The sequence below is a fragment of the Acaryochloris sp. CCMEE 5410 genome, from assembly GCF_000238775.2.
Taxonomy (GTDB): domain Bacteria; phylum Cyanobacteriota; class Cyanobacteriia; order Thermosynechococcales; family Thermosynechococcaceae; genus Acaryochloris.
Map to the genome: position 1 here is coordinate 1864213 of NZ_AFEJ02000002.1, position 57366 is coordinate 1921578.

The 57366-nt window shown below is 46.9% G+C and carries 59 protein-coding genes and 1 pseudogene (1 of these 60 only partly in view); 26 read left to right on the plus strand and 34 right to left on the minus strand.

Features of this window, described 5'->3' with window-relative positions; genetic code table 11:
- Together ON05_RS29365 and ON05_RS29370 are read right to left on the minus strand one after the other, a co-directional pair.
- Positions 1-41, minus strand: partial view of an aldo/keto reductase gene (locus ON05_RS29365; RefSeq protein WP_010467450.1) — the start only. It extends 1129 nt beyond the left edge of the window; the window shows 41 of its 1170 coding nt (coding positions 1-41); it begins with the start codon at positions 39-41; the stop codon falls past the left edge of the window.
- A 15-nt stretch (positions 42-56) separates the two neighbouring features.
- Positions 57-569, minus strand: coding sequence for a bifunctional nuclease family protein (locus ON05_RS29370; protein WP_010467448.1), 513 nt, complete (start codon positions 567-569; stop codon positions 57-59).
- 237 nt (positions 570-806) lie between these two features.
- Between ON05_RS29370 and ON05_RS29375 the strand changes: the two genes are divergently transcribed.
- From ON05_RS29375 to ON05_RS29385, 3 genes are all read left to right on the plus strand, one after another.
- Positions 807-1475, plus strand: a complete 669-nt coding sequence (locus ON05_RS29375; protein ID WP_010467446.1) for a riboflavin synthase — start codon at positions 807-809, stop codon at positions 1473-1475.
- A gap of 217 nt (positions 1476-1692) precedes the next feature.
- Positions 1693-3195, plus strand: a complete 1503-nt coding sequence (locus tag ON05_RS29380) for a VanZ family protein (protein WP_010467444.1) — start codon at positions 1693-1695, stop codon at positions 3193-3195.
- Positions 3196-3245: 50 nt separating this feature from the next.
- Entirely contained in the window at positions 3246-3587 is a 342-nt protein-coding gene (locus ON05_RS29385; protein ID WP_039778338.1) for an MGMT family protein, read from the plus strand.
- Here the strand turns inward: ON05_RS29385 and ON05_RS29390 are convergent.
- The 7 genes from ON05_RS29390 to ON05_RS29420 all read right to left on the minus strand — a co-directional run bounded on the left by ON05_RS29390 (position 3576) and on the right by ON05_RS29420 (position 9448).
- Positions 3576-4766, minus strand: a complete 1191-nt coding sequence (locus ON05_RS29390; RefSeq protein WP_010467440.1) for an ABC transporter permease — start codon at positions 4764-4766, stop codon at positions 3576-3578. The genes ON05_RS29385 and ON05_RS29390 overlap by 12 nt on opposite strands.
- Before the next feature lie 62 nt (positions 4767-4828).
- Positions 4829-5029, minus strand: coding sequence for a hypothetical protein (locus ON05_RS29395; RefSeq protein WP_010467438.1), 201 nt, complete (start codon positions 5027-5029; stop codon positions 4829-4831).
- Between the two features lie 3 nt (positions 5030-5032).
- Positions 5033-5902 carry a DUF692 family multinuclear iron-containing protein gene (locus ON05_RS29400; protein ID WP_010467436.1) on the minus strand — a complete coding sequence of 290 codons (870 nt, stop codon included), beginning with the start codon at positions 5900-5902 and terminating at the stop codon, positions 5033-5035.
- Positions 5902-6186, minus strand: coding sequence for a hypothetical protein (locus tag ON05_RS29405; RefSeq protein ID WP_010467433.1), 285 nt, complete (start codon positions 6184-6186; stop codon positions 5902-5904). Before ON05_RS29405 ends, ON05_RS29400 begins: the two co-directional genes overlap by 1 nt.
- Before the next feature lie 127 nt (positions 6187-6313).
- Complete coding sequence (locus ON05_RS29410; RefSeq protein ID WP_010467431.1) at positions 6314-7174, minus strand: M56 family metallopeptidase; 861 nt, start codon at positions 7172-7174, stop codon at positions 6314-6316.
- On the minus strand, positions 7174-7593 hold the full coding sequence (locus tag ON05_RS29415) for a BlaI/MecI/CopY family transcriptional regulator (protein ID WP_010467430.1): 420 nt from the start codon (positions 7591-7593) through the stop codon (positions 7174-7176). Before ON05_RS29415 ends, ON05_RS29410 begins: the two co-directional genes overlap by 1 nt.
- Positions 7594-8209: 616 nt before the next feature.
- Positions 8210-9448: a toll/interleukin-1 receptor domain-containing protein gene (locus tag ON05_RS29420; protein WP_029314903.1), complete on the minus strand. Its 1239-nt coding sequence runs from the start codon at positions 9446-9448 to the stop codon at positions 8210-8212.
- A gap of 315 nt (positions 9449-9763) precedes the next feature.
- Between ON05_RS29420 and ON05_RS29425 the strand changes: the two genes are divergently transcribed.
- Genes ON05_RS29425 through ON05_RS29435 form a run of 3 tightly spaced genes read left to right on the plus strand, consistent with a single transcriptional unit; the run spans position 9764 to position 12099 of the window.
- Positions 9764-10321 carry a hypothetical protein gene (locus ON05_RS29425; protein WP_236618782.1) on the plus strand — a complete coding sequence of 186 codons (558 nt, stop codon included), beginning with the start codon at positions 9764-9766 and terminating at the stop codon, positions 10319-10321.
- A gap of 1 nt (position 10322) precedes the next feature.
- Entirely contained in the window at positions 10323-11543 is a 1221-nt protein-coding gene (locus tag ON05_RS29430; RefSeq protein WP_010467422.1) for a sulfite exporter TauE/SafE family protein, read from the plus strand.
- Positions 11518-12099: a hypothetical protein gene (locus tag ON05_RS29435; RefSeq protein ID WP_010467420.1), complete on the plus strand. Its 582-nt coding sequence runs from the start codon at positions 11518-11520 to the stop codon at positions 12097-12099. The genes ON05_RS29430 and ON05_RS29435 overlap by 26 nt, the downstream gene beginning before the upstream one ends.
- A 52-nt stretch (positions 12100-12151) precedes the next feature.
- On the opposite strand, the gene ON05_RS29440 is transcribed toward ON05_RS29435, so the two are convergent.
- The gene (locus tag ON05_RS29440; protein WP_010467418.1) at positions 12152-12550 is read right to left on the minus strand and encodes a hypothetical protein; all 399 of its coding nucleotides are present in this window, start codon (positions 12548-12550) and stop codon (positions 12152-12154) included.
- 21 nt (positions 12551-12571) lie between these two features.
- Positions 12572-12700, minus strand: coding sequence for a hypothetical protein (locus tag ON05_RS29445; RefSeq protein ID WP_255345061.1), 129 nt, complete (start codon positions 12698-12700; stop codon positions 12572-12574).
- A gap of 272 nt (positions 12701-12972) precedes the next feature.
- Between ON05_RS29445 and ON05_RS29450 the strand changes: the two genes are divergently transcribed.
- Positions 12973-14262 (plus strand): PQQ-binding-like beta-propeller repeat protein, encoded by a 1290-nt coding sequence (locus ON05_RS29450; RefSeq protein WP_010467416.1) that lies wholly within the window; start codon positions 12973-12975, stop codon positions 14260-14262.
- 344 nt (positions 14263-14606) lie between these two features.
- A complete protein-coding gene (locus ON05_RS29455) occupies positions 14607-15239 on the plus strand; it encodes a hypothetical protein (protein WP_236618781.1) in 633 nt (210 codons plus the stop codon).
- A gap of 210 nt (positions 15240-15449) precedes the next feature.
- On the opposite strand, the gene ON05_RS29460 is transcribed toward ON05_RS29455, so the two are convergent.
- Positions 15450-15791 carry an antibiotic biosynthesis monooxygenase gene (locus ON05_RS29460; RefSeq protein ID WP_010467412.1) on the minus strand — a complete coding sequence of 114 codons (342 nt, stop codon included), beginning with the start codon at positions 15789-15791 and terminating at the stop codon, positions 15450-15452.
- A gap of 375 nt (positions 15792-16166) precedes the next feature.
- On the opposite strand from ON05_RS29460, the gene ON05_RS29465 reads away from it, so the two are divergent.
- The 6 genes and pseudogenes from ON05_RS29465 to ON05_RS38770 all read left to right on the plus strand — a co-directional run bounded on the left by ON05_RS29465 (position 16167) and on the right by ON05_RS38770 (position 23960).
- Complete coding sequence (locus ON05_RS29465) at positions 16167-16685, plus strand: pentapeptide repeat-containing protein (protein WP_236618780.1); 519 nt, start codon at positions 16167-16169, stop codon at positions 16683-16685.
- A gap of 83 nt (positions 16686-16768) precedes the next feature.
- Positions 16769-18289, plus strand: a complete 1521-nt coding sequence (gene crtD, locus ON05_RS29470; protein ID WP_010467404.1) for a C-3',4' desaturase CrtD — start codon at positions 16769-16771, stop codon at positions 18287-18289.
- Positions 18290-18687: 398 nt separating this feature from the next.
- Complete coding sequence (locus tag ON05_RS29475) at positions 18688-20691, plus strand: patatin-like phospholipase family protein (RefSeq protein ID WP_010467402.1); 2004 nt, start codon at positions 18688-18690, stop codon at positions 20689-20691.
- Positions 20692-20725: 34 nt separating this feature from the next.
- Complete coding sequence (locus tag ON05_RS29480) at positions 20726-21721, plus strand: IS1 family transposase (protein ID WP_262561004.1); 996 nt, start codon at positions 20726-20728, stop codon at positions 21719-21721.
- 7 nt (positions 21722-21728) lie between these two features.
- The gene (locus ON05_RS29485; protein ID WP_262562468.1) at positions 21729-22466 is read left to right on the plus strand and encodes a lipase family protein; all 738 of its coding nucleotides are present in this window, start codon (positions 21729-21731) and stop codon (positions 22464-22466) included.
- A gap of 106 nt (positions 22467-22572) precedes the next feature.
- Positions 22573-23960, plus strand: a pseudogene (locus ON05_RS38770) (ISKra4 family transposase).
- Between the two features lie 22 nt (positions 23961-23982).
- Here the strand turns inward: ON05_RS38770 and ON05_RS29505 are convergent.
- From ON05_RS29505 to ON05_RS29525, 5 genes are all read right to left on the minus strand, one after another.
- A protein-coding gene (locus tag ON05_RS29505; protein ID WP_201767963.1) for an IS1 family transposase occupies positions 23983-24688 on the minus strand; the annotation gives its coding sequence in 2 pieces (ribosomal slippage) (positions 23983-24412 and positions 24411-24688; 708 coding nt in all).
- A 109-nt stretch (positions 24689-24797) separates the two neighbouring features.
- On the minus strand, positions 24798-25700 hold the full coding sequence (locus tag ON05_RS29510) for an HD domain-containing protein (protein WP_039780428.1): 903 nt from the start codon (positions 25698-25700) through the stop codon (positions 24798-24800).
- A 139-nt stretch (positions 25701-25839) separates the two neighbouring features.
- Entirely contained in the window at positions 25840-26133 is a 294-nt protein-coding gene (locus ON05_RS29515) for a hypothetical protein (protein WP_010474466.1), read from the minus strand.
- A gap of 21 nt (positions 26134-26154) precedes the next feature.
- Positions 26155-26616 carry a hypothetical protein gene (locus ON05_RS29520; RefSeq protein WP_139025810.1) on the minus strand — a complete coding sequence of 154 codons (462 nt, stop codon included), beginning with the start codon at positions 26614-26616 and terminating at the stop codon, positions 26155-26157.
- Positions 26613-27425, minus strand: coding sequence for a hypothetical protein (locus tag ON05_RS29525; protein WP_039780431.1), 813 nt, complete (start codon positions 27423-27425; stop codon positions 26613-26615). The genes ON05_RS29520 and ON05_RS29525 overlap by 4 nt, the downstream gene beginning before the upstream one ends.
- Positions 27426-27468: 43 nt before the next feature.
- Here ON05_RS29525 and ON05_RS29530 point away from each other — a divergent pair, with 43 nt between their 5' ends.
- Complete coding sequence (locus ON05_RS29530; protein WP_010474473.1) at positions 27469-28389, plus strand: class I SAM-dependent methyltransferase; 921 nt, start codon at positions 27469-27471, stop codon at positions 28387-28389.
- On the opposite strand, the gene ON05_RS29535 is transcribed toward ON05_RS29530, so the two are convergent.
- The 3 genes from ON05_RS29535 to ON05_RS29545 form a co-directional block, all read right to left on the minus strand.
- Positions 28386-29420, minus strand: coding sequence for a sirohydrochlorin chelatase (locus tag ON05_RS29535; protein WP_010474475.1), 1035 nt, complete (start codon positions 29418-29420; stop codon positions 28386-28388). The genes ON05_RS29530 and ON05_RS29535 overlap by 4 nt on opposite strands.
- Before the next feature lie 314 nt (positions 29421-29734).
- On the minus strand, positions 29735-30910 hold the full coding sequence (locus tag ON05_RS38175) for a nucleotide disphospho-sugar-binding domain-containing protein (protein ID WP_010474477.1): 1176 nt from the start codon (positions 30908-30910) through the stop codon (positions 29735-29737).
- On the minus strand, positions 30867-31094 hold the full coding sequence (locus tag ON05_RS29545; protein WP_010474478.1) for a glycosyltransferase: 228 nt from the start codon (positions 31092-31094) through the stop codon (positions 30867-30869). The genes ON05_RS38175 and ON05_RS29545 overlap by 44 nt, the downstream gene beginning before the upstream one ends.
- Before the next feature lie 246 nt (positions 31095-31340).
- Here ON05_RS29545 and ON05_RS29550 point away from each other — a divergent pair, with 246 nt between their 5' ends.
- Positions 31341-32030 carry a Bax inhibitor-1 family protein gene (locus ON05_RS29550; protein ID WP_010474479.1) on the plus strand — a complete coding sequence of 230 codons (690 nt, stop codon included), beginning with the start codon at positions 31341-31343 and terminating at the stop codon, positions 32028-32030.
- Between the two features lie 75 nt (positions 32031-32105).
- Here ON05_RS29550 and ON05_RS29555 read toward each other — a convergent pair whose 3' ends face one another.
- Positions 32106-33401 carry a glutamate-5-semialdehyde dehydrogenase gene (locus ON05_RS29555; protein WP_029315245.1) on the minus strand — a complete coding sequence of 432 codons (1296 nt, stop codon included), beginning with the start codon at positions 33399-33401 and terminating at the stop codon, positions 32106-32108.
- Positions 33402-33427: 26 nt separating this feature from the next.
- Complete coding sequence (locus ON05_RS29560; RefSeq protein ID WP_010474481.1) at positions 33428-34333, minus strand: PRC-barrel domain-containing protein; 906 nt, start codon at positions 34331-34333, stop codon at positions 33428-33430.
- Positions 34334-34676: 343 nt separating this feature from the next.
- Here ON05_RS29560 and ON05_RS29565 point away from each other — a divergent pair, with 343 nt between their 5' ends.
- Complete coding sequence (locus ON05_RS29565) at positions 34677-35267, plus strand: Uma2 family endonuclease (RefSeq protein WP_010474482.1); 591 nt, start codon at positions 34677-34679, stop codon at positions 35265-35267.
- A 76-nt stretch (positions 35268-35343) separates the two neighbouring features.
- Complete coding sequence (gene murQ / locus ON05_RS29570; protein ID WP_010474483.1) at positions 35344-36273, plus strand: N-acetylmuramic acid 6-phosphate etherase; 930 nt, start codon at positions 35344-35346, stop codon at positions 36271-36273.
- Between the two features lie 16 nt (positions 36274-36289).
- Here murQ and ON05_RS29575 read toward each other — a convergent pair whose 3' ends face one another.
- Positions 36290-37231 (minus strand): aldo/keto reductase, encoded by a 942-nt coding sequence (locus tag ON05_RS29575; protein ID WP_010474484.1) that lies wholly within the window; start codon positions 37229-37231, stop codon positions 36290-36292.
- Between the two features lie 450 nt (positions 37232-37681).
- Between ON05_RS29575 and ON05_RS29580 the strand changes: the two genes are divergently transcribed.
- Positions 37682-39310, plus strand: a complete 1629-nt coding sequence (locus ON05_RS29580) for a mechanosensitive ion channel (RefSeq protein ID WP_010474485.1) — start codon at positions 37682-37684, stop codon at positions 39308-39310.
- Positions 39311-39404: 94 nt separating this feature from the next.
- Here ON05_RS29580 and asnS read toward each other — a convergent pair whose 3' ends face one another.
- On the minus strand, positions 39405-40796 hold the full coding sequence (gene asnS / locus ON05_RS29585; RefSeq protein WP_010474487.1) for an asparagine--tRNA ligase: 1392 nt from the start codon (positions 40794-40796) through the stop codon (positions 39405-39407).
- Positions 40797-41066: 270 nt separating this feature from the next.
- On the opposite strand from asnS, the gene ON05_RS29590 reads away from it, so the two are divergent.
- The 3 genes from ON05_RS29590 to ON05_RS29600 all read left to right on the plus strand — a co-directional run bounded on the left by ON05_RS29590 (position 41067) and on the right by ON05_RS29600 (position 44630).
- A complete protein-coding gene (locus ON05_RS29590; protein WP_010474488.1) occupies positions 41067-42521 on the plus strand; it encodes a polysaccharide biosynthesis/export family protein in 1455 nt (484 codons plus the stop codon).
- 158 nt (positions 42522-42679) lie between these two features.
- The gene (gene glgA / locus ON05_RS29595) at positions 42680-44071 is read left to right on the plus strand and encodes a glycogen synthase GlgA (protein ID WP_010474490.1); all 1392 of its coding nucleotides are present in this window, start codon (positions 42680-42682) and stop codon (positions 44069-44071) included.
- A gap of 310 nt (positions 44072-44381) precedes the next feature.
- On the plus strand, positions 44382-44630 hold the full coding sequence (locus ON05_RS29600; protein ID WP_010474492.1) for an RNA-binding protein: 249 nt from the start codon (positions 44382-44384) through the stop codon (positions 44628-44630).
- A gap of 503 nt (positions 44631-45133) precedes the next feature.
- On the opposite strand, the gene psbM is transcribed toward ON05_RS29600, so the two are convergent.
- The gene (gene psbM / locus ON05_RS29605) at positions 45134-45238 is read right to left on the minus strand and encodes a photosystem II reaction center protein PsbM (protein WP_010474494.1); all 105 of its coding nucleotides are present in this window, start codon (positions 45236-45238) and stop codon (positions 45134-45136) included.
- 159 nt (positions 45239-45397) lie between these two features.
- Positions 45398-45697, minus strand: coding sequence for a 2Fe-2S iron-sulfur cluster-binding protein (locus ON05_RS29610; RefSeq protein ID WP_010474496.1), 300 nt, complete (start codon positions 45695-45697; stop codon positions 45398-45400).
- Between the two features lie 537 nt (positions 45698-46234).
- Here ON05_RS29610 and psbB point away from each other — a divergent pair.
- Both psbB and ON05_RS29620 read left to right on the plus strand, forming a co-directional pair.
- Positions 46235-47755 (plus strand): photosystem II chlorophyll-binding protein CP47, encoded by a 1521-nt coding sequence (psbB, locus tag ON05_RS29615; RefSeq protein WP_010474498.1) that lies wholly within the window; start codon positions 46235-46237, stop codon positions 47753-47755.
- Positions 47756-47917: 162 nt separating this feature from the next.
- Positions 47918-48010: a photosystem II reaction center protein T gene (locus ON05_RS29620; RefSeq protein WP_071819940.1), complete on the plus strand. Its 93-nt coding sequence runs from the start codon at positions 47918-47920 to the stop codon at positions 48008-48010.
- A gap of 102 nt (positions 48011-48112) precedes the next feature.
- Here the strand turns inward: ON05_RS29620 and rimM are convergent, their stop codons facing one another.
- The 5 genes from rimM to ON05_RS29645 form a co-directional block, all read right to left on the minus strand.
- Positions 48113-48691 carry a ribosome maturation factor RimM gene (gene rimM, locus ON05_RS29625; protein WP_010474500.1) on the minus strand — a complete coding sequence of 193 codons (579 nt, stop codon included), beginning with the start codon at positions 48689-48691 and terminating at the stop codon, positions 48113-48115.
- 34 nt (positions 48692-48725) lie between these two features.
- Positions 48726-50003, minus strand: coding sequence for a valine--pyruvate transaminase (locus tag ON05_RS29630; protein ID WP_010474502.1), 1278 nt, complete (start codon positions 50001-50003; stop codon positions 48726-48728).
- 133 nt (positions 50004-50136) lie between these two features.
- On the minus strand, positions 50137-50901 hold the full coding sequence (locus ON05_RS29635) for a serine/threonine protein kinase (RefSeq protein ID WP_010474504.1): 765 nt from the start codon (positions 50899-50901) through the stop codon (positions 50137-50139).
- An 18-nt stretch (positions 50902-50919) separates the two neighbouring features.
- Positions 50920-51384, minus strand: coding sequence for a GNAT family N-acetyltransferase (locus tag ON05_RS29640; RefSeq protein WP_010474507.1), 465 nt, complete (start codon positions 51382-51384; stop codon positions 50920-50922).
- Positions 51385-51429: 45 nt separating this feature from the next.
- Positions 51430-51945: a hypothetical protein gene (locus tag ON05_RS29645; protein WP_010474509.1), complete on the minus strand. Its 516-nt coding sequence runs from the start codon at positions 51943-51945 to the stop codon at positions 51430-51432.
- Positions 51946-52258: 313 nt separating this feature from the next.
- Here ON05_RS29645 and ON05_RS29650 point away from each other — a divergent pair, with 313 nt between their 5' ends.
- The gene (locus tag ON05_RS29650) at positions 52259-52690 is read left to right on the plus strand and encodes a hypothetical protein (RefSeq protein WP_139025813.1); all 432 of its coding nucleotides are present in this window, start codon (positions 52259-52261) and stop codon (positions 52688-52690) included.
- Positions 52691-52897: 207 nt separating this feature from the next.
- Here ON05_RS29650 and ON05_RS29655 read toward each other — a convergent pair whose 3' ends face one another.
- Together ON05_RS29655 and ON05_RS29660 are read right to left on the minus strand one after the other, a co-directional pair.
- A complete protein-coding gene (locus ON05_RS29655) occupies positions 52898-54292 on the minus strand; it encodes an AtzE family amidohydrolase (protein ID WP_010474512.1) in 1395 nt (464 codons plus the stop codon).
- Positions 54289-54501: a DUF4089 domain-containing protein gene (locus tag ON05_RS29660; protein ID WP_039780446.1), complete on the minus strand. Its 213-nt coding sequence runs from the start codon at positions 54499-54501 to the stop codon at positions 54289-54291. The genes ON05_RS29655 and ON05_RS29660 overlap by 4 nt, the downstream gene beginning before the upstream one ends.
- Before the next feature lie 160 nt (positions 54502-54661).
- Between ON05_RS29660 and ON05_RS29665 the strand changes: the two genes are divergently transcribed.
- Entirely contained in the window at positions 54662-56173 is a 1512-nt protein-coding gene (locus tag ON05_RS29665) for a UbiD family decarboxylase (RefSeq protein WP_010474514.1), read from the plus strand.
- Between the two features lie 260 nt (positions 56174-56433).
- Here the strand turns inward: ON05_RS29665 and ON05_RS29670 are convergent, their stop codons facing one another.
- Positions 56434-56964, minus strand: a complete 531-nt coding sequence (locus ON05_RS29670; RefSeq protein ID WP_010474515.1) for a hypothetical protein — start codon at positions 56962-56964, stop codon at positions 56434-56436.
- Positions 56965-57366: the final 402 nt, after the last annotated feature.

Below are 57366 nucleotides of genomic sequence, written 5' to 3' on the forward strand. Positions count from 1 at the left end.
GACAGATGCAGATTCGTCTGGCCGAAACGGCGATATTTCATGGTGAGTCGCTAAAGTTAGCTGGATTCAGCCGAAGGCTCGCTCCCCCCTCGACTCTGAATAAAGTCTTCGGGACGGATATTGTCGATAAATTCGTGAAATTCTTCCTGCTCCGCCTGATCTGCTTCTTTATCTACGGGAATAGACGCATCTGCCACCACTTCTTCCAATACCCATATGGGGCTATCCATTCGTAGTGCCAGTGCGATCGCATCACTCGGACGGGCATCGACTTCCTTTTTAGAATCCCCTTGCTGGAGGGTCAGGACCGCATAAAAGGTATTATCTTGCAGAGAATGAATCACGACCCGCTCTAAATCGATGTCCCACTGATCCATACAGCTCACCATCAGATCATGGGTCATGGGACGGGGCGTTTTTTGGCTCTCTAATGCCGTGAGAATAGCCCTAGCCTCTGTTTGACCGATCCAAATAGGTAAAGCGCGACGTTCCGATGCATCTTTCAAAAGAACGATAGGGAGTCGGGTTGCGGCATCTAAAGCAATACCAGCAACATTCATTTCAATCATGCTTGTAGACCCAATGGAACAATGGCCACGGAGGATACCTTCTCATGTAAACCCATACCATTGAGGATTCTCTACAATTTCTTTAGGGCAATTTATACTCTAAGGATCTGGCTAAGAATCTCAGAAGTATGATGGTTTGAGAATCAAGATAGGATTCCCCGCTCCGATCCTAGCCAAGGCAATCGCAATTTGCCAATGTAGGAAATACTGATGTTAATGATGGCTTGATAAGATTAAGTGTTTACAGGACTCATCCAAGGGTTAGGCTATCTTCAGCCCCAAGGCCCACAGCAAATTTTGGTAAAGTGTGGGGCCGTGCCCTTTTGGGAGGATCTGGCCATCGGCGATAGTGTGGCAGTGGATGGCGTCTGTTTAACCGTCGAGACGCTCATTGCTCAGGGGTTCGTCGTATCTGTGTCTCCAGAAACCGTGCAGCGCACCACCCTCTCTCAGCGGTTACAGACCCACCAGGCCGTCAATTTAGAACCAGCGCTCAGTGTCGGAGATCGGTTGGGGGGCCATTTTGTCACGGGTCATATTGATGATGTGGGGGTATTCCAAGGACTACAGCAAACCGATACCTCCTGGGAGCTAAGCTTCGCAGTACCGGATGCGATCGCACGCTTTATCATCCACAAAGGCAGTGTAGCCATCAACGGCGTCAGCTTGACTATTGCCGACTGCAACGACAGCGGCACTCACTTCAAAGTCGCCGTCATTCCCCATAGCTTTGCCAACACCAACTTGAATACCTTAAGTCCAGGGGATCAGGTCAATATCGAAAACGATGTGTTAGGCAAATATGTGGCTAAACTCCTACACCTGCCCGGTCCCCCCTCCTCCACTGCAGCGATGCCTGAGATAACGACCGATTTTCTTGCCACCCACGGCTTCGGTAGCCTGTAATGGGTTTTGTCGAGTCACCCATGCCATCAGACATCGCTCAATTTATACATTGTGCCCTTACCTTGCATGGGCACAACGGCACCATCTCCAGCAGCAGGTAATCACGGCTAAGTCTGCTGCCAAGCTGGATATCGTGCGCCCCTGAACTGCCATAGTATCAACCTCGCACCCTTCTCAATTCGCCCACGCCTGCCCCCCTTGTTATCAGCTATCAAGCATGAAGCATCGACAAACAAAGTTAGTGATGACGGTCGCTTTATGGCTCGGTGCACTAACCTTGATCACGATTAGTACCCTGTCTCCCTTTACGTTTAATCTACAGGACCTTAATCTCAAAGACGCCATCAGCTTAGGAATCCAAAATGCCACCAATCCTATCGATATAGTGGCGAATATCATTCTCTTTCTCCCCTTAGGGTTCAGTAGCTATGCCCTGACGCTCAGACTCCCAAGACGTAAAACCGTGCTCTGTCTGGTGAGTATCGGTGTGCTCAGCACTTCCATCTCCCTTCTGGTTGAAACGGCACAACTCTTTCTTCCAGGCCGATTTCCCACCTTATCCGATATCGTTTTCAATGGACTAGGCGGTTTTTTAGGGGGCTTTTTTGCGCGACAGCTATCCATGCCAAAAGACCAAAGATTTCCAACCAAGCTCAACAAAACGGTTTTTCTGATTGCATTCCTTGGGTATTTTCTGTCCATCTATGTTGGGCTCTCTCTATTTACCCGTCAAATCCAGCTCAGTAACTGGCAAACGTCTTATCCCTTGACTATTGGGAATACGGCAACCGGGAAGCATCCATGGCTCGGTAAAGCATCCAATCTTCTTTTCTTTGATTCAGCCTTAACAGCCGACAGTATTGAACCATTGCTTAACTCTAAGCTCGATGCCAATAGTTATGAGTCGTTAGCATTTTCTTGTCTATTAGAACCAGACATCATAGAAAGCACTCATTTACCGTCAGACCTAAACTTATGCGAAAACCCTTCGCCTCAAAAAAAGCTACATCCTCAGGCAGACAATGATGTCTGGTATTTAGTTGAAAGCAGTAATCTTGACTTTATCAACCGTATAAAATCCAACAAGGCTTTTACCATTACCCTCAAAATCAAATCTAAATTTAATCGGGGGTTTGGCGTCGTTTTGGCTCTTGGTGAAGATATCGATCATGCCAACTTTATCTTCGGAATCCAAGCCAAGCGACTCACGATCCGCATTCGCTTTCCACTCTCTGGGTTAGCGGGCATGGCGCCTGAAATAGTGATTCATGATGACAATCTAAATTTTATAGATCAAACAATCGTGATGGTCTATGACGGCATTTCTTTTCACATTTACCAGAACGAAATCACTCAAACCAGACAAGTCTCTTTACTCTCGGGCCTGTACTTTATGCAGCCTCTGTCCACAATCTATCGAGAATGGCGACTAGAGTTATTGAACTTCGACTTATATAAATGGTTATTTATTGCCTTTACATTTACCCCCGCAACCATCTTATTCGAGCGACTGCAAGCAACAGGGCAAATCAATACATCTAGAGAACTGTCTCAATACGTCATTGGCATCTCGATATTCGCGGCGCTCATTGCTAGGGTCTATACCAGCAGCCTCAATTTTTGGTTATTTGAATGGATTGAAGTGTTAGCCATCATCCTATTCTGTTGGTTTGGCACCAAGCTTTACTTCATCACCCTAAAAAAATGTCAGCTTGAGTGATCTCGCTTTCACCTTCCCAGGGAAAAGCGAGTAAGCCCATGTATAGCCCTATGAAAACCTCAAATCATCAAACCGTTTTTTATCAACAGATCTATCAGTTAGTCCGCAAAATTCCTCCTGGCCAAGTCGCCACCTATGGCCAAATTGCAGAGCTACTCGGCAGACCTCGCCATGCCCGTCAGATTGGCTATGCCCTGTATCAAGTAGCACCAGGTTCAGATATTCCCTGGCAGCGGGTTGTAAATGCCCAGGGCATGATTTCCCATTCCCCTCAACGTCAGGGGAGCGATGACCTACAGCGCATTTTGCTTGAGCAAGAAGGCATCACTTTTAATAGCCAAGACAAACTGGACCTGCGCCGCTATCGTTGGCAGCCAGACCTACTGGAGTGAACCTCTGGGGTCCAAAATATCTCGCAAGGTGTCCCCTAAGAGGTTAAAGGACAGCACCGTCAAGATAATCAAAATCGCGGGTGGCCACACCAGCCAAGGCTGCAAAATCAAGATAGAGGCGTTGGTTGAAAGAGATAGCAAATTCCCCCAGGAGGGATCGGGCTGTTCAATTCCCAGGCCAATCAGGCTTAGCACCGATTCCGCCACAATAAAACTGGGAATGGCTAGAGTGGCCGAAATAATCACATAGGTGGCCGTTTGGGGTAGGACATGGCGGGTAATGATATACAGCGGCTTGGCCCCCATCACCTTGGCCGCCTGAATAAATTCCTGCTCCTTAATGGAAAGCACCTGACCTCGAATGACCCGCGCTAGTCCTGCCCAACCCACAAACGAAGTAATTAAAACAATCAGCAAAAAGCGCTCGCTACTGGATAAGCCGGGTGGCAAAATAGCCGCCAGGGCCACCAATAGATACAGGCCAGGGATGGTCATTAAGACTTCCACTAGGCGCATCAAAATGCTATCCACCCAGCCACCGAAATAGCCAGAAATACCGCCGACTAACATTCCTAAAGGGAGAGAAATGGCGACCCCCACTAAGCCAATACTGAGGCTAATCCGCCCTCCAAACAGAATCCGGCTGAGTTGATCACGAGCCTGGTCATCCGTACCCAGGATGTTGAGATAGCCTTGGCCAGTGGTGCCAAACAAGTGGCGATCAAAAGGGATGCCTGGGAACACCGTGACTTGATCAATTTTGGGATCAGACCAAGAGAATTGGGTGGGCAATGGCAGCTTTAATTGCAAAAATCGATAGTTCCAGCCTTTAACGAAGAGGCGAATGGGAGACGGTTGGGTCCGATCCACTTGTAAATCTCGGATGCCCGTTTGCCAGGCTTTGGATTCTTTATTGCGCCAGTCAATAGGTTCAAGGGTGGTGGGATAGACATGGGGGCCAATCCATTGTCCCTCTGCATTGTTCCAGTAAATCTGGGTGGGCGGTAATAAAGCCCCATTCACTTGGGGTTGGCAGGCCCCAGTATTAATGGTTTCTGTATCGCAAGGGGCATAGGGGGCAACAAAGTCCGCTCCGATCACTAACAGGTAGAAGGTAATCAGAATGGCGGCCCCAAATCGAGCCAATTTTTTCTGACGAAGCTGTTGCCACCAACTCATAAGTTCTTGCCCTTGGTGATGAAGACTTCCACATTGTAGGCCCTGAATTGATGCAACCTCGTTTAGAGGCGGCGTTGCCCCCATTTTTTAACTAAGGTGGCGGCAACATCCACCATGTTTGGGTCCAAGGTGTTGAGATAGCTGGCTAAGTCCTGATCTAAAGGCTGTGAACTGAGTTCCGCCAAGATCTTTTCTGGGATGTCATGGGTAGATAGAGTCTCTAGCAAAAAGGATTGAAAATCAGCGAGATCTTGTTCTTGCACCGTTCAAGTCCTTGCTTCTATCGTAAAGCGATCGGTGATCTGCCGAATGTGAGTAAAGTCTTGTCTAAATTGAATTTGCTCTTGTTCTGAATTCAAGGTATTGCCCATCCGTTCCAAAATAATGGCTTCGACGGAGGAGCAGCGTTGAAGGGCCAGTTTTAAGAGTTCAAAGACAAGCTCTGGCACCGCCTGATCATGAGTATCCCGCCGAATCGTGGCCGTGCCATGGTGACTCCAAGATCCACCGGATAGATGCAGTTCTCGCACTCTTGCAAGGGGATAAAGGTTGAGGATTTCTGTGGCAGAGAGCTGAAAATTGTGCATCTGGCAGTAGAGATTATGTAAATCCAGCAGCAGAAAGCCATCCACGGATTCCAGGAGCTGATCCAAAAACTCCCCTTGTTGACGGACATCTTGCAGGCCAAAGGCAAAGGCGAGGTTTTCTAAGCCCACGGGCACTTGGGCAATCTCTGCGAATTGTTGGATGCGATCGCATCCCAGTTTCAAAGTCTCTGGCAACATCGGCATGGGCAACGGCGCACTGCGAGCAAAGTTCCGAGTCGCCATCCAGCCAAAATGTTCGGAGATATGCCGATAGGAATAGTCCCGACATTCTGCCTGTAGACAGGCCAACCAGTGACGTCGATCCAGCTGGGCAGACAGCAGAGAGTAACTGACACCATGCCCCAACAGACCGTTACGCTGACTAAACTGCCGCAAAACGGAGCACAACGGATCGGGGAGGGACACGCCACCCCACCCCATATCAAAACTCCATTCCACCACCTCCACCTCGCTCGCATCAAAAAGGGGCTGAGCCGCCTGCCAAAAATCTGGCTGAGGCATCAGAGAGAGGCCGATTTGAGGCGTCATTAACCCATGCCGCAAGGCGGGCAAGGCTCATGGGGCAACTGGCGCGGATCAAAGGGGGCATGGGTCTGCATTCCCGGTGTTAGGGGCTCTGGGACCGGTTCCACCTCGGTAACTAACGTGGGCTGATTAGTAGGGGGCTCAGGCTTCGTCTCTGACACCTCTGGCTCAGGCTCTGCGGCAGACTGAAACCACCACTGCGTGGCCGCAGGGCGGGCCTGGGCAACCAGAGAGACCAAAGAGAGTAGGAAGGCCGTTAAACCAGCGGTGACAGAGAACTTTTTCATGGAGCTAGCCAATTTTTTTGAGATGACTCCATGCTAAGCAATGAATCAAGCCCTCAGACCCTGGTTTCAATTTTTGCAACTAGCGGGTCTGCCCACGTTGTCGGGCATCTCACCCCATCTCTCAGGGTTAGTAATGAAAGGGAATCGTCAACAAAGGGGCAGCAGTAACCAATAAGCCGCTCCAGGTCCAGGAATAGGACAGGGGAGCCGTTTCCCTGGGGTCAAGTAGGGCATCGATTCGCTCTGATAAGCGATGGCCCGTTGCCGTCTGCATGGCGGCACAAATATTCTCTGCAAATTCGGCGGGATAGGGGTTGACCATCAACAGCAAGGATTCCGCTAGCACCAACGGATCAACCTGCTGGGCAGCCCACTGATCGGCGCGCAATTCCCGCAGCAGCAAGAGTTCTTGCCACAGTTCTGTGGAATGGGGCAGCCAAGCCGTCAGCCGACGTAGCCAGCCCCACCAGAAAAACCAAAAGGTATCACGATACTGTTGATGCGCTTGTTCATGGACCAACACTGCAGCAAGTTGATCAGTAGACAGGACCTGTACCAACCCGTTAGTGATTACTAATTCAGACTGCCAAAATCCCACTTGAGCAGCATAGGGCAAGGCATGATCGATTTGGTAGGCTGAATGGCCTTGGATATGCGTTTGGGGACAGGCATAAATACGCTGTAGGCTTGACCAGCCCTCAACTAAAAGCTTGAGATTCAAGCAGGCCGCTACTCCCACAAACCCAACAGCAATACCGTAACTCCACCCATTTTCTCGAACCCACACCATATGGCCTTGAGGTCCCATATATAAAACTGCGATCGCAGTCATGAGCAACAGCAAGGGGGACCATAAGAAGACCAACAGATTACCCTGCCACCGCTGCGCCCAAGTCCATTGGTCGCGCTTGGATTCTAGCCAACGATAGCCATAGGTTCGACACAGCCAAGCCAGGGACAAGGCACTGAGTATCATCAGCAAATGCATTACTGATCCTCCCTAGCTTTGCGAGCAGCCCGTATCTTATCTGCGATCGCTTCTAGTTGCTCGACGCTAGCCTGATCAAGATGATCGGCAAAAGCGGCAACGGTATCAGGATTTCCTACGGCTAAAAACTGCTGAAGCTGATCGTAGGCCCACAGGGAGTTGGCTTGCGCTCGGGAAACCAGAGGACGCCAAACAAAGCTGCGATTTTGTTTATCACAAGCTAACCAGCCTTTTTTAGTCAGGCGATTGAGAACGGTGGTGACGGAGGTGTAGGCCAATTCGCGATCGGGATTGGTCAAAATCTGTTCATGCACCTGTTTGACGGTGGCGGTCCCCAGATCCCAAATCAAGTTGAGAATTTCGAATTCTAAGGGACCGAGAGAAAGCTGCTTGGGACGAAAGTCCGGGAGCGATGTCATCGCTGTTCTATCCTGCTGATTGGTTAGCTACCGTTCAAGGTAACGTACCATTTAACGGCAAAACGCTTTAAACACAAGACTTTTTAGGTTCAATAGCTAGTCGTCCCTAACAAAACTCACCAGGCCATATAGCGTAGGCCTTTCAGGCGCTAACATACAGCTTTGAAATTGCAATTATATTCGCTGACCCTTGTAAAAACTGGCGAAATAGCGCTTTTTTAGATTGCTTAAAACTCCCAATCCTTGTAGAGGATCAAGTCTATGTGCTCCAAATTTGACCTCTAGGGGCTTTGATATGCAAGGGTTGTAGCAAAGTACCTCCAAAATGGAAGGGTTTTTTCAGGGATGACTAGCTACTGAGTTTTTCAAGCTAGAAATTTTCTGGTTGAAGATCATAAACGGATTCATTGCAGCACTGTTGTGCTAAGGCACAAAAGATATGTCACGCTTAAACTCAGAAAGACTTCTAGGAGTCTTCATTCAAAAATAGCTTCCTATTAGTAAGGCATCTCACGAATTTATCACTCCTTAAAAGAGCAGTACCATCAAACCAATTACCAACGTTATCTCTTACTAACAGCTAGTTCCCCAACCAAATGATAGGATAGATATTTTCTTAGCTGTCCCCTCGTTTGCGGAGTTTTTCTAGTGCACTTGAGATATAGTCACCAATCTCATCTGAGGCCATGTCTTGAGCCTCGATTCGATAAAGGTCTCCTATAATCGCTGGAACAGAAGTCAGATCAAGCCTAACAACAAGGAGCGGTATCTTAGCATCAATAAGTTGTTTGACTGCTGAACTCAGTTCTCGTTCTACCCATGGTGCCCCAACACAAGCTTCTGACCAAAATAAAGTGAAATGAGTCATTCCCGCTAGCCCTTTATCAATCTCCATAACAAGAGAATCTGAAGGGACAAGTTTATCCTCATCAAACCAGATCCCAACGCCGTTACTTTTAAGTTTTTCTGCAACGCCTCGAACAAGTTTTTTATCCACTGATCGGTGGCTGAGAAAAACCGAATATGGCGACCGAAAGTGTGATAGAGATCTTTTAATCTCTTGTTGCGCTTCAGATTCTAGAAACTGGCAGATATTGGAAAGCCAAATAGTATTTTGAGGACAGCGACTACACCAGACATCACTTGAAACATTTCCAGCTATGAAAACAACGAATCCACTTCCCACTTGAGCAATAGAGGCAAATGGGCAACAACTGTTAGGATCCGTCCATTCATCGTTTTGCAGGCAACCCGTAGAACCTTGGTTCCCTGAAGCCAACAAGCCTTGCCAGGAGCTCAGTTTAACAGGAAGGCCTACCAGAATCTCATCAACCCTGTCATAGATGGGCTGCAGCCAATCGTTGAAGATCATTTTCGAAGGTTTACAGACTATCTGGCGATGCCCTTCCCAACAAGATGACTCGTCTGAACCATATTCCACAAATCGGCCATTATTTGGTCCATAACTTGCATAGCCTTTCGTCAAAACTCCAGCTTTCAAGTAGTGAGATTTATAGTTGTTCAATTCATTCGCATCTGCATCTGAAACAATAAAAATTCCTCCTTCATTCACAAACTTTTCAACTAAGGACTGTGGGACTTTCCATGTCCCATCGTCAGATGCAAATAAGCCACCCTCAACATAAATCACAGTAGGATCGAAGTCTCGAAAGAGAGAGTGATCAACTACATCATTTGCCATTTTTGGATTCGATAATTGCTTCTCACTAGAACTAATCATGTGAGCTAAGAGACATTCTTCTGACAAGTTTTTTAGCTTGTCATATAGATTTCTACCCTTGAGAGCTCCACGTCCATTAATACTGAGATAGCTTTGTAGATATAGGGTTTTCATCGCAGTAAAATAAAGTTACAAAAATACAACTTCAGACCTTAATCTGCTTACTATCAAAAGATTTTAACGGTACAAGATGTTGCTAGCTACCTAGCATCTCTAAATAAAATCTTAAGTGTAATAAGCTGTCATATCTCTCAACTCTCAACATTGGGATTGAAGCAAAAAATCTCAATAACTACATCCAAACACAACCCAATCTGGAACGATTAAGTCTCCTGAATATTAATCTTATTACAGCACAGTAATTAAGTTCGACAGACTGTCGTTTGACTTTTCCAGAACGCTTCACCCAGGATAGTTGTGGCAAATGGTTTGTCAGTCAAATTTGAAGTTGTTTTTGACTTGCGATCGCATCTCACTCCACCGGGGCATATGGTTATGACTTCTGTTCGAAAATGGGCTTTACTAGCGGTTTATATCGGAGTTGGAGCATTGGTGACTCCTCGCATTGTGCAATCCCACCATACGCAACCCCAAACCGTTTCATCCGCCGATCAGAAAACAAAACATCATCACCATAAGCACCATAAACAACTCGAAATTTCCGCCAATCAAGCCCCACCTACGGTTGAGTTAGTCGCTCATCCCGATCAGGTCCAGGGCTGGAATTTAGAACTGAAGGTCACCAACTTTAACTTTGCCCCTACCCAAGTCAACGCCCCGAGTAAAACCTCCGAAGGCCATGCTCACCTGTATATCAATGACAAAAAAGTAACTCGTCTGTACGGCAATTGGTACTACCTGTCTGAGTTACCCACAGGCACGAACACCCTCAAAGTCACCCTCAACAGCAACGGCCATGAAGCCCTTGTGCATCGAGGCCAACCCATCAGCGACACTGCAGTCATTCAGGTTGCGCCCCGACCCTAAAATGCTAGACCTGTTACTCGTCACAGCCCTGGGATTTGTCGGCAGCTTTGGCCATTGCGTCGGTATGTGTGGACCCTTAGCGGCCAGCTTTGCCCTGACCTCCGGTGAATCCCGAACGTGGCGACAACAACTAACCTTTCATGTTCTGCTCAATCTAGGACGCACTTTGAGTTATGGCCTGATCGGAGCAGCCATTGGTGCCCTCAGTTCCGTCCTGGTTGCGGGGGGAGAACTGGCGGGTATTGATAGTGTTCTACGTCGTAGCATTGCCTTGTTAATGGGTGGCTTGTTGATCTGGCTGGGAATTCGGCAAATTCGCCCCGGTTGGCTGCCTAAACTGCCTCTGCCACACCCATTACTGAAATTGGGGCTGCATGAGCGTTTCAATCGAGCCATGACCGGGTTGGCCCATCAACCCCACTGGTGGACGCCTGCGTTACTAGGGATGATCTGGGGACTCATTCCCTGTGGCTTTCTGTATGCAGCCCAAATTAAAGCCGCAGCCACAGGGAACTGGTTATTCGGAAGTGCCACAATGCTGTGTTTCGGGTTGGGAACGATGCCCACCTTATTAGGAGTGGGGTTTTCCACTGCCATTCTTGGTCAGGATCGACGCAGCCAACTCTTCCAGCTAGGGGGCTGGCTTATGCTGATCATTGGTGTGCTGACCGTCCTCAGAACGGGGGAAATGCAGGACTACAGCAGCCATACTGCCTTGCTGTTGTTGATGTTGGCCCTCCTGGCCCGTCCCATACAGCCTTTATGGTCAGCCCCACTGCACTATCGACGACTGTTTGGGGTGGGGGCCTTTGTTCTCTCACTTATCCATGTATTGCGGGTGCTCGACCATTCCTTTCAGTGGTCGCTCACAGCGATTCCCTTTATGCTGCCCCTCCATCAAGCAGGTCTTTGGGCAGGGGTCGTTGCCTTGGCCTTGCTTATTCCGTTAGCCACAACCAGTACCAATGGGATGGTGCAACGATTAGGCCCCCATTGGCGACGGCTTCATCTTCTCAGTATCCCTGCTCTCCTGTTAGCAGGCAGCCATACGGTAATGATCGGATCCCATTATTTAGGGGGGCTGGAATGGACAGGGGTGCATTTAGGGAGGACGGTTGCGATCGCAACGGCAATCCTCCTGGTTTTACTCATCCGCTGCCGTTGGGTATGGGCCTTGTTCTCACTGGAGAAATTTTATGGTGCGTCTTCTCCATTGCGGTAGTTTAGCCTTCTTAGCAGTTGGATTATGGGTCGGACCCAGCCAGGCCCATACCGTCAAAGCATCCGACTCAGTTGCCGTCACCTTTCATTTAGAACCCGATCACAATCCAAGGGCAGGAGACCCTGCTCAAGTCTGGTTCGTCCTTACCCAAAAGGGGGGCAGTACCATCCCTCTCTCCCAATGCAACTGCCATCTGCAGGTGATTGCAGAGGAAAATGGACAGACAATTGCCCAACCGCCTTTAACCGCCGTCTCCGCAGAGCAATACCAAAATATTCCTGGCGCTGATGTGACGTTCCCAAAACCGGGGGCATATCAATTGAGCATTCAAGGCCAGCCACAAACAGGCGATGCATTCCAACCGTTTCAGTTTAGTTTTCCCGTCACTGTCGCTAAAGGCAGTAGCCCAAAACCCTCTCCGCCTGTCCAGTCAATAGATACACCCTTATCTTCGTCAAAATCAGATCTACCCAAGGTTGCATGGATCAGCATCAGTATTGGCGCAGGACTTAGTTTTGTGATGCTAGTTCTTCGGCTTCGAAAAAACAGTAAATAGCCCATTGAGAGCATCCCACTTCCAGAGTGCTCAAACCGGATGAGGACAACACTTACCCTTCTTCCAAGTAAAACCGATCGTTGGTCTGGACAGCATCACGCAGAATTAATTCTAGAGCCCTCAGATCCCATAAAACCCAATGGACCCCCTCCGGACTTTTATCTACTTCTGGATAAGCAAGAAGATAATTCAAAAGCTTTTGAACGGTGTCCAGCCCTTGGTTAGGGTCATACCATTCAGGACTAGTTTCTAATGCTTCTCCGTCATCGTTTTCTTCAAGCATAAAAGCACTGAGAGGCGTAATGTTTAAGTCTTCTGCAATGTCTTCCAACAGTAGACTCGCAGACGGCAGATTGCCCCCAAATATCAGCTCTTCACCTTTGAGATCCATCTCAGCAGGTAAAGCACAGGATCCAGTGTTTTCTAGAACGATATCTAGGCATCTTGACATGGGCTGATTTTCTCCAAAAATTTAGCGACACCAATTTTCTTTCGCCCGCTCACTCAGCATTATGAGCAGCAAGGACCGTAAGCCGCCTGAATCGCGCTGGTGCATGACCAACACAATGGGCTTTGCATCGGCTTGATATTGCGATCGCAACCGCCTTTACCAACCTCTGTCTATTCCCCAAGATTCCCAAAATATCAGTGGCTTCAGCCGAAGTAGAAGGAAGGTTTCACACTAGCTATGTCCCCCCCTCTACGGAAAAAAGCGTCTCAGGTGTTCGCTCTCTGTATTATCGATTGTCGCTAGATTAACGAAAATCATCTGGCATTGGTGTGAAGTTCTTTACAAATTTTTAGTCTGAGCGTTAGCTAGACTGTAATGCCATTGAGAATACTAGAAAGTACTATTAGCAATGAATTCACCCAATGAGAAAGCGCTTATTGAATAGATGGGGACTTTTGGGATTAATACTGTGCTGTCTTGGCTTTATCGTATTTGCCAGTTGGGAAGAGCTTCGATTATTTTCTATCGATGCTCAGAGTGGTAAGGTACGTTGGTCAAAAGTCTTAGATTCTTTTAATGGAGAAGCTACGACTCCTGTTACTCATAATGGCACGCTTTTCCTACAAATTATCCGAACGGATTTGAATAGGCAGGGTTGGCAACAAATTTCAGCATTTTCTACTCAAACAGGGCAGCTTATTTGGGAACGTAATTTCTTTTCTGACTATGCTGAAAAAGCCAATATTCGACAAATTGCATTGCCTGTTGCTACACCTCAGACATTAATTGTTAATTTACCGATCAGAAGCAATGATCACTTTAACCAGATGGTGGTCTTTGATCGTGAAACGGGTGATTATGAGCAAGTGTCTCAACGTTTTTTTCTATCTTTCAAAGGTAAAACTAGTTTAGTTAACCATAATCAGATCCTATGGATGATGACATTTGATCAATTCCCCATATGGAAAACAGGCTGTGATCAAGCTAAAGTTGTTCTGAAAAAGCGGGATCTGTGGATCAAACAGACTCAATGGGAATTTAGATTACCTGAGCAATTCTGTCGCAGTCATTTAGCTAGCCATGATGAATTTCTCATCGCCAATGAACATTCTGTGTATTTTAAGGATGGCGAAAAGATCCAGGTGCGAGATGCTAAGAGTGGAGAACTTAAATTTCAACTATCTACACCCGTTAAAAAGATCGGATTAACAGGAAATACTTTTTTGATCAGTGATAGAAATTCGGTAACAGCCTTTGATGCCAAAACGGGGAAAAACAAGTGGAGATCGGAAGGGATTTGTGGAGCTGGGTCTACCACCAATAATTTGACGACGGATTCCGAGACCCTATATATCCAGTGCGATCCAGATCCTGATTATAGATATATATCCCGGTATGGAATCACAGCCTTAAAGGTCAATAACGGTAAGAAAAAGTGGTTTCGTCAGCTCAAGACTGATATATTCCATACGCCAAGCATCGCATCTGAATATATTGCAGTTATAGATGCAACTCATCCAAGATGGTTATCCAATTCCGAAAGTGCGGTTACAATCCTTTCTAAAAAAGATGGCTCCGTACAATCTCGCTTCCCAATTAGCTCAGCTTCTATCGATCAAGTAGTGTCAGCCGATCAGACTCATTTCTACTTTGTAGATCGTTCTCCACGGTGGCGTCATTGGATATCACACTGGAACCCAAATTGGCATTGATTTTTAATTGATTGGTGAAGTGGTTGGGGTTTGGTGGGGAGCATCAGGTGATTGGGGTCAATCATCGGGATGAGCTGCGCAAGCGCATCAAATACCTCGTGAATAATCCAGGCTGGCTATACCCAACACCCCTCTACAGGAAAAAGTGCTTCAGGTGTTCACGCGATGTGTTGTCGATTTTCGCTAGATCCATTTCAGCACCAATCACTTTTTGCCTTTGGAGCCGTCAAACTGGCATTCATCCTCCTCTAGAAGGGCACGCTAAGGACACCCTTCATCGTCTTTGCTTTATGCCTAGCCCTCTTCAGAGACGAAACTTATTTCGTAAGTGGCTGACCCACACTATGCTCGGATTTCTTGGTGGGGGCATCTTTTGTCTCCTGACCGTACCCGCCGGATTTTTTTTACTGGGGGATCTGCTCATCAGGGTGAAGTTCTGCGGTTACGGGCAAAGTGCCATCGGCTGTTTGTTCTTTGGTGCAATCTTTGCAGGCGGACTGACAGTTGGATTTAGCGTGGGCCTAGCACAGTGGTTCGTCCTAAAACGATTCCTTCTGCGGGCACGATGGTGGATTCTGGCGTCAACCCTAGGTTGGATGGGTATCTTTTCCACCTTGTGTAACCTGTTTTATAAGCCCATCCTCAACAATGGCACGGTATTGCAAACCACGATCGATGCAGACGCTCTCTCCGGAGTAGCAGGACTACTGGGAGCTGGAGCGTTAATGGGACTCTTTCAATGGCTGCTGATGGATCTCCCGTTAGTTCGCTCCTGGTCATGGATTGCACTACATGTATGTCTGGCACTTTTAGCAGCTTTAGCCGTAACATCGGGGATTCATCCTGGTGGTGGAGTGACAGGAGCAAGCGTATTTATGGTTCTGTCATTCCCTATGTATGCAGTGATATCTGGAGCCGTGCTCAGCAGATTAATGGGGAACTTGAAAATGGTAAATGGGCTAAGCCAAGCCACATAAGTGACTCAACTCGAGTGACACTGGCCTCAAGCATCCCAACCACTGATCACCCTATCCAGAACCAAGAGGCCATCCAATCGCATGCTGGCAAGGGACGCACGCAAATCAATCGTCCCTCATCTCCAGCGGTACAAGATAGACCACACTCATGCCAATACAGAAGGTTAAATATGGGTGACTCCATAAACCGAAGCACAAGCATCCCCCGATCTATGCACCTGATTTTGGCGTTTCATTCGGGTCAATTTTGCAGACCAGTTCATAGACAGAGACCTGAGGCGACTCGGAGAAAAAGGGAGCCATTTTACTAAGAATCGCTTTTTGTTCTTCGCCCTCATGGGCTTCCATATCTTCTAGGTTGTCCCAGAGAATCACCGATACACCTTTGTCTGTACCGGGTTCTTGGAAGAGATAGGCTCCTTCAAAGCCATCAGAATAGGTTGCGATCGCTTGTTCATACAGATGTTGAACCTCGGCAAACTTACCTGGTTTGAACTCACCAATCGCCACTGATGCAAACCGCCGCTTCAAACAATCCTGAAAGTCTGACATTGTTTACTCCTTTCGCCATTTTGAAGGTATTTGGCTGGGGTTTGGGGGTGACATAACGAACCCCAACAATTGATCAATGCTCAGTCTGGGTAATCAAGTTGACCAATATTCATAGGGTAGAAGGTAGTCGGATCAATACCGGGGAACTTAAACAACATCTAAGGAAGTGCTAGGGCTCTAATGATCCCCAGTCGTTCATATTTGTTCACCTTTTTGGTCAAAATCATGAACTTTATTTATCTTGAGAAGTAAAAAGCAGCCAGCCGGGAATGCTGAAACTGAGACTTCCTTACTGCTTTTACCTCAGAATTGATGAATATGAGCATCTCAGACTCATTTTTAAGCAAAGGATTGCCATTTTTAGACCGATGTCTCATGGGTCAAACCTCCTTCCACGGAATCGATCTAGCAGAAGTTCACTTAGATGGCGTGGTCCTTAAATACCTGGACTTAACTGCTGTAAATATGCAGGCAGCCAGTCTACAGCGAGCTAACCTACAACGATCTATTCTCACCGCTGGATGCTTAGACCAGGCGAATATGCAGGGATGTTACCTCTACCGTAGCCACTTGGAAAGGTCTTCGATGCAACAAGTCCAGTTACAGCGAGCCAATTTATCCCATGCTTACTTGAAGGGGGCCAATCTCCAGGGAGCGAATCTCCACCAAGCTCAACTGATGGGCACCGATCTCCGGGACGCCAATCTCACGGATTGTCTAATCCAAGATGCGAATTTAAAGAGCGCCCTCTACAGTGCAAACACTCAATTTAGTCCATCTTTCAATCCAGTCCTTGCAGGCATGAAACTATGGACAGCAGAAACCCTGGTCAACTACAGCCACCAACGGGTGAGAGGGCAGAGAACTTGGGACTGGGGCTGGCAATGTTCGTAGTCATCCATTAATATCAGCACCCTGATAGGGGAAGGTTAACGTTATAATTTCATTAAGAAATGTAACAAATCTATCTCTCTCCCATGTCTAAGTCACCCCACGAAACTGCTGTCGTTGTTATTGGTGCAGGCATTGGTGGCTTAACGGCTGGAGCACTCTTAGCAAAGCGCGGCTATCGCGTCAAAGTTTTTGACCAAGCCTGGGTGCCAGGAGGCTGCGCCTCTACCTTTAAACGGCGAGGGTTCACCTTTGATGTGGGGGCAACCCAAGTAGCAGGTTTAGAACCTGGCGGCATCCATCATCGTATTTTTCATGAATTAGGGGTTGAGATACCAACAGCCACCCACTGCGATCCAGCCTGCGCCGTCTTTTTACCCGGCGAAACAGAGCCGATTTCCGTTTGGCGAGATCCAGACCAGTGGCGGGCAGAGCGAGAAAAGCACTTTCCCGGTAGCGAAGGGCTTTGGCAGCTGTTAGCGAACCTGTTCCGCTATAACTGGGGGTTCCAATCCCGCGATCCAGTGATTCCCCCGCGTAACCTCTGGGATGGCTGGCAGCTTTTACAGGCCGTCCGTCCTGATACCTTATTAACGGTTCCCCACCTGTTTACGACCGTGGGTCAGCTTTTACGTTTAACGGGGCTAGGAAATCAACGTCGCTTAAAAACGTTTTTGGATCTCCAGCTCAAGCTTTATTCCCAGGTGAATGCCGATCAGACCGCCTTACTGTATGCAGCTACGGCGCTCGGCGTATCGCAAGCGCCACAAGGCTTGTTCCATTTGCACGGCAGTATGCAGGTGCTGAGCGATCGCATCGTCGAAGCCCTGAAAAAGCATGGCGGTGAACTGCATATGGGCCATAGCGTTGACCAAATTCAGGTGCATAGTCCGGAATTTTTAGGTGTATTAATCCGTCAGCAAAAAACAGGTGAGACTTGGACAGAATCGGCTGACCATGTGGTGGCCAATGTGACGGTGCAAAACCTCGTCCGCCTACTGGGAGAGGATGCGCCTCGTCAGTATCAACAGCGGGTCAAGAAACTCCCCCCCTCCTCCGGGGCCTTTGTGATTTATCTCGGGGTAGACGCGGCTGCCATTCCCGAGCACTGTCCGCCCCATCTGCAGTTTCTCTATGACTATGACGGTCCCATTGGCGAGAATAACTCCCTGTTTGTGTCTGTAAGCCGACCGGGGGATGGCCGCGCCCCTGAGGGGAAAGCCACGATCATTGCGTCTTCTTTTACGGATCCAAAGCTATGGGATGAAGCGGAGGATTATGAGGCGCTGAAGCAGGCGTATACGGAGGGTGCGATCGCACGTCTGAGTCAATATTTCCACCTCACCCCAGACACCATCATTCACCAAGAAGCCGCAACCCCCAGAACCTTTGCCCACTTTACAGGCCGCAGCCAAGGCATAGTCGGGGGCATCGGTCAGCGTCTATCTACCTTTGGCCCTTTTGGATTTGCAACACGGACTCCGATTAAGCGGTTATGGCTAGTCGGGGATTCAACTCATCCCGGCGAAGGCACGGCAGGAGTGAGCTATTCTGCCTTGACTGCCGTCAATCAATTGATGGCAATGTCAAAAAATATCTCCAACTAGGTAATTTAGGCAGAATTCAATTAGCTAAATTTATATTAGCAAGCTCAATTAGAAGTCTTAATTGAAAATCAACTCACTATATTTTTTATTCAGGAATATAGTTCGTTTTTCCTCATCGACTTAACTTAACGGCAACAGAATACAAATCAATCTCTGAAACATACAAGCAGATAATTATCTGCACAGATAATTATCTGCTTGTATGTAAAACCTTAAAAAAACCAAAAAATACCGAACAAGCATAGATTCAAACAGCATAATATGCTTGCTCAACTATTTTTATTCTAATAAATATTAGATAGTTTTCCATTGGAATACTAAATATATGTACACTCAATGCGTTCTCAAAATAGACGAGTAAATAACAACTACCTTTAGAGCAGGAAAGAATAAAGATTATGACTAAAAAATTAGCTGTTGTTATCTCTGGTGCAGTATCCCTCGGCAGCTATGAAGCAGGGGTCATATATGAAGTTTTAGAGATTCTTGCTAAACATAATGAGACAGCTGAGGAAGATGATCGTATTGAAATTGATGTGATTACGGGTGCATCTGCAGGTGGAATGACAGCGTGTATTTTAGCTCAGCAGCTATTATTCAGTGATGAAGGATTTAGGAAACCTTATGAAAACTCACTTTTCAAAGCCTGGGTGAATGAAGTTGACATCACTGACTTACTTAAGTTTAATGAAGAGTATCAAGATCCACAAGAAAAGAGACAAGCACAAAATCGATCTATTTTTAATCCGAAAATTATAGATCGTATTGCAGAAAAACATCTCACCAATAATATACAGTCATCGGCTAGTAGACATCCTGCTGTGGGTAATGAGCTATTGGTAGGTATTGCAATGTCAAATGTAAGTGGCTTTCAATATTCTGTTAAACCTGCACTTGGTGAGCCAGTTGAGTTCAATCATTTCAAAGATCAGTTTGTTTGTAAAATCTATCGGCATGAAAATAAAAAAGCCACTTTAAAAGAGCTAACTCTACCAGAAATTGATAGTAGCTCAAGCACGAAATATGAATGGCAAGAGTTTAGAGATGCAGACTGGAATGAGCTAAGAGATGTTGGGATATCTTCTGGAGCGTTCCCAATAGCATTTCCTCTCAAAGGTTTAAGACGTGAAGGCCAAGGAAAGTATCTACCCAGAGATAGTGATAACAAACCAAGAAGCAAAATATATGGCGACCAATATTTATATACTGACGGAGGAGTATTTGAAAATGAGCCAATAAATATGGCCTATGAGCTAGTAAAGCAAATCGACAAAGGAGATAGTAAAAATAGATATTTTCTTTTGATTAAACCAGGAGTGCGCCAAGCATTAGATGAACCATTTCTGGATAAAGGCGAGAATATAATTTCAACAGGAGTAGCTATCCTCAACTCTATTTTTCAACAAGCTCAGTTTCAAGATTGGGCTCTTGAAGGGCTTAAAGAGTCTCGTCTTCTTACAATTACATCTACTAATGATGAACTTCTAAGTGATATATTTATTGCATTTTCAGGATTTTTAGATATAAAATTCAGAGCTTATGACTACAACATAGGTAGGGAGTCTGCTCGCGAAAAACTAGGAAGTTTTTTCAGGCAGGGAGGAAAAGAATTTATAAATTTTGATCCTTCTCTTGATTTACATAGCAATCATCTACCAGACATAGACTGGCCTCTTACCTCTACAAAAAACGATTGGGAATCAGAAAAGTTAAAGTTACAAAATGCTGCAAAGTCTAGGAATCAGATTGAAGGTTTTTATCAGCTACTAAATGAAGTCGAATTAGAAAAACGTCGAGACATAAAAGATTTAATATTGAAGAGAATAACAAATGGTATTGAGAATGTTGATTTAGATAATTGGATTAATAGTGTCAATCATGATATTGACACAAGAAACAAAGAGAAATTAGAAAGAGAAAAAAACTTACTCAAAAAATCCAGGATTATTTTTAATGACTTTACAAGAAATAAATATGGCAAGCCAGCAACAAAAAGATCTGCAAAAATTTTCACTGAATTCATCTTTAACTTTATAAGCGACTGGCTAGATAGAAACATGGTGAATATCTTTCTTACAGATGCCCAAATTTTGATGGCTAGCATTGCTACTTTTGGAATTGATCAAGGGAAAAAAGTTGAAGGTTTTTCAGGAGTCGAAACTCTTGGATTTGTTAATGAAGTTACCTCATTCCAGGCTGGAGGTAACTCCGCAATTGGAGAAATTGACGCTTGTTATGTGGGTGAAACTGAAAGAGAAGTCGTTCTTGCGTTTCGTTTTACTGCACTGCCTCAAAATGGCTTGGTGGAGCTAGTTAGGGATTGGTTGAACAACTTTAAGAGAACTTTGAAACGTAACGATATTTACCCCGGCCAAGGGCACTGGTCTGTTAGCAGGATCTAGCTATAATGCTTCCGACGCAACCTAATGTAGATCAATGGAATGCCCATATTGTCTAAGCGAGAAGATCCTAAAGCGCGGCTTTGATAGCCTGCAAGATGGGACATTAGTCCAGCGATATCAGTGTAAGGATTGCAATCGGCGTTTCAACGAACGCACGGGTACCCCAATGGCTCGCTTACGCACCGCTAGTTCAGTAGTGAGCTATGCCATCAAAGCTCGCACCGAAGGGATGGGTATTCGTGCTGCAGGTCGAACTTTCGGTAAATCTCATACCACCATTATGCGTTGGGAAAAACGCCTAGCAGACCAAGCACAGAACTGGTCACCTCCCGCACCAGCAGCCTCTGATGTGACGGTAGAAGGGGATGAAGTTTACACGCGTGTAGGCAAAAATCTTCCCCCCAGCCAATCCCAGGGCTGGACCATCCATTTCCTTGAACGCGAAAGCCGCTATTGGTTGACAGCACAAGCTGGCCTCAAGGATGCACAACTTTTTGCAAATGGCGTTTACTCAGCTTGGGAGTGGGTCAAAGCCTGTGATGGGATTCGATGGTTTACCGATGGTGAGAGGCGTTATGGACAAGAACTTTGGAAGCTCGCCAATGTCTATCTCAATGGTGAGGAGTGTCATCCTGACTATGGGCATCGCAAGGTTTGGCGAGAGGGGTTAGAAGTCGCGATGAAAGTTAAAGGGTCTCAGGGGAATCGGCGAGTAGAGTGGGTGAAAGCAGAGCATCCCTTTACCGCTATCAGTCTAGGGTCTGAGGTCCATGCCAATCATAATGAGGCTCACAATGCTGCCTTGAGGAGACGATGTAGTGCTTATCGAAGACGGCAGAATCTCTACGCTAAGAAGCGGTCGGGGTTACAGCGAGTGCTAGATGTACAACGCCTGATTCATAACTGGGTTAGACCCCATTGGGGGCTCAGTAAGCAGACCACACCAGCAATGGAGATGGGATTTTGTTCTCGTCCGTTGAGCACACTAGAACTCCTCACCAATAAAGGGTTTAGGTATGTGCCCTGTTAGTAGACCAGTGCCCGGCCAAGTACATACTGGTTTTGCCCAAACTGTTGCAAACCTTGCCAATATAAATACTAATGCTTCTCACTCTTCATCAGGTTTTATTAATGAGGTCAAAAAGAGAATGCTAAGTAATGATATAGAGAAAAATCTTGTAATTACTGGATATAGCAAGGGCGGAGCAATAGCTCAACTCGCAGCAATACTTTTAACAAAACTAGGTATTCCAGCATCAAAAATTAAAGTAAGAACTTTTGCTGCACCTAAATGTGGAGATAAAGCTTTTGCAGATAAGTTTAATGAAATTTTCCCTAATGCTCTACGATATGAGTACCAAGATGATGTTATTCCACACTATCCTTTCAATAATGAGTTCAGGGATATCGTAGTAAAAGAATTAAATCCGCTTATTCGCAGAGTAATTACTACAATACACGAGCGAGATGACTCATCATCAGAATATATTCATGCTGGCAAATTACAATATATCAAAACTGTTAGTGATCATCCTGAACTTGTTCATGACAATAGTGAGTTATATAGCTTGAGATGCCACAACCTTGCTGAGAAAGTAAAAAATAGCTTTGATTTAGCTTTAATCAGAGACCATGGACATAAAGGCTTTATTAAATTCTTTAGTAATATTGAAGACAACAACGCGAACAATTCTTTAAATAAGTTTGACATTTCACTTGATAATTTCAACAATACTTTTAAGTCTCCAAGTGAATGGGAGAAACTCGATCAATAACTCAAGATTAAAGTCGATGGGGGCGTAAGCACAGAATCGGGGATGTATGGCTCAAAGAAAAACGGGTCAAGGACAATAGATCCTGTACCCGAATCAAAAACTTGTCATGAGCCTAACATCGCAATTGCCAACCGTACTAGAGCATCACGAATTTCTAGAACAGGTCGAAGCACTCAAAGAATCACCCAGCCTGAGTCAGATGGTTTATATCGTTCTGCAAATGGGTTTGTATTTGGCTCGATGGCTTCTGGAGGATGAACTCTCACGGCGAGCAAAACAGTATTTGAATGGCCTAGGTGTAGCACCTGCGGAACCCGCTTGCACTCGAAGGGATGGGAATCTCGTCAGATGCAGACACTGGTGGGAAATATTTACTGAAAGCGACGGGTGGGTCGTTGTCCAAAAGGGTGTCCAGGTAGTCTATCAGCTCCTCTGGACCAATCCATTGGGATTACCTCTTACCAGCACAGCAGTAAAGAACTGGTGCGTCTAGGCTGCTTGTTAAGTCTATTTATGCCCTATGAACTGGCCAGTTGGATGCTGAGTCAGTGGAGTGGTTTATCCGTCAGTTCATCAAGCTTGTGGAATTGGGTGCAAGTCATGGGCAACAAAGCTTATCAGGAGCTAGAGGCTCAACTCAAAGCTCAAGCATCAGGTGAACAGGCTCCTAGTGAAGCGATTTCAGAGGTGTTGTCTGCTCTGCCTTTGGCCATTGCTGCTGACGGTGTGATGGTGCCCTTTCGCCCCACTCCGAAAACCCCCAAGGGAAAAATCCAGTGGCGAGAAGTTAAAGTCGCTATCTTAGCCCGCCTGGGAACACGGCTCACCCGAGCTAAAAGAGTGTCCCCCAACTACTGCGTCGAAGACTGGTAGCAGTATTGGGCGATATCGACCAGTTCATCCCCTTACTGCAACTCGAAGCCCGCAAACAAGACTTTGAATCGGCCCCAAGCGTCATCTGGTTGAGTGATGGGGGCGAGGCTTCTGGCGAGTCTACCGCACCTTGTTCTCTCACTGTGCTGTGGCAGTTCTCGATTTTTTCATGCAGCAGGCCATCTTGCACGAGCAACAAAAGTGATGTTTGGGGATGTTCGCTCTGCTCAAGCCCAAGCCTGGTTTCGGCGCTGGCGACACCAATTGCGACATGGGCAACACCTATTAGTATTGCGGTCCTTGACGATGTTGATTCACTCACAATTGTTTACGGGCAAATCTTTTACGACGTTGCTCCAGGTACAGGCTTATTTCCAGCGCCATCTGCGACACATCCAATATCGCCACTTTGAACAACTACAGATACCGCTGGGGTCAGGAATGGTCGAAAGTGCTTGTAAGTGGCTGATTCAACAGCGCTTTAAGGGGGTTGGTATGCGCTGGAGTGAGGATGGTTTCAATCATCTACTCATGCTGCGGCTTGCCTGGGTCAATCAACGGTTTGACTCCCTATTCCCAGGGGTAACCATTCCGAAGTCTAAGGCATCCCCGATCCATTAGCTACGCCCAGTCGATGGTAGTCCTAGTCCTGTAAGGATGCATTGTAGTGATGGACAAACATCCAGATTGCTCCAATATGATTCTCAAGCTTTTTCGAGAACGACAGTGTCTTTCGAACTAACCGAGACACTCGCTGACGCATGGTGCAGTTGAAGCGTTCAATATAGGAGGTTTGGCCTGTTTCCTTGCCCACAGCTTGATGTCGTTGTTTGGGAAAAACACAGCCGTAAGCATCCCAAAAATCCATGTAGGCCACCGCACATTGACGATAGACTCCTGGCAAGGAATTCCATAGCTGACGAGCACCTTGCTGGGAGCGTGCCCCCACATAAACACCGACTATCTCACGCGTGATGACATCAAGAGCAAGCCATATCCACTGTTTATTGCTCTTATCGTTCACAAATGACCACACTTCATCACATTGAATAGTTAATCGGCCTTTTATTTGATGATATGTTCACAGTACGAGGCACTGCTGCATACTTACAGTTCACGTACTCCTGTAGCCAGCTTTCAGAAACATCACAGACCCTGGCAATACCTGCCAGAGATATCTTCTCAAGCAATAGCTTATCGATCAGGCCTTTAGTGGATGAATCAATTCGCTTTTGCTGAGGAGCTTCCACAAACTGATGACCACAGGTTTTACATTTGTGGTTTTGCTTGCCATTATGGATTCGACCGTTTTTGACAACGTTTTGAGAATGACAGTTAGGGCAGGTCAATGTCGACATTTGTGATGCTGGAATTTGGATGTTGGATATACCTATCCTTACATCTGGCGGACTACCAAGTCGATTATCATCTATTTAAAATCTGAGCTAAGCAATATAATTAACGAATAGGATTATAGTAAATAAATTTACTAAACAATGTTAAACTATTTTTTTCAATATATGCAGCACGTCCTTCTGGAAAGTTTGCTGCTCGTTGTCGCCAACAATTAGCAACATATCGAGTGGATTTCTTTATAGAGAGGTCATTCTCCGTAGCAATAGCATGGTTATAGTCTTTACAGCCAACAACATGGTTTGAGAGTTTATCTATGTAATTAATTTCATCTACTCGCTTCCAATATTTTTTATTAACTTGCCATAGTCGATATCCAGCTAAATCTAGTAGAGACGCATCAGCAATTATTGATGCAATATCAATAGAATTTCCTATCGGTGAGTTAGTACAAAAAGAATCTTTATACCTTTTTATATCAGGTGTAACATGCATTGAAATTGCATTGGCAATTTCAATGCCTTTATTACACATATTTGCCTTTTTAGAGATATTTAGCGCAATATCTCCGCTCTCTACGGCAAAACAACATTTTTTACTTTTGGACTCTAAGGCAATATCGTGAAGAAGAGATGCAACATAGAGCGTCTCTCGATCAATTTTTAATCCATCAATATGATTCAATGCCAGGCTATATAAATATGTGCGAAAAGAATGATTAATTATCTCCTCATGTATGAGATTTGATTGATATCTCTCAAAACACTCCTTTTCAGCCTCTTTTGCAAGCTGGGAATCTGGAAAGAGAAGCGTGTTAATCTCTATATCCTCTAGCTCGCCTATAGATTTAGGAGGTACTGGCAGGCAGTAAAAAGCCAGATCTCGAACACATAGAGATATTGTTTTTATTAGTGGGAAAAATATCTCAATGCGTTCAGAAGGAGATAGTTTTCCACGGATATTTCCCCAATCTATCGACCCAATCAAACTCTTCTTAGATGGGCGCATAATCATTCTTTATTTTACAATGTAGATTTCACTTATTAGGATGCTAGATCTAGCAATAAGAAACAAAGATTCTTCTTATTTTATAGAAATCTTTAGAATCCAAAGCTATTAGTATCAACACAATTTAATGTTAAGGCTTTCACTTTTCTCTTAGCAGTTCGAACAGTTCCAGTAAACCCACCGTACCGACAAAAAACGTGTATAGTCCATAAGGAATAGGAGACTGCTCGCGAGACTTGGCAAATAGACTCGCCACCACCCCTTCCACCGCATGGGCCGTCAGGGCAAATCGCTCAAACCAAAAGAGTCCAATGGGCAACGGCGGTAACGGTTTTCCGGTCTGCAAGGCATAGAACGTCCATATTTCCACACCGATAGCAGCGCAAATCAGGATGGGGGCAAGAACTTTAATGATTGGGTAAAACTTTTTCATGACTTTTCAGCAGTGAGTGGTCTAAGAGGCTCCTTGACGCCAAAGCATCACAGTTAACCAGAACAGAAACAATTGAATTTTTAGATCTAAAGGAACATCTACCTCAATCGTGGCCTGTCTTGACGAAAAACTGTCTGGACGAATGCGTCCCAAGACCTGACTACTTTGACGAATTTGGAATTCACGTTGGAAAGGGGAGACTGCCTGCAAAACGAGCTTTTGAGTCCCAAAGGTTAACTCAAGTTTGCGCCTCAAGGGATTCGGCTTCTGGGCCTGAGCAACCATTGAGTCCTCGCTATCTTGCTTCAATGCCCATTCTCCAGACAGCATCGGATGTGTAATCGTGTAACTTTCGTCGGGTAGGACAATTTCCCCCTCATCCTTCATTACCTTCAGTTCAATTCTGGCGGTTCCTTGGGACGTCTCAATTCCATAATTCCACCCCCACATAGAAGCAGGGATACAGTGCAGTTGAGTCATCATGTCCATACCCGATGCAAAATCAAACCCATGAGCTGTCCTTGGGAATCCAGCCCTCCAATTATATGAACGGCATCCACACTATTTGCCAAAGCCTGATCGTGAATAGCGAGAACCGCAATCTCCCCCACACAGGCTTGCATGGTTTTGAGTAATGACACACCTGAGACAATGATGCGATCGCTAATGGCATCAAAATCCCAAGCAAATTCAGATACCTCTAGAAACTGATACCAGCCCTGATTCGGATCCTGGGCATCTAACAGCGTAAAGTCTGCCAACACCTTAGCTAACTGACGAGCCGAATAGCGACGAGGGGCCTCTTCCATAATGCGTTGGACGACCTCTGACTGCTGCGCAAAGGCCAAGAGCGCGGAGGATAGTTCAGTATTCTCTGTTGACCACTGGAAAGTCGTCTGAAATCCATCCCCTTCATTCGACCGATAGGTAATATCAAACCCTTCTGCAATCAGGCGATTAATCAACGCCGGGAACGACGGTGGTACCCAATCGGTTAGGTTCAACAACTCTGCTTCTGAACAGGCCGTAGCGCTAGTTTCTATAGTTGGGGCCTGATGTCCCACCACTAAAAGAGTGATTTCATCTTCAAGGTCCGCCACAACTTCTGCTTCAAACCGCTCACAAAACGCTTGTAGGGTCTCCAAGGTCGCGTCAAACTTTCCCACAAAGGCAACAGACGCCCCCCACAGCGGGATGGGCCGATAAGGGAGCGGGGGCTGACTGCCTCCTGTCCCTGACACGAGCAAATCTTCTGCCGCTTGATAGAGAGGGGAGTGCGTTGGCTTTATCATGGTGGGCAAGAGTGCAATTTAGGTACGCTGGCCTGCTAACAGTGTGGACTTCGGTCTAACCTGGACTGGCGGATCAGCCCACCGATTGACTCACTTCACTGTAGACGACAACCCCAGGATTTTGAAGACAACGGTACCTCAGGCCCTATGGCAACTTTGTGTAAAAGGATTTGTTCGCATTCTGATTGGTGCTGATAATCAAAACCAATACGATACCTATGATTGGGAAGCAGGATGTCATGCCCTCAGCAATCCAGATCTAGCCTATCCTCAGTACTACCGCATCCCCAACTTTCACGGGATCGAAGGGGGCTATCTCTGCAAAGAAGCTGCGGTTACCTACGACGCGGTTACGGCCTTTGCCTGCCCACCCCATGAAATGAACCTGCGACGACAAGTCTTGAAATCTATTCAAGGGCAACCTCAACGAATTCTTGACTTAGGCTGCGGGACCGGTTCCATGACCTTGATGCTTAAAGCCACCTATCCCCAAGCTGAAATCATCGGCCTAGATTTATCGCCCTATATGTTGTGTCACGCTCAGCATAAGAGCCAAAAGGCTCAGCTCACCATCCATTGGCTGCATGGCTTAGCAGAAGCGACAGACTTAAAGGCTCACAGCTTTGATGTGATCAGTATTTGCATGGTCTTCCATGAAATGCCTCCGCGCATTTCACGCTTGGTCTTGCAAGAATGTCGCCGATTGCTCCAACCGGGTGGACAACTCATCATTTTGGACGGCAATCAAAACCGCCTCCGCCATGCAGACTGGCTGATTCGACTGTTTCGAGAACCCTATTCCACGGTTTACGCCCAAGAGAGCATCCACGACTGGGTGACCGAAGCTGGCTTTGAATGTGTAAGCACCCAATACCTCGGATGGATTCACCAACTAACGGCAGGGACAAGCCCTCACTACCAAGATGAGTCACCCCTGAGACAGTTACAAACCCACTCGGTTTAAGGCACTTGCCAAATGCGATTGTGGTAATCCGCTTCTTTATCCACGTTGATAGTGGCGTGGTGGCCATGGCCATGATGATGGTCGTGATCGTGACTATGGCCATGATCATGGCTGTGACTGTGGGGCTCTTCGCCATTGAGAGCTGCCAGCCGAAATTTACATAACTCGCAATTCATCTGAACTTGTCCCAACTGGGTCTCCAGTTCCCGCTGGCGCAGCACCTGAACTAAGGCTGGATGCAGCCCCATTTCGGGCAAGCAAGTCACTTGAATCTCTGGATAGGCCGCTTGCTGGTGGGCTGAGATATCAAAAATCTTTTCCACCAACGTGCCCGTAAATAGGAAATAGGGCACCACAACAATTCGCTTAGGTTGATACAGCCGTGCCCGTCGGAATCCTTCTTCCAATCGGGGATGGGTAATGCCAATAAAGCAGGTTTCCACGGTCTGGTAGTTACTGCCTTCCCAGAGGACGCGAGCCATTTTACTGACATCGCTATTGGCATCAGGGTCGCTGGAGCCTCGGCCCACAAACAGCAGGACAGTCTCTTCACGGGAGATACCTTGAGGATTATGTTCGGGAGCATCCAGTAGTTCCAACCGCTGTTTCCATAGGTCCAGAATCCCAGGCGTAATCCCAAAATGACGACCATAGTGATATTTCAACTGGGGATGGCGTTTGCGAGCTAGATCAAGTTCATTCGTGACATCAAACTTGTTGTGGCGAGCGGCAAACAGCAGAATTGGTAGCGCCGAGAGTTCGGTATAGCCTTGCTCAACACAGTGATCGACGACTTCTTGAATACTGGGTCCCGTCAGTTCTAAAAAGCAGGGAAACACCGGTCGTGATCGATCGAGTTCCTGGTAGAGCGTTGCAAAATCCAGGAAACATTGTCTACCGTTGGGATTTCGAGTGCCATGACCAATCATGAGTAAAGGCCTTTGAAGGGGTAATGGCGTTAGATCACCAGCGGTTGGCAAACTGAGGGGGGCAGGTCTAACCACCAAGTCTGGCATATGAGCAATGGACATAAAGAACTCCCTGCCTGTGAATCACAAGCGTTGACTGAGGATTCCTCATAAGATGACCAAGCAATCTTATGGGTTAAAAAATAGGCCGTAACAGAGTGGTTTGATCGGACCTGGGCATTTGCCCACCCCCCACCATACAAAGTCAGCTCTTCAAACCAGGACAGTCACAGCATTCTTTTAAGATCGCCTCGGGGCAATCTCTGTCAATCAAGAGCATGGCGGACGAGTATTTGAAGGATTGATTTGAGGTAGAAGGCGCTTAAACCTAGATACTCATCCACTCTCACGCTCTTTAGCTAACAGCAGAGTCAGATTCAAGCATGGTGTAATTGTTGCTCAATGGCATTACACGCTATCTTGACTCCATTCTCTGATCGGATCCTGGCCCCCACCTGTGATGCTTTGGCTGCATATTTGGGGTTTTCGAGTAGCTCACTTAGCTCTTTAATGACTCGTTTAGCCTGATACTGCTTTCTGAGAATCGTTTTGGACGTCCCCAAGCGTTTAACTCTGGATGCATTATCCGGTTGATCGTGGCTGTAAGGCATAATCAGCGTTGGGCAACCGGCACGTAGCGCTTGGGCGGTTGTTCCCACTCCCCCTTGATGAACCACTGCACAAGCACTGGGAAAGATTTGTGAGTAAGGCGCATAGCGCACGGCAATGATGCTGTCTGGCAGATGGTCGGGTGGAACGTTCTGGCCTATCAATAACACGGCCCGACGGTTCAAGGCTTTTGTAGCCTGGATACTTTCTAGATAAAACCGTCCTGGATCCATCACTGCAGCAGAACCTAAGGTAAACACAATCGGTGGTTCCCCTGCATCTAGAAATCGAACCAGTTCGGGTGAAAGTTTATGGCCTCTAGCACTGCCATCATAAAAAGCAAACCCAGTCAGCATCGCTTTGTCTGGCCAATCCGATTGAGGCTGAGCCAGCAACGAGGAGAACATTGCCAACACCAAATAGGGTGAATCTTTGTCATCCACTAAAGGATTGCCCTTAAGGGCAGGCAGTCCAAGCTCTTGTCGAAGCTGATGAATCGGTTGTACCCAAGACTGGGTCATGACTTTTGCCAGTGGTTGAATGGCGCGTTGAGCGACAACATTCAAGCCAGGTAGTTGAAAAATAGACGGTAAGCCCGGTGCAACGGATGCATCTTTAGCCGAGAGAAACGCAAGGGGTTGCAGAACCGTGAGCACCCAGGGAATTCCTAATTTCTCGGCAACCAATCGAGCCACCAATACGCCTTCACCATGAATGATCAGATCAGCCTTTTGGGCTGCGCCCATCAAGTCTGCATATGTTTCACGTAAGCTCGCGCACACCCAATTGCGAATCACATACTCTGTCCCTGTCCTCAAATCCATCATCCGCGCCATTTCTTGCGGATCATGAAGGGCGGTATTGTCAGGACGCATTCGATGAAACTCAAATCCTAAGGTTTCAATGCGGTCTTGATACTCTTGATGGGTAGCAATGCGGATCATGAAGGGCGGTATTGTCAGGACGCATTCGATGAAACTCAAATCCTAAGGTTTCAATGCGGTCTTGATACTCTTGATGGGTAGCAAATATAACCTCATGTCCCCGATGGCGTAGCTCAATTGCGATCGCAATCTTAGGATGCAGATCTCCCAAAGAACCAATCGTCGTCAATACGATTCGACTCACAACTCACCTCCATCATTCAGCCATAGATACCTGGGGGATTGTCTGCCAGACACTTCCCTACTGCTAACCTTTACACCTTGTAAGTCTACTTTTATGGCCCTACACATTAGTTCAAGTCTGGTATTGGCCGGGTAGCAAGGTATTGCGCTACCAGCGAACGGCAACTTCCAGGCAATTGATTTATGGGTAGATTAAGCTGGGTACATAGCAGGACACTTCATACTGCCTTTGTCGAGGATACAAATTATGTTAAGCGTCGCCCAGTCACGCCCATCTGAACGCGCCATTTTTATTCAGAAAACCTATCTGCATCTAGCAGGAGCCATTGGTGCTTTTATTGTCGTTGAATATCTGCTGTTCCAATTAGGCATTGCTGCAGCCATTACTCAATTTGTTGCCGGAAGTCGTTTTAGCTGGCTGTTAATTTTAGGGGCTTTCTCACTCCTGGGCTGGATGTCTCGGGGGTTAGTTGCTAAAGCAGACCAAATTGGCACTCAGTACGCAGGGTTGGGGATTTATGTGGTGGCCCAAGCCTTACTTTTTGCCCCCTTGCTCTATATTGCTGCGGCTTTCTCCGACCCTAGCGTTATCCCCACAGCCGGTATTTTGACCTTGACCATGTTCGGAGGGCTGACTGCGATCGCATTTACAACCCGAACAGATTTCACCTTTCTCGGCGGCATCCTTAAAATTGGCAGTTTTGTCGCTCTGGGACTGATTGTTTGCAGTTATATTTTCGGCTTCTCCCTGGGATTATTCTTCTCCGTTGTGATGGTGGTGTTTGCTTCCGCCGCAATTTTATATGACACCTCTAAGGTGATGAAGCACTATTCCACCAGACATTATGTGGCGGCATCCTTGGAGTTGTTTGCCTCTGTAGCCCTGCTATTCTGGTACATTCTCCGAATTGTTATGGCTATGTCATCACGCCGCTAATCGAACTCTGACCACCGCATCATGAAGCCGCATCGGAACAATCGTTCCGATGCGGCTAATTTAATCAGGATAAGTTTAAAGGTCTTTGTGAGTAAACGGACGGGCATCTGGCCCAGCATAGGTGGCGACAATCTGGCCTTGGCCTTTGAGCTGGTATTTATAAGTGACTAGTCCTTCTAACCCGACGGGGCCTCTGGGCGGCATCCGCTGGGTGCTAATTCCTACTTCCGCGCCAAAGCCATAGCGGAAGCCGTCGGCAAAACGGGTGGAACAGTTGTGGAACACCCCGGCTGCATCCACCTGGTTCATAAACACAGCCGCTGCTTGGCCATCTTCGGTGGCAATGGCATCCGTGTGCCCCGACCCATATTGATTAATATGGGCAATGGCATCCGCAAGAGACTCCACCACTTTAATGGAAACAATTAAATCTCCATATTCTGTCGCCCAATCCGTCTCGGTTGCGGGGGCAACATCTACAATGGCCTGAGTTTTGGCATCCCCTAAAACTTTGACTTGGTTGTCCTGTAACGCCGCCGTTAGTTTAGGTAGGTATTGGGGTGCGATCGCATCATGGACCAAAATCGTTTCCACCGCATTACAGGCTGCTGGATATTGGATCTTGGAATCCACCGAAATCTCTACCGCTTGGTCCAGCTTCGCAGCCTGATCTACATACAGATGACAAATACCTTCCGCGTGGCCCAAAACCGGAATGCGGGTATTTTCCTGTACAAACCGGACAAAATCATTAGAACCGCGAGGAATAATCAGGTTCACGTCCTGGTCGAGGTTCAGCAATTCTAGGGTTTCTTCTCGACTGGTCAGTAACGCCACCACATTGGGCAATACCGCTGTGTTCGATAGTCCTTGATGAATCGCCTTCACTAGTGCCTGACAGGAATGAAGAGCTTCTTGCCCTCCTTTAAGCAGGACGCCATTGCCAGACTTAATCGCCAACGCCGCAATTTGCATTACCGCATCGGGTCGGGCTTCAAAAATGACCCCAAGGACACCCAACGGACAACTGACTCGGCTCAATACCAGACCCGTATCTAGCTCTCGCTTCAGCTGTACTGTCCCCACCGGATCCTCTAGGGTGGCAACACTGCGTACCCCTGCGATCGCACCTTTAAGCTTGGTGGCATCCAGCTTTAACCGAGCATAGAGGGCATTGGCAATGCCTGCTTCTTTTGCCTGCTGACAATCCTGCACATTCGCTTCTAGAATCTCTGGCGTTGCCGCTTCTAGGGCTTGGGCAACAGCTTCTAAGGCTTGGTTTTTCGTTTCTGTAGAAGCCCCTGCCAGTTGGATTGCCGCCTGTCGCGTTTGCTGGGCGACCTCAGTCAAAGAATTCGTTAGGACAGTCACAGTTCTAGTGGCTTAACAACAGGGTTTTAAAAATCTTCGCGTTCGTACTCGGCAATTTTTTGCGGTTCAGGGATTTTCAGCTCTTGAGGCTCATAATCATCATCCCAAACATCTCCTTCCCGCTCATATTTCGGATCTGGAGCACTTGGAGGGGTAGAAGACCCACTATCACTCCAGTTATCCTCCTCTTGATATGCATATTGTTGCTGAGGGGCTTCTTGACGCTCTACGGGGACTGGCTCCGCTTCCCAGGCTTCCGTTTCCCACGCTTGTTGAGCAGGCGCAGCCTGGCGAGCAGGTGCGTAAGCAGTGGTCGGTTCTCCAGGGCCAAGCTGGTTCGTGGTAGACGCCGTCTTAGGAATATAGTCTTCTTCATCGCTTAATTCCCAGGGTGGAATCCCTAAACCCATCCGCTCCAGAATGCCGACCGTCAGTTGATTCAGGCGCTCTTCCGCCCCTTCAAAAACGATCAAGCGATCAGGCCCTGTACTGACAATCTCTTCCACGGGCAGCTCGTAGGTGCTCAACACCTGAGACGGAATCAGGGGCACTCCAATCGATGCGATGACTAAAGAGGCAACTTCCCCTGTGCTGGTATCAAACTTAAACCCTCGGACTTTGCCTAAAAGTTCTCCAGCTTCGGTAATGACTTCGTTATTAATTAAAGTACTGAAGTCGAAAGTATCGATTTCTTCAATCGCGGTCTCATCATCGACCAGGATCACATCTCCAATCTGCCGAATATTACTGAGATACATGTAGCGCTCATCGCCAGTAACCAGGGTATTCCGCAAACCCACGACGGCGACTTCTCGCTGATCAACATCTACCCAAAGCTGGGTAATCACCCCCAGTTTTTTACCCGTACTGCGGGTAATGACTTGAGTACCGATAAAGTCAGCGCGTTGTTGAACTTGTTCAGATATGGCCATGCGTGAATCCTGAGCCGAATTCTTGAGTTTTCGGGTGGGGTAAATTTTGTTAATCGTACCTTTACAATGTCACAAAAACTATCGCACACGGTACATTTTTACACCTTAACCACTCCATTTTAGTGCCTTTGGGAAGTGGGCACCTCTTTTCTAAGGTGTTGATATCACCCCAAGACTGTTGCCGATCAAGGCTAATATCTCCCAGAGAGCATGATGGGTTCATACCTTGATGGGGTAGAACTGACCGGCAAACTTCATTTGACCCTAAGTGACTGCTTTATCGCTCCAGCTATATTAAAGTCAGAACCCTCGCGTTAGCTTAGACCTCTCATACATCAAGATTATGGTCAGCATAGCTTCACCCCCCATCGCATCCGCCTTAACCCTCCGCATCAACCTGAGTGATGAGCAGTTTTTTCAACTCTGCCAGGACAATAGCGATTTAAAATTTGAGCGCACCACCCTAGGAGAATTAGTCATTATGCCTCCAACAGGCGGGTTAACAGGCGATCGCAATGCCGATTTAACGTTTCAACTCAGAGCTTGGAATCGCCAAACTCGCCTTGGGAAGTCTTTTGATTCCAGTACAGGTTTCCAGCTTCCCAATGGAGCCAATCGTTCTCCTGATGCTTCATGGGTTGCTATCGAACGCTGGAATGCTCTAACACCTACCGAGCAAGAACGCTTTGTTCCGCTTTGTCCTGATTTTGTAGTTGAGCTGCGGTCCGCAAGTGATGCTTTGGCCCCCTTACAGGCCAAACTGCAAGAATATATGGAACATGGTGCTCGACTCGGTTGGCTGATTGATCCCAAACAACAGGTTGTGGAGATCTATCGTCCCAATCAACCTGCCGAGGTGGTCCAAGCCCCTACTCAACTTTCTGGAGAGCCAGTTCTACCAGGCTTTGTCTTAGATTTATCTACGATTTTCTAACGCATCTTTCAGGAAATACCTTCTAGGGGTAGAGTCGAGATGACCGCTTAAGATACGACGATCATAGGTAATTCCCTTGACTGCTACTCCTCAGCCTTTAAGCCAACGTGGACATCTACTAACTGAACAGATTAATCCCAACAGTCGCAATCTCGATCAGTTGACGGCATTAGAGTTGGTTGATCTCTTTAATCAAGAAGATCAACAGCTAATAAGCGCGATTGCCACAGCCCGAGAACCCTTGGCAGCAGCCGTAGAGAAAACGGCTCAGGCATTGAGACAAGGTGGACGGCTTTTTTATGTCGGGGCAGGAACCAGCGGCCGTTTAGGGGTACTGGATGCAGCCGAATGTCCGCCTACATTTTGCACACCGCCTGAAATGGTGCAGGGCATCTTAGCAGGGGGAGACGCTGCCTTAGTCAGAAGTTCAGAAGCCCTGGAAGATCGGGCGGGTGATGGTGCAGCTGCGATCGCAGAACGAAACGTCTCCGAAACCGATGTAGTGGTAGGGATTACCGCCGGTGGAACGACACCCTTTGTCCATGGTGCCTTGCAAGCCGCCAATAAGCGGGGAGCAACCACCGTTTTTATGGCCTGCGTTCCTGCCGATCAGGTCTCCATCGATGTCGATATCGATGTGCGGCTCCTCGTAGGACCAGAGATTCTAGCGGGATCTACTCGCCTCAAGGCTGGCAGCGTCACTAAACTAGCCCTGAATATTATCTCCACGGGGGCGATGGTCCAAATTGGCAAGGTTTATGGCAATCGGATGGTGGATGTCTCGGTCACTAACAGTAAGTTAGAAGACCGGGCTCTGCGGATTATTGCTGATCTAACGGAATTACCCCGCGAACAGGCAGGAGAGTTGTTGGCAAGATGCGATCGCAAAGTGAAACTAGCCCTACTCGTCCATTGGACAGGCCTCTCTGCCGATCAGGGCCAAGCTTTGCTAGACCAACATCAAGGTAATCTACGGCAAGCTGTTCAAAGCCAATCTGCACCTTAAATGTTATGAATCGGCTTCACAACCAGGGACGACTAGCTTCTTCTAAAGCAGTCACCTCTTTAGGCGTTAAGGACCATCCCAAAGCCCCCGCATTTTCTATGGCTTGCTGTGCCGTTTTCGCTCCGGGGATGGGAATCACGCCTTCTTGAGCCATTAACCAATTCAGCGCCACTTGCGCCATGGTCTTATCATGGGCTTCCGCAAATTGACGAAGCAAGTTAGTGACTGGAGCCAATTTTCGCAATCCCTCAGGTTTAAAGCGCTGATCGGCTTTGCGAGCGCCAGTCGGAAGCTGTTCAGGCGTATATTTACCCGTTAGCAATCCCTGAGCAAGAGGGCTATAGGCCAAGATGGTGACCCCTAATTCTCTGGCCTTAGCTATCAATCCTTGACTCTCCACTTGGCGAGTAATCAGAGAATATCGCACCTGGTTCACAGCGAGAGGCACCCCTTGCTTGGCCAATAAAGCGTGAGCCGTCTGCATTTGCTTAGCACTATAGTTGCTCACACCCACGGTTTTAATCAGCCCCTGATTAACCGCCTTAGCCAATGCTCGAAATAGAGTCTCATAACTCATAAAGAAATTGAAAGGCCAATGAACCTGGTATAAATCAATCATATCTACCTGCAATCGTTTCAAACTGTCTTGAACAGTCTGAAGAACCGCATCTTCACCTAAACGCCAGGGAACCGGGCCATATTTTGTCGCCAAAAACACAGGACGCTGACAGTCTCGAGAGAACTGACCTAACAGGCGCTCAGATTCTCCCCATCCATAAATTTCAGCCGTATCAAATAGGGAAATTCCTGCCTGAACCGCAGATTGAAACGCATCAGCGACCTCCGCTTCACCATACTGATCGCCATAACCCCAAAAGATCCGATCGCCCCATGACCATGTGCCAATGCCTACAGCTGATACCAGTGGTCCATTAGGGCCCAGTTGCTTCGTTGCCATTAGTAAACACTTCTTAATATTTCTACTTCTAGTGTAATAAAAATCACTTTGGATAGGAGTACTTTACTATCTTCGTCAACAAGAATCTCAAGCCGTAAGTAGAGTCTAGATTTAACTTTTTATTACTAATACTCAGATGATGGCAACTATTTTAGTTTTTTTCTTTCATGGGTAAAGAAAATAGCTATAGACAAGTGCAAAGCATATATATCAAAGGCTTTAGACTACAAGCAACAAGACCATAGCAAATAAGATCCAAAGGCTTTATTAAGACTTTATCGCTTCGGGCAATGAAGGATTATGGTAAGTCTGAAATAGTCTGTTATAAATAGTCAGCATTAGCAAACAAAATATGTTTGCTTTGTACATAAAATGGCATAGCAAAAGTTTCCTTGAACCAGTTTCCAAATGGTTCCCTATTGCAGATATTGGACTTAGAGCTAAAAATCAATGGATGCCTTCTTAAATATATTCACCAACTCGTTGGTGACATCAGTTAATACGAGCAGCCTCATACTAGGTCAAGCTGCTTCTAATCCCTTGGACACAATCATAAATGGAGTGAGTCAATCACTGCCTGCCGTCATTGGGGCAGCTGCTTTTCTGATTATTGGTGTAATAGTCGCCTATTTCGTTAAGTGGTTTGTACAAGCCCTTCTCTCCAAAACAGATATCGATAATCGTATCGCCCGCTGGTTATCGGGGTCTGGTGACTCACATGTGGCGGCCAACGTTGAGAAACTGATTGGATCGATCGTTTTTTGGATCGTCGTCCTATTTGCAGTGGTTGGTGCTCTAGATTCTTTAAAACTAGACAACATCTCTACTCCTCTCAACGACCTGTTGAGTAAAGTATTGGGGTATCTACCCCAAATCGGAGGGGCCATAGCCCTGATGGGAGTGGCGTGGGTGATCGCAACGCTGGTCAAGATGGTTGTGGTCAGGGTCCTCCAGTCCTTGTCAGTAGATGAGCGATTGAGTGCGGCTTCCGGTCCAGCAGATGCCAGTGGACAACAGCCTGTCTCCATTAGCGAAACCCTAGGCAACACCATTTACTGGTTTATCTTCCTACTGTTCCTACTCCCAATTTTAGAAACCCTGAAATTGCAAGGACCACTACAGCCTGTACAGGCAATGGTTCAAGACATTTTGGAAGTTTTACCTAATGTCTTGGGTGCTGTTCTGATTGGAGTAGCTGGCTGGTTTGTGGCCCGTATTGTTCGCATGATCGTCACCAATTTGCTAACAGCGAGCGGGGCCGATCGATGGGGGCAACAACTCGGTTTAACGCAAGCCATTGGTGGTCAGAGCCTCTCTACTTTGGCAGGCAGCGTTGTATACGTCTTTATCCTAATTCCATTCGCAATTTCTGCGTTTCAAGCCTTAGGGATTGCGGCTATTTCTGAACCTGCAGTTGAAATGTTGCGGGATGTCCTGAGAACAATCCCTCGCATCTTCACAGCTGCCGTCATTTTGGGTGTGGCTTACATCCTTGGAAAAATTGTGGGCGACTTGGTTTCTGGTTTGCTCGCCAATTTCGGGTTCAACAACATCTTCCAGATTTTGGGACTCCAAGCAGCTCAAGAACCCACAGATAGCATTTCTGAAGATGGACCCATCAACACGTCTTCTGGTAAAACTCCTTCCGAGATTGCTGGAATCGTCGTTTTGGTCGGCACCATTTTAGTCTTCTTAATCCCTGCCACGGATGTTCTTCAATTCCAACCCTTAACTGGTGTTATTACTGAACTCCTCAGGATTTTGGCCCAAGTGCTGGTCGGGGTATTGGTGTTTGGAATTGGTCTCTATCTGGCCAATATGACCTTCAATATCGTCTCCAGCTCTGGTGGAGCCCAAGCTCGCATGGTCGCTCAAGCCGCTCGGGTTGCCATTATCGCCTTAGTGTCTGCAATGGCTCTACAACAAATGGGCATTGCGACGAATATTGTCAACTTAGCCTTTGGACTACTGCTCGGTGCAATTGCCGTAGCGCTAGCACTGGCGTTTGGTTTTGGCGGTATGGACATCGCTGGAGAACAAGTGCGTAAATGGCTGAATGATTTTGAATCACGGCGCTAAACCGTCAATTGGGTCATCCCATACTCTAAAAAGCCCTGCTGAGTTAATCAGCGGGGCTTTTTGATATCCATATCTGTACTAAAACATGTCTATGCTAAAACTCAGCATTCAAGGGGGTACGAGGGAACGGAATCACATCTCGAATGTTCGCCATCCCCGTCATAAACTGAACCAATCGTTCAAACCCTAGCCCAAAGCCTGCATGGGGGACTGTACCATAGCGGCGAAGATCAAGATACCACCAATAATCTTCTAAGAGCAGCCCTTGAGCGATGATCCGTTGCTCCAATAGATCCAAACGCTCCTCTCGTTGAGAGCCACCGATGATCTCGCCAATTTTAGGGACCAGAACATCCATGGCGGCAACTGTTTTATCGTCATCATTCATCCGCATATAGAACGCTTTAATCTGTTTGGGGTAATCCGTGACAATCACTGGCTTTTTGAACAGTTCTTCCGATAAATAGCGCTCATGCTCAGACTGTAAATCCAACCCCCATTCCACAGGGAACTCAAACTTGCGACTGGCTTTCTCTAGCTGATTCACAGCCTCGGTATAGGTAATCCGCTCAAACTCACTGTTGATAATTGTGTCAGCCGTCTCTAAAACAGATTTATCAATTCGCAGATTAAAAAACTCAAAATCTTCAGGACACTGCTCTAATACCGATTTAAAAACATGTTTGAGAAAGGCTTCCGCCAGATCCATATCCCCCTGTAAATCACAGAACGCAACCTCTGGTTCCACCATCCAAAATTCTGCTAGGTGCCTGGAAGTATTGGAATTTTCTGCTCTAAAGGTCGGACCAAAAGTATAAACATTACAGAAGGCAGAGGCCATAATCTCTCCTTCTAACTGTCCGCTCACCGTCAAATAGGTCGGTTTGCCAAAAAAATCTTGACTGTAGTCAACCGTTTGGTCTTCCGATAGAGGAACATTCTGAAGATTTAAGCTGGTGACCGCTAATTGCTCTCCTGCCCCCTCACAGTCACTAGCCGTGATGATAGGTGTATGAATCCACATAAAGTCCCGTTCTTGGAAAAATTGATGAATGGCCTGGGAACAGGCATTACGAATTCGGAACACTGAACCCAAGGTATTGGTGCGCGATCGCAAATGGGCAATCGTCCGTAAAAACTCAAAAGAATGTCGCTTTTTCTGGAGTGGATAAGTCTCTAAATCCGCTGTTCCCCATACTTGCACCGCCTTGGCGACTAGCTCAACACGCTGATTTTTCCCTTGAGATGCCACCAACTCCCCCTCAATAGATACAGAGGATCCAGTATTCAATAATTTGAGAGTTTGCTCATACTCTGGCAGGTCTTGGTTGACAACCACTTGCAGTCCCTGTAGCGATGACCCATCATTCACATCTAGGAATGCAAACTCTTTTAGCTCTCGTTTTGTACGAACCCAACCTTGCACTTTCATGCTTTCGCCCGGTGTCCCATGACGAAGTAACTCAATAATCCGTCTAATTTCCATGCAGAAATGCCACTTTTTTTATTACCAACACTGTCATCAGTCTAATCTGCGAATACTGTGGTCGGTATACTGGCACAAACTTCAATCGACCCATATTTCTAGGGATTATTGTCAACTTGACAAATCAAGAAAATTGCCAGAACAACTATCTCTATGTCACATTAGTGACTACTAGAAACATACCGACCTGCACAACGTCTCCAGATAAACAATCGTTTATAATAATTGTTTTCTTCTAGGTATATAAATTAACTAGGGTTTTAACTAACTATGATTAGGCCTCTTCACTCTGCAGCTCTGATTGCTATTGCAGCCTCGATAACCCCCATGTCTGCCGTAGCTCAAGTATCAACCTCAGAAGCCAACCCAACTTCTGAAGTGTTAACCGTTGCTCAAAATGCTGTAACCCCTAACCGTAATGCCCTAGCAAATCAGCAAGCTTATGTATTAGGACCTGGAGACGAAATCCAGCTCACAATGTTTGGGCAACCTGAACTGTTTACCACTAACTACCGAGTGTTAGTAGATGGGACGGTCAGCCTACCCTTAATCGGTCGGGTTCCGGTCGTCGGTCGCTCGATTGGCCAGGCTGAACGAGAAATATCTTTGCGCTACACACGCTTGTATCGACGCCCTTACGTCACCATGGTTTTGGTGAGAGCAAGAACAGTCACCCTAGCCGTAACAGGTGAAGTTAGAAGGCCTGGGACTTACCCAGTGGAATCGCCTAATCAAATCCCTACTGTGACCCAACTAATTCAGTTAGCGGGTGGTGCATCACAATCTGCCGATTTAAGTAACGTCATCGTCAGACGTCCTCAATTGAATGGATCCGTACAGAACATCCCAGTAGATTTACTCAGGCTACTCCAGGAAGGCGACTTAAGCCAGAATCTAGAGTTACGTGATAAAGATACCGTTGTCATCAATGCCACTACAGAAATAGATAGACGGAACTCCTTACTGGTCAGTAATGCCAGCTTTTCTGCAGATCGGTCTGAGCCGATCAACATAGCCATTGTGGGTGAGGTGTATCGTCCCGGTCCTCATACCATACGACCAGGTAGTGCTGACGTTAGAGATGCAGGAACCCTTGGAAATTCCAGGGCAGCATCCACAGAATTACCCACCGTCACCCAAGCCATTCAAACAGCTGGTGGTATCAAACCAGAGGCCAATATTCGTGAAGTTCGAGTCATTCGACGTCCCCACAACGGAGACCCACAGACTATTGGTGTTGATCTCTGGAAGCTTTTGAAAGAAGGCGATTTATCTCAAGATATTGCCTTACAAGCAGGGGATACGATTGAAGTTCCCAAGGCCGTTGGCCTAACTGCTGCAGAAATGACAGAATTAGCGACGGTTAGCTTTGCCCCTGCCACGATCGACGTTAATGTAGTCGGAGAAGTTAAAAGCCCTGGAGTTGTCAAGATTCAACCCAATACTCCACTCAATACTGCCGTGCTAGCAGCTGGGGGATTTGATGATAGACGAGCGAATAAAAGCAAAGTTAAGTTAATCCGCCTCAATCCAGATGGTACCGTTGCTCAAAGGGATATCAAGGTCAATTTTAGCGAACCCGTCAATGAAGACACGAACCCTGCCCTTCGCAACAATGATGTCATTGTCGTCGGCCGCTCTGGATTGACGAAGTTTGGGGATGGTTTGCGCAATGTGCTCTCCCCCATTACCAGCGGTTTTGGCCTCTTTAACATTTTGTTCTAAGGGACTGACAACTCGATTACAGACCATCCATCATCACCACATACTGTCCAACAACAGCACATGAGTTTTATGTGCTGTTGTTGCGTTTTGCCCCAATGAACAGCAAAGCGGGCAGTTGCCCGATATGATAATTGGCAAGATTCACAGGATAGGACAATATGCGCATCCTTTTCGTTTCAGCAGAAGTTGCTCCATTTGCCAAAGTTGGTGGCATGGCAGATGTGGTTGGAGCACTTCCTGCCGTCCTTAGGAGTATGGGGCACGATGTGCGCATATTTATGCCTTACTACGGTTTTCTTCCAGATAAAATCACGATTCCTAAAGAACCAGTTTGGTCAGGGTCGGCTATGTTCGAAGATTTCACCGTCTTCGAAACAGTATTACCTCAAGCAGACGTTCCCCTCTATTTATTCAAACATTCAACTTTTTCTCCTCGCCATATCTACGGTGGAGAGAACGAAGACTGGCGTTTTACGTTCTTTGCTAATGGCGCTGCAGAATTTTGTTGGAACTATTGGAAACCTGACATTGTTCATTGCCATGACTGGCATACAGGGATGATACCGGTTTGGATGCATCAATCTCCAGATATATCGACCGTCTTTACCATTCACAATCTAGGGTATCAAGGCCCTTGGCGATGGCGATTGGAGCAGATGACTTGGTGCCCATGGTATATGCAAGGACATAACACCTTAGCAGCAGCCGTCCAATATGCAGACCAAGTGAATACCGTCTCTCCAACCTATGCTCAACAGATTCAGACCACTGCTTATGGCGAAACCCTAGAAGGACTGATGTCCTTCATTAGCGGGAAACTCGTGGGTATTTTAAACGGAATCGACGTTGAGTCTTTTGACCCCAGTACTGACAAGTACATTCCCAAAAATTACTCTGCTACCTCCTTAGACAAACGTCGAGCCAATAAGATTGCATTGCAAGAAGAGTTGGGCTTAGAGGTTAATTCTGGTGCGTTCGTAGTAGGGATGATTGCCCGTCTCGTCGAGCAAAAAGGCTTAGATCTAGTCATTCAGGTTCTTGACCGATTTATGGCGTATACAGATGCACAATTTGTACTGTTGGGCACCGGCGATCGCTACTATGAAACTCAGCTATGGCAAATTGCCTCAAGGTTTAACGGTCGGATGTCTACGCAGCTTCTGTACAATCCAGGATTATCCAGGCGAGTATATGCTGGAGCTGATGCATTTCTAATGCCCAGTCGGTATGAACCCTGTGGCATCAGCCAAATGCTCGCCCTGCGGTATGGATGTGTTCCAATCGTTCGTCGAACAGGTGGATTAGTAGACACCGTTAGCCATCATGACCCCAATGAGCAAACAGGGACAGGCTACTGTTTTGATCGATACGAACCACTGGATTTATATACCTGTATGATTCGGGCTTGGGAAGGATTTCATTATCATGATGCCTGGCAATCACTACAGAAACGAGGCATGCAAGTGGATTTTAGCTGGGCTAAATCTGCAAAGGAATACAATAAGATGTATCAAAAAATATTAGGACTGCCCTCTACAGCCATCTCTTAATAACATTTCAAACCTCTATAAGCTGCTGTTGTTACTCACTAATGTGGCATCAAAGACAGGTTGACCGTCTGCTCTTATGAGACAATGCAAGAGTAATAAAATACATATGTCGAGGGAAGAGCTTAGGGCTTGCCATCTTAAACACCAGATGCCAATTAGTTATTAACGGCTAGCGAATACTATTACTAACAAAAAGCATTGCTGAATGTTATCGGTTTGCTGCGTCCACTGAAATAACTGCTGCTTAGGTGTATTGTTGTCTGTCCTCAAGCATTCGTTTACCGTTCAATTCTAATCTCTGAGTTTTACCATGACCATTTATATTGGCAATCTGTCTTACCAAGCCACTGAAAACGATGTCCGAGAAGTTTTTAATGAATATGGCACTGTTAAGCGAGTTGTTCTCCCAGTAGATCGTGAAACAGGCCGGATGCGGGGTTTTGCCTTCGTGGAAATGACAGAAGATAATGATGAAGAAACAGCAATTGCTGATTTAGATGGTGCTGAGTGGATGGGAAGACAGCTAAAAGTCAATAAAGCTAAGCCTCGCGAACGATAAATGCTCATTCCAAAATTCTCAGTTATCTTTAGCAATTCACCTATAGCCTTTCAGTATTAAATCTGTGTCGGGAGCCTTAACGGCTCATAGGGCAGATACGAAAATTCAATATCATGAGCCCTATATTTGAGATTTTTCTCAAAAAAGAAACCGCTTCGTTATCCAACAGATGAAGCGGTTTCTTTTTTGAGAAAATTTATTAAAGACTATTGATACAAACTTCGAAAACGCTTTGTCTATATTCAAGAAAGCTGAGAACACAAGTGTGGATGAGTGGCCAGTGGACACCAAACCCTCAAAACTAAGGGCGACTCAAAGAGTATTTACTAATCAGTTCGACATGTTGGCTTTGAGTGCTCAAGCCAACAAATGACCAAAGACAAACTACTTTTAAGAACGAACTATCGTCTTAGTTATCAACGAGAAACCTGCACAAAAGTACCTAGTTAGCGATAACTAGGTACTCTCAATCATCCTTTCAAATATCGTGCAAGGATTCTTGACTAGCTTCCCCGGCTAGCGGTTTGAGCATAGAGAAGAATCAGAAACACACAAGGTATGAAGACGAATAAAGCGGTAGCAATTGCACCTAAATCATTAACTGGCATAGGAATTAATCTCTATCTCATCTGGGCATTTATAAACTTTACAATACCATTTTTGCTAAACCTCTTTGGAAAGATTTATCAATACCTACTTGAACAACACGGATGGTCATGCCTCTTTAGGTTTCCTTATACAGGTCGCAATTGGAATGACCATGACAGCTATGAAGGCTTGGTTTTAATGGAAGCAGACCCAAGCACCAAAGTTTGACAAGCTAGACGATACGTCTCGGGTTTTCTCTTAAGCTTGGCATCTTCTACGGGCGTTCGAGGAGAAAGGTTTTCCATTCCCTCAACAACCTCAATAAGGCATGTTCCACATTGGCCATAGCCTCCGCAGTTCATTAACTTACCCTTAAACGTATAGAGGTCAATTTTGTTATCCAGCGCAACCGAGCGTAGATCATCTTCTTCTAAAACATCTATCTCTTGGCTTTCATTAACAAACAGAATGCTGGACATAGCTGGCGATATACCTTGGATCTGAGATTTATTTAGTAAATGTTTACAGGTGAAGGGTTCAGAACAGAGAGTTTAGCAATAAGTTCATCAGCAGGCAGGCCGACCAATTGCCAGTTCGCCCGAATTTCAAATCGTTAAGTTCTCTTGCATTGAGTCCCTACTCTAGTTACACTTCGTTATACACTTTATTGTTTCGTATAGTACATTAGGTTGCCCTCAATCATTCAAACTCCAGAATCATTTACCACTGTTTCCTAAAGTTTGAGTGTGTCTTGCTTGTTTTAATAATAATCAGCATATTAGCCTACACCGTTGAGTTCTAGTGACTTCAATGTCAACTTAGGTCTGCCATGTAAGCACTAAGTATGATTCAATGAATCACAGTGACGACAGCAGTTGGCTTAAATTACTGAATTACTGCAATTGATACAAGAAGGGCTTCATAAACCAATTGGTTGTGAGGTCTTATTAGGATCGGCCCATTAAAAAAATGCTGCAAGTTAAAGTATTGACGTTTTAAGAGGAGGAGCGTAGTCGATGGGACTACCCTGGTACCGAGTACACACAGTCGTCCTGAATGATCCAGGACGACTGCTATCTGTGCATTTGATGCACACTGCCCTGGTGAGCGGCTGGGCAGGCTCCATGGCACTCTACGAGTTGGCCAAGTACGATCCAAGCGATCCAGTATTAAACCCCATGTGGCGTCAAGGCACATTCGTTATGCCTGTGATGACTCGCATTGGTGTCACTCACTCTTGGAGTGGCTGGACAGTTACTGGTGAGCCTTGGGTTACACAGCCAGGAATTTTAGGCGCACACCTAAACTTCTTTAGTTATGAGGGTGTCATCCTCATGCATATCCTGGCTGCAGGTTTGTTTTTCTTAGCTGCCGTTTGGCACTGGATTAACTGGGATTTAGACATCTACTATCCCGATGGTTCTTCTGAGCCCGCAAGTGATTGGCCCAAAATTTTCGGTCTTCACCTACTGACATTAGGAATTGTTTGTTTCGGCTTTGGATCTCTCCACTTAACTGGAATCTTAGGCCCAGGCATGTGGGTTTCGGATCCTTACGGACTCACAGGTCATGTGCAAGGGGTTAGCCCAGATTGGAGACCATTTGCCTTTGACCCCTACAATCCCACGGGTTTGGTTACTCACCATATCTCTGCAGGGATTGCCCTCATCATTGGCGGCATTTTCCATACTGTTTCTCGTCCTTCTGAGCGCCTTTATAACGCTCTCAGCATGGGTAACGTTGAAACCGTACTATCCAGTTCTGTTGCCTTTGTAGCTGCGGCTGCATTCGTAATGGTTGGAACCATGTGGTATGGAAGTGCAACTACTCCAATCGAATTGTTTGGTCCTACTCGTTATCAGTGGGATAGCGGTTACTTCCAAACTGAAATCCAGCGCCGTGTGCAGTCTGGTCAAACATGGGATCAAATCCCTGAGAAGCTTGTTTTCTACGATTACATCGGTAATAGCCCTGCTAAAGGTGGTTTATTCCGCACAGGTGCTATGAACAGTGGTGACGGTATTGCTAGAGCATGGGAAGGTCATCCTACATTTACGGATTCAGAAGGTCGTGAGTTGTTCGTGCGGCGCATGCCCAACTTCTTCGAAACTTTCCCAGTTGTTCTAACTGACAAAGATGGTGTTGTCCGCGCTGACATTCCTTTCCGACGAGCTGAATCTCGATACAGCTTTGAGCAGAAAGGCGTTTCAGTCTCCTTTGAAGGTGGTACTCTAAACGGTCAAACCTTCACCGATGCTCCTTCTGTTAAGAAGTATGCTCGTAAAGCTCAGCTCGGTGAACCTTTCGAGTTCGATCGTGAAACGCTTGGTTCTGATGGTGTTTTCCGAACCAGCACTCGTGGTTGGTTTGCATTCAGCCACTCTTGCTATGCACTACTCTTCTTCTTCGGTCACTGGTGGCATGGCGCTCGTACTATCTTCAAGGATGTGTTCGAGGGTGTTGATCCTAACCTACCTGAAGAGCAAGTGGAATGGGGTGTCTTCCAGAAAGTTGGTGACACAACCACCCGTGCTTAGTTAGTCCTAAGAGGATGTTGAATTCTAAGGAAGTGCTGATTTAGCACTCACTAGGTTCAAAAAGAAGGCTACTGAACGCTTCTAAGTCCGACAATGATTAGAATGTGTATAGGTAGCCTTCTTAGTTATTTGAATTAGCATTTATTGAGGGGTTTTAATCCTATGGACGTTATTGCTTACGTATTTATTCTTGCCTGTCTAATCGGGTTGTTTTTCTTTGCAGTCTTCTTCCGCGAGAAGCCTACTCGAATCTAGATTGACCGAGCTTCTAAAGTACTAGCTGCATTTAGGCTAGCTCAAAAAGTTCAACAATAAAAACCGCTTTCTTTTGAAGGCGGTTTTTTGCATCAACTGACTCTACTCAGGAATCAATCCCTTGGGGGGGGTAATTTCTATGCGTTTTCTCTCTATATCGACGATCGGTACTAGAGCTGAGACAAATGGTAGCAGAATCGTTTTTGTAGTGTCGGCAAGTTGAATTTCCAGCAAATCATTGCCTGCACTGGCAAGGCTAACGACTGAACCTACGACTGCTTGGGTTTGGTGATCAACAACTGTTATGCCGATCAAATCAGATAGATAATACTCGCCCTCTGCCAAGGTGGGGCGATCATTGCTGCGAACAAGAAGTTTAGTTCCTTTTAGAGCTTCGGATTGATCTCTAAAGTTGACATTGGCCAATTTAACAACGTAAATCCCTTTGCGTTCAACAAAGCGACCTCTGATAAGTTGAATCTCTTCTGGAGTCGATGCTCCGATAGGGGGTACTAGCCAGCGGGGGCCCGGCTGGGTAAAGCGCTCAGGAAAGTCTGAATCTGGATAAACTTTAACCTCTCCATTTAATCCATGGGCACCTACGATGGTGCCAACTTCTAACCATTCTTCTGAAGTATCATCATTGGGTAAATCTGGGGAAAGGGAGTCACTCACCGGCATATCCTTTGAGTTGACATAAGCTGGAAGAACTTCATTATGCCTTGTTGCTTCGGTACACTTCTTCAATCACTTGAACGAGTCGCTGCATGGCGATGGTTATTTCTTCGTCAGTGGCGGTTAAGCTAATGCGCAAACATTGATGCTTGTGGGGCCAGTCTTGGGATAAACCGGGAAAGAAAGAGTGGCCAGGAACAACAATCACCCCTACTTGCTTTAGCTGTTGATAGAGTTGCCAGTCTGAAATGGGCAATTCTTTAAGCCACAACCAGGCAAAAATTGCACCTTCACCCAAATGTAAAAACCAGGGCAGAGTGGAGGGCATATGTTGGTCGAGGGTGGATTGGAGGAGGGCGAGCTTAGCTTGATAGTAAGGCCGAATCACCTGGACGGAGATATTAGCTAAGGCACCGGATTGGATGGCTTGGGCTGCGATCGCTTGTCCGTATCGCCCAGAATGAATACAGACATTGGTTTGGAAGGCTTCTAGGGTTTGAATGATACGCTCATCGCCAATGGCAATACCAACCCGTTCCCCAGGCAAGCCCGCTTTAGACAAGCTCATGCAATGGACAACGTTATTCCCTAAGATGGGTGCGATCTGGGTGTAATTGAGGCTGGGGTAGGGGGGCCCATAGGCGGAATCAATCAAGACTGGAATATCAAAGGGAGCCGCCAGATCGGCAATCTGTTTTACCTCGGCCTTACTGAGGACGTTCCCCGTGGGATTACAGGGGCGCGAAAAAATGATGCAGCCTGTGGTTTCATCGAAGTGCAGCTGTTCAAAGTCTGGCCTGTATTTGAACCGATGGGCCGTTTCGTCAATCTCTAAGGTAGGTTGATAGGCTTTTAAGGCTTCTGGGGTCAGGCAAATACCACCATATCCGGTGTAGTCCGGCGAGAGGGGCAAGACAATATTTTTGAGCTGCCCCGTTTCAGTTGCCCCGCCAAAGGCATTCGCGGCCAAGAAGTAGAGGGCTTGGCTACCTGGCGTAATCAGGATTTGGCGATCCGTGAGGTTGAGGCCATAGCGCTGATTAAAATCTTTTTGAATCGCCTCGACTAAGGGCTGATAGCCCTGGCTGGTGCCGTAGCGACAAACCACTTCACCGTAATCAGGACTTGCTAACAATTGGGTGGTGCAGTCCCGCCATAGCTGTTCGACCTCAGGTAGGATAACCGGATTGCCTGCACTGAGATTGATAAAGGATTCATCGGGATTGGCTCTCAAGGTTTCGATAATGTCTTTCATGATGGCGCGAACACCCGTCAAGGCAGACATCTGATTGCCAATTTGCGAAAGCGTTGGAGGCATTGATTATGAGCCAATCAAGAGTTTATCGTTTTGCACTTGGGACCTTGCCCCACCAGGTAGGGCAGATCCCAATATCTTAGGGGGTGTAGGCTGAACTCGCAATCCCTTTAGGCTAGTCCCTAGCCATCAAGTTTCACGGATCAAATAATAGATCTAGCAATCTCTGAAAATTTTCTGAGGTGGGATGGTGTTTATAGTGTCGCAGTCTCTCAATACAGTGTTGTTGATCAGGATGAAACCAATGGGGAACGAGTAACGATGCAACTGTGGTGCCCCAAAATAAACCCTGAGTCAGACTCGTTACATTTGCTGGTCGCCGCGTTGTACTGGCACTGCTGAAATCCAGTAAAACAGGGCCTTGAGTGGTCACAATACTATGGGCCGTTACACATCGAAGGTTGCCGTGATCTAGACTTGCTTGATCGAGCTGAAAGGCTTGCCAAAGCAGTTGAGTCAACTGAGATTGTAGGGTTGTGTGAGTCAAGGCCTGAAACGATTGCAGCCAGACCAACAATGGTTGCCCTACCACATGGTCCATCAGTAAAAAATTTGGGCTGCTACCCAGGAGTTGAGGGCCAACTTGGTGAGTATTAGCAAGGGTCAGCATTGAAGCTTCTTGGGCAAATGATGGACGAGAGGCATCTGCGCGTCGCACCTTCAGGGCGATCTGCTGGTCCTGGTGCTGGGCTAATAGGACTAACCCGCAATAGCCTAACCCCAAACAATGCCAGCCCTGAATCTGCTTGGGACCCCAATCATAAATGGCAGTGATGCCTAGATCTGACAATTCGGAGATGCGATCGCAACCCACTCGTTCATCAGGATAGGCCAGCAACCTCTGTTGAGGGGATTGCAGAATTTCAGCTAAAGGAACAGCCGTTAATCCAGTTAAGTTCACTTTGATTGGTCAAGAGCCCTAATTCGACGCCACCTTGAAAGTCATTAAATGATAGCGGTCTCTGGCCGAGAAGCCTGCTTGTGAGTAGAGTCGTTTGGCTCTGTCGTTGGCACGGGACACTTCTAAATGCAAAGCAGCAACACCCAAGCTGGCAGCCTGTCGAATGACAAAGTCTAAGACTTGTTTACCAATGCCTTGCCCCCGAGCACTTTCGATGAGAAACAGCTCATCAATAAATGCGTCTCGGCCACCTAGCTCAATGCTATAGCCAAAACATAAGGCAACATACCCCACCACTTTCTGGGAAGTAAAGATCAACCACACTCGTCCAACTTGAGAATCAGTACTGAGTAAAGGTAATACTGCATCACGCTGTTGCTGCTCCGATAAACCAATCTGTTCAAATTCATGAGAGGCACGCACTAACGGCAATAAAGCTGCGACGTGAGAATCATTGGCGACTTGAAAGTAAGGGCTATCCATCCTTGGAACTGAGGGCGATATTCATCTAGAAGGGGGAACCAAAAGTTAAGACGAATGAACTGTGCGTAATGCGGCTCCTCCTCTCCCTCCATGAGAAGATTGTGGCGGAATATGAATCTTAAACTCATGGCGTAAATCGCAGAGGCGTTGATCCAAATAAGCAGCATAATCTTCAGCAGGCCAGCGACGCTTCATACGCAAGGCCCGAAGCATGGTCAGCAAGATCTGAGGAATACTTTTCAGCCAAGTCTTGAGCAAATGCCGATGGCCAATCTCTGCCAATACACTCCGATGATCTTGATGGCGGTTAACACGATGCATAACTTGCAGTGACACTGTTGTGCCCAAAGCAGTCCAAACATGAGCCAAGATCTCGCCATCTAAATGAGTGGGACAACCAAACAAAACATGAATGGCATCATGCATATCGATATCCGCTAGCAACTCCAGTGTAACCGTGTCTGAGGCATCATTTTCAATTACTTCAGCCTGGTGAAATTCATAAATCCCCTGTCGAAGCGTTTGGGTGGATTGGGGGTTGAGATATTGAAGCGTAGCCATAAAGGATACCTCGAATAACTTGGCAGAATCATAAACCTGCGGTCCCCGTGCTAAAAGGAATCATACAGCTAGGGTAGTAGATTTTTAAGACTGTCTCTTAGGATTAGCTTGGCTACCATTATTCATTGTTTTTCTTGATTTACAGCCGTTTTGATAAATCATATTGTCGTCAGTTGGTCCGGTAACGGGACGGACGATTAAAACGATTCAAACAAGTTCTGGGCATCATATTTTTATCACGGAGTGATTTTTATTGTACTTGCGACTAAAAATAGGACTGATAGCCTTTGCCCATATGTTGGTTGGTTGTAATTTGACTGTTGCCAAACATCCGCCTAAAGAAGTCAATATGCAGCACATGATTGAAGTGGCTCGGCATCGTGACTGCTTACACCTATTCCCTGACACTACAACCTTTGATGGCTGTATATACCGAATACAACCCTATTTTGATCAGTTACCGCTTAAGGAGAAAAAAGAGGTAGCGCTTAATTTTGTAATTTATGGCAATCTTCATGCAGGGCCATCTATTATGTTTGCTGAGCTAATCAGCCCTTGCAATGCCCAGATTATTAAATATCTACGAGATGTACCCAACGATAGGCTACAAAAAGACTTTTGGGTATGGCCATGGCAATTATCAGACTATAGAAAACAAGTTGAAAAATTTGCTGAATATAATCTACCAAGAGGGTCGAATGGGGTAGATTTTCCTGAAGTTGAGTGTAATCTTAGCAACCCATAACAAGAACGGATAGATTGATCCTCAGAGATTGAATGAATGCAACCGTCAGCTTTGAACAACTTGCGATTGATGCAAACAGGTCCAGCAAGAGCTTCCATCGAATGCTCTCGGCCAAAGGCAAGTCAACAATGGATAGCTTGCATACAATATTCATGGTTCTTCGGAACAGCTGAAGATAAATATTCAAGTTCGTGTTGTGCCCAATTCTTAAGTGGCGGGTTTGGCTTCTGTAATTCCTTGTGCTTCAAGGGCCACAGCCGCTTTAAAAATCGTGTTCTCATCATAGGGGCGAGCGATTAGCTGGATGCCAACGGGCAGTTCTCCCGGCAGGAAGATGGGCACTGATAGCACGGGTAAACCAATAAAAGAGAGGGGCTGGGTGTAATAACCCAGATGGGGACGAATGGGCACCGTTTGTCCATCTAGCTCCATCGTCGTCTGCTCAATGAATGGGGCCGCACAAGGGGTAGTGGGAGCAATTATCAGATCGACGGTCTTGAAAATTTCGCGGACCTGATCGCGATACCAACGGCGAAAGCGCTGGGCTTGAAGGTACCAGCTATTCGGCATCATCGCTCCCGCCACAAAGCGATCTCGGGTAGCCGGGTCAAAATCCTGTAGACGCGTTTGTAGTCGCGGTAAATGGAGCTGGCTGCCTTCACTGGCGGTAATTAGGTAGGCGGCAGCTCTCGCCCGAGCCGATTCAGGTAAGGTCACGGTTTGGGTGACCTGTAAGGCAGAGGATACTTGGTCTAGGGCCTGGGCTACAGTGGGGGTCATGCCTCGGGTGAAATGCTCAGTTGCGATGGTCTTCGACCGGCCTGTGGCCATCGCAACCCGTATCCGCGTCATATCCCCAGATAAATCCGGGGCAACAGGCGGACGGTCCGTACAAATGGGGTCGCGAGGGTCAGACCCTTGCAACACCTCAAAGGCTAGAGCAATATCTTCCACCGAGCGGGCAAAGGGGCCAATATGATCCAAGCTGCTCGAAAACAGGTAGGCACCTGCCCGAGAGAGACGACCATAGGTGGGCTTAAAACCATAGACACCACAAAGCGAAGCGGGTACCCGAATCGATCCATTGGTATCTGAGCCTAAAGTCAGGGGTACGAGGCCAGCCGCCACTGCCGCCGCTGATCCACCCGAGGAGCCACCGGACATTCGAGTCGGATCATGGGGATTGGGGGTAACGCCATAGTGATGATTGATGGTGACAAAGCCATAGGCATATTCATCCATATTCAGCGCTCCCACCAAAATTGCGCCTGCAGCTTTGAGGCGGGCCACCGCAGTTGCATCGTGGCTGGCGGGGGGCTGGCTTTGATTAATTTTGGAGCCAGCTAAGGTGACCGTTCCAGCAATATCAAACAGGTTTTTGACCGCAAACGGAACGCCAGCTAGAGGACCGACCGTTTCTCCCGCAGCCAGTTTGCGATCCAGGGTTTCGGCATTGGCTAAGGCAGAAGCCTCTAGAACTGTCGTAAAGCAGTTGTGATCCTCTCGACTAGAGATATGCGTCAATGCTGCTTCAACGATGGATGTGGCTGAACGCTCTCCGGTTTTAACCTGGTGAGCAATTTGAGCTGCCGTCAAACTCATGGTTCAAACTGAGGCGCAGCCTCTAAGGTATCCGGCAAAGGAAAGTCTAAAACGGGCTGGGCAATTCTGTGGATTTGCTCAAAGCTCTCGACTACGCCTGGGAGTTGATCTGGGGGAATCGATAGTCCGAGTAGCTTAGCCATCTCAGTCACATACGCTGAGGCAAAAGCACCCGAATCATTAGATGGTGAAGCTGGAGACTTTGACATGGGGCAGGTATGAAGAGGCAACAGGTCTAGAATAACGGACCCATAAACGCATCAAGAGCACCCGTTTCCTTGCCGTTGAACAAAATAGTGGCCCAGGGATGTCCTCAATTCCGCTCATAATATAAATAGTGCATAACGACTATCGCCCCCAAAGGAATCCATGGCTAGAGACCTGAGAAAATTTATCCAACGCCTCGAAGAGCGAGGCCAACTCAAACGCATCCAAGCCTTGGTGGATCCCAAACTTGAAATTGCTGAAATTTCGGATCGGATGTTGCAGCAGGGTGGGCCAGGGCTGCTGTTTGAAAACGTTAAAGGCTCTGACTATCCTGTGGCGGTGAACCTGTTGGGCACCGTGGAGCGCACTTGCTGGGCGATGAATATGGAATCCCAATCCGAGTTGGAGGATCTGGGTAAAAAGTTGGCAATGCTGCAGCAGCCCAAGCCGCCTAAGAAACTGAACCAATTTATCGACTTTGGCAAAGTCCTGTTTGACGTAGTTAAGGCCAAACCCCAGCGGGATTTGCTGCCCCCTTGCCATCAGGTGGTGCTCAAGGATGAGCAGGTGGATTTGAATAAAATCCCGATGATTCAGCCCTATATCGGGGATGGCGGCAAGGTGGTCACCTTTGGCCTGGTGATTACCAAGGACTGTGAAACGGGGACGCCCAATGTCGGGGTGTATCGCCTACAGTTACAGTCAAAGAACACCATGACGGTGCAGTGGCTATCGGTGCGGGGCGGAGCACGGCATTTACGCAAGGCGGCAGAGCAAGGGAAAAAACTGGAGATTGCGATCGCAATCGGTATCGACCCCCTGATCATCATGGCCGCAGCCACCCCCATCCCAGTGGATCTTTCAGAATGGCTGTTTGCTGGACTCTATGGTGGCAGTGGAGTGCACTTAGCCAAGTGCAAGACCGTCGATTTAGAAGTGCCTGCCCAAAGTGAGTTTGTTCTAGAAGGCACAATTACCCCCGGAGAAACAGGGGTAGATGGTCCCTTTGGCGATCATATGGGCTACTACGGTGGCATCAATGAGGCAGCGCCACTGATTCGGTTTCACTGCATGACCCACCGCAAAGACCCAATTTATCTGACCACTTTTAGCGGTCGTCCTCCCAAAGAAGAGGCGATGATGGCCATTGCCCTGAATCGGATTTACACACCGATTTTGCGACAGCAGGTCTCAGAAATTGTAGACTTCTTTTTACCCATGGAGGCTCTGAGCTATAAAGCAGCGGTGATCTCGATTGATAAAGCCTATCCAGGTCAGGCCCGTCGGGCAGCTTTGGCCTTTTGGAGTGCTCTACCGCAATTTACCTATACCAAATTTGTGATTGTGGTGGATAAGGATGTCAATATCCGCGATCCGCGCCAGGTGGTGTGGGCGGTGTCTTCTAAGGTGGATCCGGTGCGGGATGTGTTTATCTTGCCGGAAACCCCCTTTGATACCCTCGATTTTGCCAGCACCAAGATTGGTTTAGGGGGGCGCATGGGCATTGATGCCACCACAAAGATTCCCCCAGAAACTGATCATCCTTGGGGAGAACCGTTGAAAGCTGATCCAGATGTGGCAGCTATGGTGGATCGCCGTTGGGCTGAATATGGTCTAGCAGATCTGAATCTGGGTGAGGTAGACCCGAATTTATTTGGTTATGAGATGCCCTAGGTCTAGATTTTGAGTGAGCGCCATACTATTTCCTTGTTGGTCCGACTTGTCACAAAAACAGCAGGTTATCTTCTAAATCTAGCTCCAGCCATCGATTTAGCCTAAAACTGCTGCCAGTAAAGTTATGAATTGGCAACCGTTGATCGAAACATCATACGAGCAGTGGAGCATTTAGCGGATGACTCCCACACTATGCCGTAACTAGCGATCAGACGATTGAGTATGCAGGGAAAATGTAGGTCTTCCCATTTCCCCATGTCCTAATTACAACCGTCATAACTCCAATTCCTAACTCCAAACGGATAGGTTATATGGATCGACACAAAGGATAGCGGATCTGGACGACATACTTTTTTGACTGCACTCTGGGCAAAGAATCCATAATTAATATCCGCGACAAATCGCGAATCGCTAAAGCCAACCATGCCCACATTCGAGCAGTTATCCATGATGTCTTGGCTAATCTTGGAAATAAATTGAGGCGAGCTAAAAACGTTGTTTATCCCTGATGTGTTCTCCAGAATATACTGATACTTTTGAGGTCGATCAGCAGGTGGGTCGTACATAAAGCCAACCTTATCCCAATAACCTTTCCGCAGTTTTACTTGGGGAAGTTGATTTATGCGTTCTTCACCTTGCAAAATTGCCTGACGGCATGAGGCAGCGGTTGGCAAAGACTCAGTTAAGGGTAAGAAACGCTGCAATCGCCATAGACCCACAGCGCCAAAATAGACAGAAATTAGCCACCGAAGAATCGAAATACAGATAGATAATTTATTTCTTTTTTGCATAAATCAGTTATCGCAGGTTCAGAACTGCTGAACCCATGGGACTTAGACTTCTCACCCAGTAGATTTCTGACAGCAGGTTAATTGTTCTAGGTATCTGCACTGAAGATCAAGTCGGTCTTGTAGATTGATAGGTTCATTATTCATCAGACCTTGTGAGAACGTGGTGACCTCCATCATCTACAGCGAAGGTTTACTTTCATAGCATGATTCCAGTGTTCGGATACTAGGGAAATTCTTGAAGGCGCGCCAAGATCACTCCTGCTCTATCTGTTTATTTTCAAGGTCAACAATAGCCACTCGATTTTGTGCTGGCAGACGACTGTCTTATACCAATTCACCTATTGAGCGATTTGTATAGCCAAAGCATCTAAGAAAACGGTGGAGGGAAATCCACTGCCTTCT

Excerpts from the sequence above, each read along its gene's own strand:
- ON05_RS29450 (WP_010467416.1), top strand. The coding sequence starts at position 12,973 with ATGAGAAAGCGCTTATTGAATAGATGGGGACTTTTGGGATTAATACTG.
- ON05_RS29560 (WP_010474481.1), bottom strand. The coding sequence starts at position 34,333 with ATGGCCATATCTGAACAAGTTCAACAACGCGCTGACTTTATCGGTACT.
- ON05_RS29565 (WP_010474482.1), top strand. The coding sequence starts at position 34,677 with ATGGTCAGCATAGCTTCACCCCCCATCGCATCCGCCTTAACCCTCCGC.
- ON05_RS29455 (WP_236618781.1), top strand. The coding sequence starts at position 14,607 with ATGCTCGGATTTCTTGGTGGGGGCATCTTTTGTCTCCTGACCGTACCC.
- ON05_RS29385 (WP_039778338.1), top strand. The coding sequence starts at position 3,246 with ATGAAAACCTCAAATCATCAAACCGTTTTTTATCAACAGATCTATCAG.
- ON05_RS29620 (WP_071819940.1), top strand. The coding sequence starts at position 47,918 with ATGGACGTTATTGCTTACGTATTTATTCTTGCCTGTCTAATCGGGTTG.
- ON05_RS29665 (WP_010474514.1), top strand. The coding sequence starts at position 54,662 with ATGGCTAGAGACCTGAGAAAATTTATCCAACGCCTCGAAGAGCGAGGC.
- ON05_RS29435 (WP_010467420.1), top strand. The coding sequence starts at position 11,518 with ATGGTGCGTCTTCTCCATTGCGGTAGTTTAGCCTTCTTAGCAGTTGGA.
- ON05_RS29480 (WP_262561004.1), top strand. The coding sequence starts at position 20,726 with ATGGAATGCCCATATTGTCTAAGCGAGAAGATCCTAAAGCGCGGCTTT.
- ON05_RS29610 (WP_010474496.1), bottom strand. The coding sequence starts at position 45,697 with ATGTCCAGCATTCTGTTTGTTAATGAAAGCCAAGAGATAGATGTTTTA.
- ON05_RS29660 (WP_039780446.1), bottom strand. The coding sequence starts at position 54,501 with ATGTCAAAGTCTCCAGCTTCACCATCTAATGATTCGGGTGCTTTTGCC.
- ON05_RS29520 (WP_139025810.1), bottom strand. The coding sequence starts at position 26,616 with ATGATGACTCAACTGCACTGTATCCCTGCTTCTATGTGGGGGTGGAAT.
- ON05_RS29405 (WP_010467433.1), bottom strand. The coding sequence starts at position 6,186 with ATGAAAAAGTTCTCTGTCACCGCTGGTTTAACGGCCTTCCTACTCTCT.
- asnS (WP_010474487.1), bottom strand. The coding sequence starts at position 40,796 with ATGGAAATTAGACGGATTATTGAGTTACTTCGTCATGGGACACCGGGC.
- ON05_RS29640 (WP_010474507.1), bottom strand. The coding sequence starts at position 51,384 with ATGGATAGCCCTTACTTTCAAGTCGCCAATGATTCTCACGTCGCAGCT.
- rimM (WP_010474500.1), bottom strand. The coding sequence starts at position 48,691 with ATGCCGGTGAGTGACTCCCTTTCCCCAGATTTACCCAATGATGATACT.
- ON05_RS29670 (WP_010474515.1), bottom strand. The coding sequence starts at position 56,964 with ATGCAAAAAAGAAATAAATTATCTATCTGTATTTCGATTCTTCGGTGG.
- ON05_RS38175 (WP_010474477.1), bottom strand. The coding sequence starts at position 30,910 with ATGATCCGCATTGCTACCCATCAAGAGTATCAAGACCGCATTGAAACC.
- psbB (WP_010474498.1), top strand. The coding sequence starts at position 46,235 with ATGGGACTACCCTGGTACCGAGTACACACAGTCGTCCTGAATGATCCA.
- ON05_RS29645 (WP_010474509.1), bottom strand. The coding sequence starts at position 51,945 with ATGGCTACGCTTCAATATCTCAACCCCCAATCCACCCAAACGCTTCGA.
- ON05_RS29430 (WP_010467422.1), top strand. The coding sequence starts at position 10,323 with ATGCTAGACCTGTTACTCGTCACAGCCCTGGGATTTGTCGGCAGCTTT.
- ON05_RS29600 (WP_010474492.1), top strand. The coding sequence starts at position 44,382 with ATGACCATTTATATTGGCAATCTGTCTTACCAAGCCACTGAAAACGAT.
- crtD (WP_010467404.1), top strand. The coding sequence starts at position 16,769 with ATGTCTAAGTCACCCCACGAAACTGCTGTCGTTGTTATTGGTGCAGGC.
- ON05_RS29655 (WP_010474512.1), bottom strand. The coding sequence starts at position 54,292 with ATGAGTTTGACGGCAGCTCAAATTGCTCACCAGGTTAAAACCGGAGAG.
- ON05_RS29590 (WP_010474488.1), top strand. The coding sequence starts at position 41,067 with ATGATTAGGCCTCTTCACTCTGCAGCTCTGATTGCTATTGCAGCCTCG.
- ON05_RS29380 (WP_010467444.1), top strand. The coding sequence starts at position 1,693 with ATGAAGCATCGACAAACAAAGTTAGTGATGACGGTCGCTTTATGGCTC.
- ON05_RS29390 (WP_010467440.1), bottom strand. The coding sequence starts at position 4,766 with ATGAGTTGGTGGCAACAGCTTCGTCAGAAAAAATTGGCTCGATTTGGG.
- ON05_RS29575 (WP_010474484.1), bottom strand. The coding sequence starts at position 37,231 with ATGGCAACGAAGCAACTGGGCCCTAATGGACCACTGGTATCAGCTGTA.
- ON05_RS29400 (WP_010467436.1), bottom strand. The coding sequence starts at position 5,902 with ATGACGCCTCAAATCGGCCTCTCTCTGATGCCTCAGCCAGATTTTTGG.
- glgA (WP_010474490.1), top strand. The coding sequence starts at position 42,680 with ATGCGCATCCTTTTCGTTTCAGCAGAAGTTGCTCCATTTGCCAAAGTT.
- psbM (WP_010474494.1), bottom strand. The coding sequence starts at position 45,238 with ATGCCAGTTAATGATTTAGGTGCAATTGCTACCGCTTTATTCGTCTTC.
- ON05_RS29370 (WP_010467448.1), bottom strand. The coding sequence starts at position 569 with ATGATTGAAATGAATGTTGCTGGTATTGCTTTAGATGCCGCAACCCGA.
- ON05_RS29630 (WP_010474502.1), bottom strand. The coding sequence starts at position 50,003 with ATGCCTCCAACGCTTTCGCAAATTGGCAATCAGATGTCTGCCTTGACG.
- ON05_RS29460 (WP_010467412.1), bottom strand. The coding sequence starts at position 15,791 with ATGTCAGACTTTCAGGATTGTTTGAAGCGGCGGTTTGCATCAGTGGCG.
- ON05_RS29525 (WP_039780431.1), bottom strand. The coding sequence starts at position 27,425 with ATGATAAAGCCAACGCACTCCCCTCTCTATCAAGCGGCAGAAGATTTG.
- ON05_RS29510 (WP_039780428.1), bottom strand. The coding sequence starts at position 25,700 with ATGCGCCCATCTAAGAAGAGTTTGATTGGGTCGATAGATTGGGGAAAT.
- ON05_RS29475 (WP_010467402.1), top strand. The coding sequence starts at position 18,688 with ATGACTAAAAAATTAGCTGTTGTTATCTCTGGTGCAGTATCCCTCGGC.
- ON05_RS29535 (WP_010474475.1), bottom strand. The coding sequence starts at position 29,420 with ATGTCCATTGCTCATATGCCAGACTTGGTGGTTAGACCTGCCCCCCTC.
- ON05_RS29465 (WP_236618780.1), top strand. The coding sequence starts at position 16,167 with ATGGGTCAAACCTCCTTCCACGGAATCGATCTAGCAGAAGTTCACTTA.
- ON05_RS29415 (WP_010467430.1), bottom strand. The coding sequence starts at position 7,593 with ATGACATCGCTCCCGGACTTTCGTCCCAAGCAGCTTTCTCTCGGTCCC.
- ON05_RS29580 (WP_010474485.1), top strand. The coding sequence starts at position 37,682 with ATGGATGCCTTCTTAAATATATTCACCAACTCGTTGGTGACATCAGTT.
- ON05_RS29420 (WP_029314903.1), bottom strand. The coding sequence starts at position 9,448 with ATGAAAACCCTATATCTACAAAGCTATCTCAGTATTAATGGACGTGGA.
- ON05_RS29550 (WP_010474479.1), top strand. The coding sequence starts at position 31,341 with ATGTTAAGCGTCGCCCAGTCACGCCCATCTGAACGCGCCATTTTTATT.
- ON05_RS29515 (WP_010474466.1), bottom strand. The coding sequence starts at position 26,133 with ATGAAAAAGTTTTACCCAATCATTAAAGTTCTTGCCCCCATCCTGATT.
- ON05_RS29440 (WP_010467418.1), bottom strand. The coding sequence starts at position 12,550 with ATGTCAAGATGCCTAGATATCGTTCTAGAAAACACTGGATCCTGTGCT.
- ON05_RS29410 (WP_010467431.1), bottom strand. The coding sequence starts at position 7,174 with ATGCATTTGCTGATGATACTCAGTGCCTTGTCCCTGGCTTGGCTGTGT.